General features: G+C 69.7%; 46 protein-coding genes and 1 tRNA gene (2 of these 47 only partly in view). 26 read left to right on the top strand and 21 right to left on the bottom strand.

Annotated elements, in window-relative coordinates:
• From ACFFIC_RS27510 to ACFFIC_RS27480, 7 genes are all read right to left on the bottom strand, one after another.
• Positions 1 to 188, bottom strand: the 5' portion of a protein-coding gene (locus ACFFIC_RS27510; RefSeq protein WP_377056465.1) for an FKBP-type peptidyl-prolyl cis-trans isomerase. 148 nt of this gene lie to the left of the window's left edge; only the first 188 of its 336 coding nucleotides appear in the window; the start codon lies at positions 186 to 188; the stop codon falls past the left edge of the window.
• 90 nt (positions 189 to 278) lie between these two features.
• A complete protein-coding gene (locus ACFFIC_RS27505; protein WP_377056463.1) occupies positions 279 to 1,280 on the bottom strand; it encodes an LLM class flavin-dependent oxidoreductase in 1,002 nt (333 codons plus the stop codon).
• A gap of 65 nt (positions 1,281 to 1,345) precedes the next feature.
• A complete protein-coding gene (locus ACFFIC_RS27500; RefSeq protein WP_377056461.1) occupies positions 1,346 to 2,677 on the bottom strand; it encodes an LLM class flavin-dependent oxidoreductase in 1,332 nt (443 codons plus the stop codon).
• 72 nt (positions 2,678 to 2,749) lie between these two features.
• A complete protein-coding gene (locus ACFFIC_RS27495) occupies positions 2,750 to 6,556 on the bottom strand; it encodes a cellulose biosynthesis protein BcsC (protein WP_377056459.1) in 3,807 nt (1,268 codons plus the stop codon).
• A gap of 1 nt (position 6,557) precedes the next feature.
• Positions 6,558 to 11,165: a UDP-forming cellulose synthase catalytic subunit gene (gene bcsA, locus ACFFIC_RS27490; RefSeq protein WP_377056457.1), complete on the bottom strand. Its 4,608-nt coding sequence runs from the start codon at positions 11,163 to 11,165 to the stop codon at positions 6,558 to 6,560.
• A gap of 5 nt (positions 11,166 to 11,170) precedes the next feature.
• A complete protein-coding gene (locus tag ACFFIC_RS27485) occupies positions 11,171 to 11,986 on the bottom strand; it encodes a cellulose synthase operon protein YhjQ/BcsQ (RefSeq protein WP_377056455.1) in 816 nt (271 codons plus the stop codon).
• Positions 11,986 to 12,600, bottom strand: a complete 615-nt coding sequence (locus tag ACFFIC_RS27480) for a hypothetical protein (RefSeq protein WP_377056453.1) — start codon at positions 12,598 to 12,600, stop codon at positions 11,986 to 11,988. The genes ACFFIC_RS27485 and ACFFIC_RS27480 overlap by 1 nt, the downstream gene beginning before the upstream one ends.
• Positions 12,601 to 12,801: 201 nt before the next feature.
• On the opposite strand from ACFFIC_RS27480, the gene ACFFIC_RS27475 reads away from it, so the two are divergent.
• Positions 12,802 to 13,050 carry a hypothetical protein gene (locus tag ACFFIC_RS27475; RefSeq protein WP_377056451.1) on the top strand — a complete coding sequence of 83 codons (249 nt, stop codon included), beginning with the start codon at positions 12,802 to 12,804 and terminating at the stop codon, positions 13,048 to 13,050.
• Between the two features lie 19 nt (positions 13,051 to 13,069).
• On the opposite strand, the gene ACFFIC_RS27470 is transcribed toward ACFFIC_RS27475, so the two are convergent.
• The 4 genes from ACFFIC_RS27470 to ACFFIC_RS27455 form a co-directional block, all read right to left on the bottom strand.
• Positions 13,070 to 15,538, bottom strand: a complete 2,469-nt coding sequence (locus tag ACFFIC_RS27470; RefSeq protein ID WP_377056449.1) for a glycogen/starch/alpha-glucan phosphorylase — start codon at positions 15,536 to 15,538, stop codon at positions 13,070 to 13,072.
• Between the two features lie 97 nt (positions 15,539 to 15,635).
• A complete protein-coding gene (gene glgA / locus ACFFIC_RS27465) occupies positions 15,636 to 17,096 on the bottom strand; it encodes a glycogen synthase GlgA (RefSeq protein ID WP_377056507.1) in 1,461 nt (486 codons plus the stop codon).
• Positions 17,097 to 17,142: 46 nt separating this feature from the next.
• Complete coding sequence (gene glgC, locus ACFFIC_RS27460) at positions 17,143 to 18,411, bottom strand: glucose-1-phosphate adenylyltransferase (RefSeq protein WP_377056447.1); 1,269 nt, start codon at positions 18,409 to 18,411, stop codon at positions 17,143 to 17,145.
• 165 nt (positions 18,412 to 18,576) lie between these two features.
• Positions 18,577 to 20,238, bottom strand: a complete 1,662-nt coding sequence (locus ACFFIC_RS27455; protein ID WP_377056445.1) for an ABC transporter substrate-binding protein — start codon at positions 20,236 to 20,238, stop codon at positions 18,577 to 18,579.
• Positions 20,239 to 20,436: 198 nt separating this feature from the next.
• Between ACFFIC_RS27455 and ACFFIC_RS27450 the strand changes: the two genes are divergently transcribed.
• The 6 genes from ACFFIC_RS27450 (at position 20,437) to ACFFIC_RS27425 (ending at position 27,643) form a co-directional block, all read left to right on the top strand.
• Positions 20,437 to 22,071, top strand: a complete 1,635-nt coding sequence (locus ACFFIC_RS27450) for an ABC transporter substrate-binding protein (RefSeq protein ID WP_377056443.1) — start codon at positions 20,437 to 20,439, stop codon at positions 22,069 to 22,071.
• A complete protein-coding gene (locus ACFFIC_RS27445) occupies positions 22,068 to 23,120 on the top strand; it encodes an ABC transporter ATP-binding protein (RefSeq protein ID WP_377056441.1) in 1,053 nt (350 codons plus the stop codon). The genes ACFFIC_RS27450 and ACFFIC_RS27445 overlap by 4 nt, the downstream gene beginning before the upstream one ends.
• Positions 23,117 to 24,091, top strand: a complete 975-nt coding sequence (locus tag ACFFIC_RS27440) for an ABC transporter ATP-binding protein (RefSeq protein ID WP_377056439.1) — start codon at positions 23,117 to 23,119, stop codon at positions 24,089 to 24,091. Before ACFFIC_RS27445 ends, ACFFIC_RS27440 begins: the two co-directional genes overlap by 4 nt.
• A gap of 13 nt (positions 24,092 to 24,104) precedes the next feature.
• Positions 24,105 to 25,058 (top strand): ABC transporter permease, encoded by a 954-nt coding sequence (locus ACFFIC_RS27435; protein WP_377056437.1) that lies wholly within the window; start codon positions 24,105 to 24,107, stop codon positions 25,056 to 25,058.
• On the top strand, positions 25,055 to 25,969 hold the full coding sequence (locus tag ACFFIC_RS27430; RefSeq protein WP_377056435.1) for an ABC transporter permease: 915 nt from the start codon (positions 25,055 to 25,057) through the stop codon (positions 25,967 to 25,969). The genes ACFFIC_RS27435 and ACFFIC_RS27430 overlap by 4 nt, the downstream gene beginning before the upstream one ends.
• A gap of 63 nt (positions 25,970 to 26,032) precedes the next feature.
• A complete protein-coding gene (locus ACFFIC_RS27425; protein WP_377056433.1) occupies positions 26,033 to 27,643 on the top strand; it encodes an ABC transporter substrate-binding protein in 1,611 nt (536 codons plus the stop codon).
• A gap of 45 nt (positions 27,644 to 27,688) precedes the next feature.
• Here ACFFIC_RS27425 and ACFFIC_RS27420 read toward each other — a convergent pair whose 3' ends face one another.
• Positions 27,689 to 29,287: a M20/M25/M40 family metallo-hydrolase gene (locus ACFFIC_RS27420; RefSeq protein WP_377056431.1), complete on the bottom strand. Its 1,599-nt coding sequence runs from the start codon at positions 29,285 to 29,287 to the stop codon at positions 27,689 to 27,691.
• Between the two features lie 272 nt (positions 29,288 to 29,559).
• A complete protein-coding gene (locus ACFFIC_RS27415) occupies positions 29,560 to 29,856 on the bottom strand; it encodes a hypothetical protein (protein ID WP_377056429.1) in 297 nt (98 codons plus the stop codon).
• A 198-nt stretch (positions 29,857 to 30,054) separates the two neighbouring features.
• On the opposite strand from ACFFIC_RS27415, the gene ACFFIC_RS27410 reads away from it, so the two are divergent.
• Entirely contained in the window at positions 30,055 to 31,824 is a 1,770-nt protein-coding gene (locus ACFFIC_RS27410) for a transglycosylase domain-containing protein (protein WP_377056427.1), read from the top strand.
• A 37-nt stretch (positions 31,825 to 31,861) separates the two neighbouring features.
• On the top strand, positions 31,862 to 32,443 hold the full coding sequence (locus ACFFIC_RS27405) for a hypothetical protein (RefSeq protein WP_377056425.1): 582 nt from the start codon (positions 31,862 to 31,864) through the stop codon (positions 32,441 to 32,443).
• A 4-nt stretch (positions 32,444 to 32,447) separates the two neighbouring features.
• On the opposite strand, the gene lhpI is transcribed toward ACFFIC_RS27405, so the two are convergent.
• Positions 32,448 to 33,380: a bifunctional Delta(1)-pyrroline-2-carboxylate/Delta(1)-piperideine-2-carboxylate reductase gene (lhpI, locus tag ACFFIC_RS27400; RefSeq protein ID WP_377056505.1), complete on the bottom strand. Its 933-nt coding sequence runs from the start codon at positions 33,378 to 33,380 to the stop codon at positions 32,448 to 32,450.
• A gap of 268 nt (positions 33,381 to 33,648) precedes the next feature.
• Here lhpI and ACFFIC_RS27395 point away from each other — a divergent pair, with 268 nt between their 5' ends.
• The 6 genes from ACFFIC_RS27395 to ACFFIC_RS27370 all read left to right on the top strand — a co-directional run bounded on the left by ACFFIC_RS27395 (position 33,649) and on the right by ACFFIC_RS27370 (position 40,356).
• Positions 33,649 to 34,707: an amino acid ABC transporter substrate-binding protein gene (locus tag ACFFIC_RS27395; protein ID WP_377056423.1), complete on the top strand. Its 1,059-nt coding sequence runs from the start codon at positions 33,649 to 33,651 to the stop codon at positions 34,705 to 34,707.
• A gap of 77 nt (positions 34,708 to 34,784) precedes the next feature.
• Positions 34,785 to 35,987, top strand: a complete 1,203-nt coding sequence (locus ACFFIC_RS27390; RefSeq protein WP_377056421.1) for an amino acid ABC transporter permease — start codon at positions 34,785 to 34,787, stop codon at positions 35,985 to 35,987.
• 12 nt (positions 35,988 to 35,999) lie between these two features.
• The gene (locus tag ACFFIC_RS27385) at positions 36,000 to 37,142 is read left to right on the top strand and encodes an amino acid ABC transporter permease (RefSeq protein ID WP_377056419.1); all 1,143 of its coding nucleotides are present in this window, start codon (positions 36,000 to 36,002) and stop codon (positions 37,140 to 37,142) included.
• Positions 37,143 to 37,177: 35 nt separating this feature from the next.
• Positions 37,178 to 37,969: an amino acid ABC transporter ATP-binding protein gene (locus ACFFIC_RS27380; RefSeq protein WP_377056417.1), complete on the top strand. Its 792-nt coding sequence runs from the start codon at positions 37,178 to 37,180 to the stop codon at positions 37,967 to 37,969.
• Positions 37,970 to 38,071: 102 nt separating this feature from the next.
• Positions 38,072 to 39,952: a potassium transporter Kup gene (locus ACFFIC_RS27375; RefSeq protein WP_377056415.1), complete on the top strand. Its 1,881-nt coding sequence runs from the start codon at positions 38,072 to 38,074 to the stop codon at positions 39,950 to 39,952.
• Positions 39,953 to 39,990: 38 nt separating this feature from the next.
• A complete protein-coding gene (locus ACFFIC_RS27370; RefSeq protein ID WP_377056413.1) occupies positions 39,991 to 40,356 on the top strand; it encodes a hypothetical protein in 366 nt (121 codons plus the stop codon).
• Positions 40,357 to 40,720: 364 nt separating this feature from the next.
• Here ACFFIC_RS27370 and ACFFIC_RS27365 read toward each other — a convergent pair.
• Positions 40,721 to 40,796: transfer RNA gene (locus ACFFIC_RS27365), tRNA-Ala, on the bottom strand.
• 135 nt (positions 40,797 to 40,931) lie between these two features.
• Here ACFFIC_RS27365 and ACFFIC_RS27360 point away from each other — a divergent pair.
• Positions 40,932 to 41,687 carry a CoA transferase subunit A gene (locus tag ACFFIC_RS27360; protein ID WP_377056411.1) on the top strand — a complete coding sequence of 252 codons (756 nt, stop codon included), beginning with the start codon at positions 40,932 to 40,934 and terminating at the stop codon, positions 41,685 to 41,687.
• Positions 41,688 to 41,700: 13 nt separating this feature from the next.
• Positions 41,701 to 42,348 (top strand): CoA transferase subunit B, encoded by a 648-nt coding sequence (locus ACFFIC_RS27355; RefSeq protein ID WP_377056409.1) that lies wholly within the window; start codon positions 41,701 to 41,703, stop codon positions 42,346 to 42,348.
• Positions 42,349 to 43,008: 660 nt separating this feature from the next.
• Here ACFFIC_RS27355 and ACFFIC_RS27350 read toward each other — a convergent pair.
• The 4 genes from ACFFIC_RS27350 to ACFFIC_RS27335 form a co-directional block, all read right to left on the bottom strand.
• Positions 43,009 to 43,815 carry an undecaprenyl-diphosphate phosphatase gene (locus tag ACFFIC_RS27350; RefSeq protein ID WP_377056407.1) on the bottom strand — a complete coding sequence of 269 codons (807 nt, stop codon included), beginning with the start codon at positions 43,813 to 43,815 and terminating at the stop codon, positions 43,009 to 43,011.
• A gap of 102 nt (positions 43,816 to 43,917) precedes the next feature.
• Entirely contained in the window at positions 43,918 to 45,021 is a 1,104-nt protein-coding gene (locus tag ACFFIC_RS27345; protein WP_377056405.1) for a TRAP transporter substrate-binding protein, read from the bottom strand.
• Positions 45,022 to 45,116: 95 nt separating this feature from the next.
• Positions 45,117 to 45,971 (bottom strand): prephenate dehydratase, encoded by an 855-nt coding sequence (locus ACFFIC_RS27340; RefSeq protein WP_377056503.1) that lies wholly within the window; start codon positions 45,969 to 45,971, stop codon positions 45,117 to 45,119.
• Between the two features lie 38 nt (positions 45,972 to 46,009).
• Entirely contained in the window at positions 46,010 to 46,774 is a 765-nt protein-coding gene (locus ACFFIC_RS27335; protein ID WP_377056403.1) for a 3-deoxy-manno-octulosonate cytidylyltransferase, read from the bottom strand.
• 177 nt (positions 46,775 to 46,951) lie between these two features.
• Here ACFFIC_RS27335 and ACFFIC_RS27330 point away from each other — a divergent pair, with 177 nt between their 5' ends.
• From ACFFIC_RS27330 to ACFFIC_RS27300, 7 genes are all read left to right on the top strand, one after another.
• Positions 46,952 to 47,482 (top strand): c-type cytochrome, encoded by a 531-nt coding sequence (locus ACFFIC_RS27330; protein ID WP_377056401.1) that lies wholly within the window; start codon positions 46,952 to 46,954, stop codon positions 47,480 to 47,482.
• Positions 47,482 to 48,255: an inositol monophosphatase family protein gene (locus ACFFIC_RS27325; protein ID WP_377056399.1), complete on the top strand. Its 774-nt coding sequence runs from the start codon at positions 47,482 to 47,484 to the stop codon at positions 48,253 to 48,255. The genes ACFFIC_RS27330 and ACFFIC_RS27325 overlap by 1 nt, the downstream gene beginning before the upstream one ends.
• Before the next feature lie 179 nt (positions 48,256 to 48,434).
• A complete protein-coding gene (locus ACFFIC_RS27320; RefSeq protein WP_377056397.1) occupies positions 48,435 to 50,147 on the top strand; it encodes an extracellular solute-binding protein in 1,713 nt (570 codons plus the stop codon).
• 5 nt (positions 50,148 to 50,152) lie between these two features.
• Positions 50,153 to 51,262, top strand: coding sequence for a microcin C ABC transporter permease YejB (locus ACFFIC_RS27315; RefSeq protein ID WP_377056395.1), 1,110 nt, complete (start codon positions 50,153 to 50,155; stop codon positions 51,260 to 51,262).
• Positions 51,259 to 52,296 (top strand): ABC transporter permease, encoded by a 1,038-nt coding sequence (locus ACFFIC_RS27310; RefSeq protein WP_377056393.1) that lies wholly within the window; start codon positions 51,259 to 51,261, stop codon positions 52,294 to 52,296. Before ACFFIC_RS27315 ends, ACFFIC_RS27310 begins: the two co-directional genes overlap by 4 nt.
• Positions 52,293 to 53,900 (top strand): ABC transporter ATP-binding protein, encoded by a 1,608-nt coding sequence (locus ACFFIC_RS27305; RefSeq protein WP_377056391.1) that lies wholly within the window; start codon positions 52,293 to 52,295, stop codon positions 53,898 to 53,900. Before ACFFIC_RS27310 ends, ACFFIC_RS27305 begins: the two co-directional genes overlap by 4 nt.
• Complete coding sequence (locus tag ACFFIC_RS27300; protein ID WP_377056389.1) at positions 53,897 to 54,313, top strand: hypothetical protein; 417 nt, start codon at positions 53,897 to 53,899, stop codon at positions 54,311 to 54,313. Before ACFFIC_RS27305 ends, ACFFIC_RS27300 begins: the two co-directional genes overlap by 4 nt.
• A 66-nt stretch (positions 54,314 to 54,379) precedes the next feature.
• Here ACFFIC_RS27300 and ACFFIC_RS27295 read toward each other — a convergent pair whose 3' ends face one another.
• Together ACFFIC_RS27295 and ACFFIC_RS27290 are read right to left on the bottom strand one after the other, a co-directional pair.
• A complete protein-coding gene (locus tag ACFFIC_RS27295; RefSeq protein ID WP_377056387.1) occupies positions 54,380 to 54,790 on the bottom strand; it encodes a MarR family transcriptional regulator in 411 nt (136 codons plus the stop codon).
• Between the two features lie 59 nt (positions 54,791 to 54,849).
• Positions 54,850 to 56,556, bottom strand: a complete 1,707-nt coding sequence (locus ACFFIC_RS27290; RefSeq protein WP_377056385.1) for a leucyl aminopeptidase family protein — start codon at positions 56,554 to 56,556, stop codon at positions 54,850 to 54,852.
• Here ACFFIC_RS27290 and ACFFIC_RS27285 point away from each other — a divergent pair.
• Both ACFFIC_RS27285 and ACFFIC_RS27280 read left to right on the top strand, forming a co-directional pair.
• Positions 56,500 to 57,507, top strand: coding sequence for a glycosyltransferase (locus ACFFIC_RS27285; RefSeq protein ID WP_377056383.1), 1,008 nt, complete (start codon positions 56,500 to 56,502; stop codon positions 57,505 to 57,507). The genes ACFFIC_RS27290 and ACFFIC_RS27285 overlap by 57 nt on opposite strands.
• A protein-coding gene (locus ACFFIC_RS27280) for a glycosyltransferase (protein ID WP_377056381.1) crosses the window boundary here: on the top strand, positions 57,504 to 57,671 show its 5' portion. The gene runs 1,011 nt beyond the window's last position; the window shows 168 of its 1,179 coding nt (coding positions 1-168); its start codon is at positions 57,504 to 57,506; the stop codon falls past the right edge of the window. Before ACFFIC_RS27285 ends, ACFFIC_RS27280 begins: the two co-directional genes overlap by 4 nt.

Here is a 57,671-nt window from a genome sequence, read left to right as displayed (position 1 = left end):
CAGCCGCGGATCACCTGGCCGGCGCCGAGCTTGAAGGAGAAGGGGTCGCCGCGATCGCGGGAGCTGTCGAACTTGCGGCCCTTCTTGTCAGAGGCCGAGGGCTCGAAGAGCCAGCCGGTGTAATGCACCGTGACCTGCTTCCCCGCGACGGCCTCGTCGCCCGTGCCCTGCTTGCGTTCCTCGATCATCGCTCTCTTTCCTTGCTTCGAAGGCGGGGTTCTATCCGCGCGGGGCGGGGGCACCAAATGACGAGGGCGCGGGTGTCCAGGAGAGTACCCTCAGGCCGCCACCGCCCGCTCCGACGCCACCTCGGCCAGGATGGAGAAGGAGCGCTTGCGCGCCGCATGGTCGTGGATCTGGCCTGTCACCATCAGCTCGTCCGCTCCGGTGCGGGCGACGAGGTCGCGCAGGCCCTGACGCACCGTCTCGGGCCCACCGACAATGGAAACGGCGAGGGAGTTGCGGATCATCGCCTGGGCATAAGGATCAAGGCTCTCGAAGAACCCCTCGCGCGGGGCGGGCAGCTTGCCCGGGCGGCCGCTGCGAAGGTTCACGAAGGACTGCTGGTGGGAGGAGAAGAGAAGGTTCGCCGCCGCGTCCGTTTCCGCCGCGTGCACGTTCACGCCCAGCATCACATGGGGGCGCTCGATATGCCCGGAGGGGCGGAAGCGCTCGCGGTAGATGGCGACCGCCTCCTCCATGGAGCCGGGGGCGAAGTGGGAGGCGAAGGCGTAGGGCAGGCCCAAGGCCGCCGCGAGCTGGGCGCCGTAGGTGGAGGAGCCGAGGATCCAGACCGGCACGTCCAGCCCGGCGCCGGGCACAGCCTGCACGCGCTGGCCGGGCTGGGCCGGGCGGAAATACGCCATCAGCTCCATCACGTCCTGCGGAAAGGAGTCGACGTCGGCCTGGAGGGTCCGGCGCAGGGCATGCGCGGTAACCTGGTCGGAGCCGGGGGCGCGGCCCAGGCCAAGGTCGATCCGCCCGGGGTACAGGGCAGCCAGCGTGCCGAACTGCTCGGCGATGGCCAGGGGGGCGTGGTTCGGCAGCATCACGCCGCCGGCGCCAATGCGGATGCGCGAGGTCCCGTGGGCCACGTGCGCGAGCGCGACGGCCGTGGCGGCGCTGGCGATGCCCGGCATGTTGTGGTGCTCGGCCATCCAGTAGCGGTTGTAGCCGAGGCTTTCCGTGTGGCGTGCCAGATCGGCCGAGTTTCGCAGCGCCTGGCCGGCGTCGCTGCCCTCTGGCACGGGGGAAAGGTCAAGAACGGAGAGCGGGATCATGCCTGCCATATGGGTGGGCAACCCGCCGGTTCGACAGGCCCGCTCCCCGGAAATTGGGGTGGTGCCTATCCCGGGAAGAACCGGTTCCCCGGCCGGGGCAGCCCCAGGTTGTCCCGCAGCGTCCGCCCTTCGTACTCGGTGCGGTGCAGGCCGCGGCGCTGTAGCTCCGGGATCACCTTGGAGGCGAAATCGTCCAGGCCGCCAGGCAGATAGGGGAACATGAGGTTGAAACCGTCGCAGGCGCCGGTCTCCAGCCATTCCTGCATCTCGTCCGCGATGCGCGCGGGCGTGCCGGCCATGGCCGCGCCGGCATAGCCGCCAAGCCGCTGGGCGAGCTGGCGGACGGTCAGGTTCTCGCGCCGGGCCAGGCCGATGGCCCGCTCGCGCCCGCTTTTGCTGGCATTGGTTTCGGGGATGTCCTCCGGCAGGGGGGCGTCCGGGTCGAAGACGGAGGCGTCGGTGCCGAGCGCGACGGAGAGGGAAGCGACGGCGCTGTCGTAATGCACCCCGCTGTCCAGGATGGCACGCTTCTCGCGGGCCTCCTCCTCGCTCTCGCCCACGATAACGAAGGCGCCGGGCAGGACCAGCAGATGCGCGGGGTCGCGCCCGGCCTTCTCCGTGCGGGCCTTCACGTCGGCGTAGAAGGCGCGCGCGATCTCGATCGTGCCGCCGGCGGCGAAGATGACCTCGGCGGTTTCGGCCGCCAGTTGCCGGCCGTCGTCGGAGGCTCCGGCCTGGACGATCACGGGGTGGCCCTGGATGGGGCGCGCGACGTTCAGGGGACCACGGACGGAGAAGTGCTCTCCCTTGTGGTCGAGGACGTGCATCTTGTCTGGATCGAAATAGGTGCCGCTCTCGACGTCGCGGATGAAGGCATCATCCGCCCAAGAGTCCCAGAGTCCCTTCACCACGTCGATGAACTCGTGGGCCCGCCGGTAGCGCGCGGCATGCTCCCAGTGCTCCTCGCGGCCGAAATTCATGGCCTCGTTGGGATTGCCCGACGTGACCACGTTCCACCCCGCGCGGCCCTGGCTGATGTGATCGAGCGAGGCGAACTTCCGGGCGACGTGCCAGGGCTCGTTGTAGGTGCTGGAGGCCGTGGCGATCAGGCCGAGCCGCTCCGTCACCATGGCGAGGGCGGGCAGCAGCGTCAGCGGATCGAAGCTGGTTGTGGTGGCGCTGCGCTTGAGCGCCTGGATCGGCATGTTCAGCACGGCCTGGTGGTCGGCCATGAAGAAGGCATCGAAGCGCGCGGCTTCCAGCGTGCGGGCGAAGCGGACGAGGTGGTCGAGGTTGAAGTTCGCGTCGGGAAAGGCGCCTGGATAGCGCCAGGCCGCGGTGTGGATGCTGACCGGGCGCATGAAGGCGCCCAAGCGAAGGCGGCGAGGAGAGGGCATCGGGGCTCAATTCACGGCAGTCTGTCGTGTATTGATATGATTGCCCCGATGCCGCGCCGCAAGGCGCCGGGCTCAGAAGCGGTTCTGGAGCCGCATCAGCACCCGGGTTTCGTCGAAGTTCGCCGCCTTGTCGTAGCGGACGGCGCCGCCGAGGGTGAGGGTGGGGCTGATCGCCCAGTCCACCTCCGCCCGCACCCCGCCGACGAAGCCGCTCTGCGACTGTCCGGCATAGAAGGCGCTGACCGGCGATGCCGTGCCGACCGTCGCGGCGGCGCGCGCCTCCGCTTCCGCCTGCAGGCCCGGGTTGTTCGGGAAGAGGGCCGCGCGATCCTCGCGATAGGAGGCGTAGCCCGCCGTGGCGCCGAGCCGGTAGCTCACATCGCCGACCCGGCCGCGGTAGTCCACGGGGATGTTCAGCGCGGTGTATTGCTGCGGGCTGAAGTAGCCGCCATGGCCAAGCGTGAAGTAGCGCAGGTTGCGGTCGTAGCCGAAGTAGACGAGGTCCACGCCCGCGGTCAGCTCGCCGCTGGCCGACTTGGTGATCGGCAGCGAGACGCCCGCCCCCGCCTCGACGCGGGTGTTCTCCGCGACGTTGTCGCCCTCGAAGCTGGCATAGCCGCCGCCGGCATAAGCGAAGCCGGTGCCGATCGGAACCTCCACCTGGCCGCGCCCGCTGGTGCGCATCACCGGCCCCATCGAGATTCCGGTGCGGTCGTCCACCGCGCCGGCCCAGGAAAGCAGGCTGTCCGTCACCGCGCGCCGCTCACCCGCGACACGGATGCGCAACTTGTCCGACAGGGCGGGCGACACTTCGATTCCACCGACGACGTTGTTGTTCCTGAAGCCCAGCGGGGTGGTGCCCACGTCGAGCTTCAGCCAGTCACCGCGCACGTAGTTCAGCGCCAGGGCGACGCCCGCGGCGCTGGTGTCGCGGCGCTGGGCGACGGCGGCCGCGTCGGCCGCCAGGTTGGTGTTCAGCGCATTGGTGCCGAAGCGCCGGAGCGCCTGCACATCCGCGTTCGGCGATCCCGATTCGATGGTGACGGGCTGCACCGATGCGGTCAGCCGCCCGCCGAGCGTGCCGGGCGAGATCCCGGCCTGGAAGGTGGCCCCGAGTTCGGTCAGCCGGTCCAGGCCGCGGTCACCGGAGCGGAGGCGGCCGGCGGCTCCCGCGGTGAGCAGCGTGCCGGTTTCGTTGCGAAGCGCGTCGCTCTCGGCCTGAATGCCACGTAGCACGGGGTCGGTGGGCGTGGCCGAGGTGAAGGTCGGCCCGCTTCCGGTGGAGGCAGCGCGCAGGAAGGGGTTGGAAAGCCCGGCCATCGGCACGGCGCCGGCCGCGGCCGCGACATTCGCGCGCGCGGAACCGCCGAGTTCGGCCTCCCGCAGGGAGGCGGCCATCTCGAGGGCGCGCCGCGCACGGCCCTCGTCGCCCGCGGCACGGGCCACGCGGGCTTCAAGCAGGGCTACGCGGGAGTCGCGGGCGCTGTTGGCCTGCGCCCCGGCCAGCAGGCCCTCGGCCCGCTGGCGGTCACCGAGCGCCAGCGACGCCTCGATCGCGCTGCGCCGGGCATCGATGTTGCGGGGATCGCGCACCAGCACGGCCTCGGCCACGCGCAGCGCCTCCTCGGGGCGGCGGGCGCCGAGGTAAAGGCGGGACAAGGCCAGGCGGGCATCCCCGTTGGCCGGATCCTCTGCCAGGACGGGGCGGAGGCGCTCGAAGGCGTCGGCCTGGTCGCCGGCTTCGTTCAGGCGGTCGGCGGCGCGGATGGCCACGCCGGCGCGGAGCTGGGCGAGGTCGCGCCGCTGCTCGGCCGTTGCGCCCGACGCCTCGGCCTCGGCGGCCAGCGCCGTTGCCTCGGATTCGAGGCCGGCGCCGAGAAGGGCGCCCGCGATGGCGATCCGCGCGGCGGCGCCCCCGGTCGCGCGGTTGGCGACCGCGACGCGCGCGGCCTCCGCCGCCCCGGCCCGGTCATTCGCCTGCCCGAAGGCGCGGATCACCGAGACGGCGGTGCTGCCCGTCGGGTCCGGCCGCGCCGCGAGGGTGAGAAGGCGCGCGCGCCCCTCCATGGGGCTGAGCGGCAGGAGGGCCGCGGCCGACTGCACCTCGCGCTGGCCGCGGATGCGGGCGGCCAGCCGCGACATGTCCGGGCTGCGCCGGTTGGGCGGCACGCGCGAGAGAAGGGCATCGGCGTCAGCGTTGCGGTTGTCCTCCTCCGCGAGCAGGGCGGCGGCATAGGCGGCGTCGGGGTTGGCGGTGCGTGCGGCCAGCTCCTCCACCGTCGCGCGCGCCTCGGCGCCGCGGCCCTGCCGGCGCAGCGCGCGGGCCAGGTCGAGCCGGGTCCAAGGGTCTTCGGGCGCCGCGGCGACGGCGTTGCGGAGGATGGCAGCGGCGGCGGCGGGGTCGGCCACGCGCGCGGCCTCGGCACGGTAGGAATTCGATTCGGCGCTCGTGTTCGGCGGAGCACCCGAGGCGGCGCGGCCCGCGGACTGGGCGGTCGCGAACTCGGCCGGGCGGCCCTGGGCGCGAAGCGCGGCGTTCAGGCCCTGCTGTGCGGCACCGAAGCCGGGGCGGCGGCTGAGGGCCGCGCGGAAGCGGGCCTCGGCGCCGGCGGCGTCGCTGCGGCGCAGCGCGAGCTCGCCCAGCACCACCTCGGCGTCGGAGCGGTCGTCCACCTCGCGCAGGGCGGCGCGGCGGGCGGCGGCGTCGGCCGCGTCCAGGTCGTTGCGGCGCAGGCGTGCCTGCGCCTCGGCGACGTCCGTGGAGTAGGAGGCGGCATCCAGCGCCTTCTGCCATTGCTGGGCACGGGCGGGATCGGCGGCCACCGCGCGCTCGAGCAGGCGGCGGGCCTCGGGCTGGTTGCCCTGGCGAAGGCGCACGACGCCGAGACCGCCGAGTGCGTCCGCATCACCGGGATTGCCGGCCAGGATCGTCTCGAAGGCGCGCGCGGCCTCTGCCGCCGCGCCGGAATTCAGGCTGGCAAAGGCGGCCTGCCGCGCCGGGGCGCTCGGGTCCGTCGGCACGGGGGGAGGGGCGGCGCGCAGGGCCTCGAGGCGCCGGCGCAGTTCCGCATCATCGGGAAAGCGCTGGAGATAGCTCTCGATGACGGGGGCGGCCGCCGGGTCGTTGCCGGCGAAACCCAGCGCCGCGCGCCAGGACTGCCGGGCCTCCTGGGCAACCTCCGGCCTGTCCGCCAGCTCGGCCAGGCGGCGGATTCCCTCGGCGCGGGTGGCGGCGGAATAGGTCAGGCCCTGGGCATGGGCCAGGCGCGTGCGGTCGGTGGCGTCGGGGCGCGCGGCCAGGGCGGCCAGGCCGCGCTGACCCTCGGCACGGCCAGCTTCGGTGCCGGACAGCGTCTGGTAGTATTCCTGGGCATAGACATCGGTCGGCCCTTCCGTGCCGAAGACCTGCCGGTAGCGCTGGGCGGCGGCATCGGCGCGGCCTTCCCGCGCGAGGCGCCGGGCTTCCTCGACGGCGTTGCGGTCGATGGCCGCGCCGCGCACGGCGCTTTCCGCCTGCCCCCGCTGCTCCGGCGTGGCGCCGGCGGCGCGCAGCCGGGCGAGGATGGCGTTTGCCGCCTCCCGGTTGCCGCGCGCGACCTCGAGCCGGGCGGCGACCGACAGCACGGCCGGGCTGTCCGGCGCCGCGGCGAGCGCTCGCTCGACGGCGGGGGCCGCGAGGTCCGTCCGCTGCTGGGCCAGCCAGCGCTCCGCCTGGCGGACCAGCACCTCCACCGCGCCAGGCGTCGCGCCCCCGGGCGCATTGGCGGGCGTGGCGCCCGTGGGCGCCGGTTGTGCCATCGCCAGGCCCGGCCACGCGGCCAGTGCCAGCGCGACGCGCAGGGTTCCCCGGCCTTTGGCCGAATGCTTCCCCTTTATCACCTCAGTGACCTTTCGGAGTTCTGGCGCGCAGCCGGACAGCGGCACGGCGGCGCAGGAGCCAGTAGAAGGGGAGGCCGAGCAGAAGCGCGCCTGCGACCATCATGGCCGCCACGCGCCAGGGGCTGCTGCCCAGCCAGATGTAAGGAAGCACCCAGAAGGGTGGGTTGCCGACGCTGTAGGTGGCGGCGGTGCGGTAGCCGGTGACGCGGCCCGCATTGACCACGACGAGGTCGCCCTGCACGCGGGCCGAGGTCTCGGGGTCGCGCAGCGCGCCGGTCAGGCCGGACAAGGCTGCGGGCGTTGCGCCCAGCAAGGCCACGACGGACTTGCCGGGCGTGAGGGGACTTTCTGTTGCGACGAGGACCGACACGCTCTCGCCCATCTCGGACAGCGCGGTGGAGGCGCGGGTCAGCTCCTCCGAGCCCGGCCGGTCCAGGAAAAGGGCTCGGATATCGGCCAGCGAATCGGGTGCGGCGACGGTCATGCGGTCGTTCTGAACCTGGACCGGGCTGTTCTTCAGCAGGGTTGCGGCCGCTGGCTGGCGCCCCAGCGTGCCCATGACCAGCAGGTCATGCGAGGCGGCCGTCTGGAGGCCGGCCGGGAACACCACCGTCAGCCCCGTGGCGGGCAAACCGACATTCGCCGCGAGCGCGCCGATCACATCCAGGAAGGCGCCGGCCTCCAGCGTGTTGGGCCGCTCCGGCAGCACCGCGGCCGTGCCGGACAGGTCCGCCATGCGGGTGAACGGAAAGCCCGAGGAGGCGAAGAAGTTCAGGCTCGGCAACCGCGCGTAGCGCCATGCACGGGACAGGTCGATCGTGCTCTCGGGGTCGATGCCGGCGCGGATGTCGCCCGGCACCGCCGTGCATTCACCGCGGTTCAACGGGCGCATGTCGAAGCGCATCTGCAGCTCCTCGCGCCCGAAGAGGAGGTAGGTGGGCACCATGGCCCGGCCGCTGCGGACCGCGGCATCGCCGGCGAGCCATCCGGTCAGGTGGTTGAGTGGCCAGATCCGCTCCCCGGAGCCGAGTGGGAAGGACTTCAGGAAGTTGTCGGACACCAGCACGTCGAGCCGCGAGGCCGCGACGTCCACCGCCTGACCGTTCGGGCCGCGGAAGCGGAGATCGGCGGGGATGCCGCGATCGGCCCAGGTGAGCAGGTCCGGCGCCGTGCGCAGCGGCACGCGGATGGTGCCAGGCGTGTAGCCATAGGCCTGCAGCTCGGAGCGATCGACCAGTGTGCCGACCTGCGCCGGACGATCCGGCGGCAGCCAGCGCGGGGCGTCATAGGGCGTGCGGGGCGGCAGGCTGGGCGGGGAAACCCGCGCCACCTCACCGCCCACGCCGCCGCGCCCCGCGGCGAGGGCGAGGGCCGCCTGCGCCACCTCGGCCTCCGACCGGCCGCCCAGCACCAGCAGCGTGCCGTAGGGGTCGGACGGATTGGCGATCATGGCCAGGGTCGGCCCCTCGAAACGGGGCAGGGTCAGGCCGGGCACGGCATCCGCGCCAGCGGCGATCACCAGCGCGTTGCCCTGGGCCGGCACGCTGCGGTCCACCGGGAAGGAGGCGCCGCGGTAGTCGGCCTGCACGGCGAACCAGGAGGCGGCGATCGCCGCTGCCCGCAGGCCTTGCGGGCCGGACTCGGCCGGGATGACCACCGGGAGGTTCAGCGCCCTGCGAAGCACGCGGCGGTCGAACAGGGGCTCGGGCAGGCGGGCCAGATCACGCTGCGGCGGCAGCCGCTCGATGGTGAGCGACAGGGTGGAGAGGTCGGAAATGTTGGCATAGAGCAGGCCGGAGAGCGGGTCGTTGCACTCCGTCGCGTAGCGGCCGGCGAAGCGGAAGTTCAGCCGGTTCACCTCCGAGAAGTTCAGCGGGTCGATGTCGAAGGAAAGCGGGCCGAAGGCCTGCCGCGCGGGATCGAGCGCGATGTTGCCGACGAACTGCTCGTTCAGGGTGACGGCGATCTGGCTGAGCGAGGGGATGAGGGCGGCGGAGGCGCCGCCCTGCACCGTCAGCCGCGCGCCGGTCACCACCTCGTCCCGCGACAGGCCGAAGAGAACACCCTGCAGGTCGGCGGTGCCGCGGAACTGCATGGGACCTGTCAGGCCCAGGTCGCGGAAGGTCAGCCGCGCCTCTCGCATGCTGCCGGCGGGCGCAGGCGCGGCGGCGGGCGCCACGAAGGCCGCCGGCGCCACGGCCGGCTCCTGGGTGAGGGACGCGGGCGGTGCGAGGGCCGGTAGCGCGGCCGGCACGGCCACCTGCGGCGCGGCCAGCGGCGGGGCGACCAGCTGAGCCGCGGGCTGCGCCGGACCGGACCGGGCCTGGCCGGCCCGCGGCATAGGCTGCGCCTGGGCCAGGCCCGGCAGCATCAAGGCCAGCAGCGCGATCGCCGCGGCGGTGGTTTCCTTGACGCGTTCCTGCGGCATGGCCGCCTGCGGCTTGGGCCGCACCACGTCGGATTTGCGGATCTGCTCCACGGGGACAGGCTTGCTCACGCGGCTCGGTGCTTTCGTCATCTTGAAGCGGTATTTCCGGAACACGGCGTCCTTGGTGGCCATCACCACGTCGCGCAGCGCGCGCAGCGGACGGTCCTGCGGCCACTGGTCCCAATGGACCCAGGCATCGGGCCGGCCGAAGAAGACGCGGACCATGGCGGCCTCATCCACCACGTTGTCGACATGGAAGCGCACGAAGGCTTCGCCTTCCTCCCAGTGGAGGAGGGTTGCGCGGACATCCACCGTTTCGCCGCCCAGGTCGAAGGCAACGGTGCAATGGTCGCCGTCAGCGATGCCCAGGGGGCGGTCCAGCAGGAAGCGGGCGCCCGACATGGAGATGTCGGAGGATCGCGCCGTCGCGCGGCGCCCGTCGGAGAAGACCAGCTCCGCCGGGAGGTTCACGTCCACCCGGGCGCGGTCGCGCATCTGCTCGCGCTCCAGCCCCACCGCCACGGCGGCGGAGACAGGGACGAGGCACAGCGTGGACCACAGGGTGTTGAGCAGATAGGCGTGGAACTCGGGCGAACCCGGCTCGGCCGCCAGCGTGCCGTAGATGCCGATGCTGACGCCGATCAGCAGCGCCCCCAGCAGGATCAGCGTAGGCAGCACGGCGCGCACGTCGAGATAGCCTTCTTCCAGCCGCCCTCCCTTGTCGGTGACGTTGAACTTGCCCTTGCGGGGATCCCACAGCGTCGCGAGCGTGACGAGGATCAGCGGCGCGGCCATGCAGGCCTCGTAGATCTCCGACCAGAAGGAGTGCCGGTTGCGGCCGTTCACGCGGGATGCGGTGCCGAAGGCGTGGAACATGTGGCTTCCGGCATAGGCGATGATCGCCAGCGGCGAGGCCGCGATGATGTTCTGACCGAAGAACAGGAAGGCCAGCGGCGAGGTGAGGAAGACGATGCGCGGCAGGGCGAAAAGGAAGGAGAAGCCGGCCGTGAAGTAGCAGAGCCGCTGCGCCCAGGTGAGGCCGGGGGCGAAGGGCGTGTTCTCCTGGCGCATGATCTGGATCATGCCGCGGGCCCAGCGCATGCGCTGGCCGATGTGGATGGCCAGCCGCTCGGTCGCGAGGCCGGCCGCGAGCGGCAGGCGGATATAGGCGGTGTGCCAGCCCTTCTGCTGCATGCGCAGCGAGCAGTGGCAGTCCTCCGTCACCGTCTCGTGCGGGACGCCGCCGACTTCCATCAGGGCCTCGCGCCGGATCAGGGCGCAGGAACCGCAGAAGAAGGCCGCGTTCCAGAGGTCGTTGCCGGGCTGGATGGCGCCGTAGAACAGCAGCCCCTCGTTCGGCACGGGCCGGCTGCGGGCCAGGTTCCGCTCGAAGGGGTCGGGCGAGTAGAAGTAGTGCGGCGTCTGCACCATGGAGAGGCGCTTGTCGCGCACCAGCCAGCCGGCGGTCATCTGCAGAAAAGCGCGCGTCGGGGCGTGGTCGCAGTCGAAGATCGCGACGTACTCGCCGTCGGTGTGCTTCAGCGCGTGGTTGATGTTGCCGGCCTTGGCGCCCTTGTTGTCCGGGCGGATGATGTAGCCGCAGCCCACCTCCTCGCAGAAGGTGCGGAATTCCGGGCGGCGCCCGTCATCCAGCACATAGACGTTCAGCTTGTCGCGCGGCCAGTCGATGTTCATGCAGGCCAGCACCGTCGGCCGCACGATGTCCAGGCTCTCGTTGTAGGAGGGGACATAGACATCCACGCTCGGCCACTCCGCGGGGTCGCGCGGCAGGGCGGTGGGCTTGCGGTTCAGCGGATAGGTGAGCTGCACGTAGGACAGGAACAGCAGCGCGCCCGCGTAGCATTCCGCGGCGAACAGGCCGAGGGACAGGAAGCCCTGAACGAAGCTCTCGAACTCCAGCGTTTCCGTGAGGCGCCACCAGAGGTAGCGCGATGTGATGGCGAAAGAGAGCAGCACCAGCAGCACCGTGGCTCGGCGTGACTTGGAGCGGTTGATGAGCAGGAAGGTCGCGATGCCCAGCAAGGTGAGCACCGCCTGCTGCTCGCCGCTCAGTGGCACCGTGATGACGAAAAGCGTGGCGAGCGCGCCGAGCAGGATGCTGCCGATCCGCAGGATGCGCCCCGACAGCGGCAGGCGTTCGGAGGTGGCGGTCAATCGCATGGCCGTCATCGGCGCAGCCCCCATTGATGCAGCACGGATTGGGTGGCCCCGTTGGGCCGCGGTAAGCTAAGGCGGCCGAGCACGGCCTCCGCCAGCATGGAGAGGTCTTCGGCGGCACGGTCGGCAGCGACCTCGACCGGCAGGCGGCGGTCGGCCAGCGCTTCGGCCACGGCCGGATCGCGCGCGACGACGCCAAGCAGCCGCGGCCCGAGCGCATCGTGGGCCATGTCGAGCACGGCCGCCGAGAGGGGCTGGTCCAGGTCGACCTGGTTCAGCACCATGGCCGCGCGCTCGGCCACGCGTGCGGCCATGGTGCCGCGCCCGAGAAAGCGGCCATCCGCCACCTGTGGGATCAGGGAGGCGCTGCCGCCATCGGCCAGCAGCACAACCACCGCGAGGTCGAGCAGCGGCAGGAGGGCGGAAAGCGCGGGCGAAGGCCCGGGCGGCGTGTCCACCACCACGATGCGGCGCGGGTCGGTCAGCATCTCCCTCACAGGGTCCGCCAGCACCTCCGGGTGGTCCATCAACAGGCGCGACAGATCCAGCGCCTGACGAGGCTCCATGCTGCCATGGGGAAGAATGCCGAGGCCGTAAGAGGTATGGCGTAGGGAGGCATGCCAAGCGCCACTGCGAGGGAGGCCGGAGGCGAAGCCGTCCTCGTCGCGGATCGACAGGCCGAGATGCATGCGGAGCGCGTTCTGCGGATCGAGGTCGAGCCCGATCACGTCGTGCCCGCGCGCGGCCAGAAGGGCGGCGACATTGGCGGCGATCGTGGTTTTCCCCACGCCACCCTTGGGTGAGACAAAGGCGACAAGCGGCATCAGCTTTCCCCCGCCGGCCGAGCCCGGCGGCGCAGGCGAAGGCGCGGCGGGGCGGGCGGTGGTTGGGATGGAGGGGGTTCCGGAGCCACGGGCGCGGCATGGGGCATGGTGACAGGCCGGGGAGGAACGATCTCCGCAGCAACCTCGTCCAGCAGGGCAAAGCGGCGTGCCGGGTGGGATGGGGCGGGCGGGGCGGCCCTGACGGCCGGGAAGCCGGAGTCTCCCGCCGCCGGCCCAGGGGAAGGCTGCCGGGAATCGACCCGACGAAGAATCGGCGGAGCAGCGACGCGCGGCACCGCCTGGGGCGCCGGCGATGGCGCTGGCTCGGGCGGCAGGGAAGCGGCGGGCAGGGGTGTTCGCAGCCGGACCGGGTTGAGGAAGGTGACCTGCGCCGGCGGCATGGGCGAGGGCTCCGCCAGCCCGACGGCCGGAGCGGGCAGGAAGGGCTCGGGCGCCTCCGCCTGAACGGCGGCGACCTCTGGCTCCGGTACCTTCTGCGCCTCGGCGAGGAGAGCAGATCGTGTCGGCTCTTCTATCCTGACGGGAGGATAGCGACGGTAAGCGAAGCTCCGCAGGCCACAGGCGTGCAGGAGGCGGTCGATGGTCTCATCCACGCGCGAGTGCACCTCTGCTTTTTCCACGTTGGGTTGAGTTTATCAGCCGAAATGGAAACTGAATAGAAAGATCACGCATCCGAGATCGAAACTATCGAGTGTGACCAAAGAGAATCAATATATCTATATCGTAATGTTACGAAATCGAAAACAATATGGTAGGGGTGTCTCCGCAGAGTGCGATGGGGACAGGATCAAGGCATGGACCAAGAGGCGATGCGGAGGGCCATGGCTGCCGCTGTCCGCACCGTCCTGGAGGAAGGTGTGCGCAAGGCGGAGGATCCCGTCGCCTTTCTTCGCACGGCGTCTCGGGAGGTCCGGGAACTCGTCGCGATGTTTGAGCGGACCGGCGGCCAGTCCTCCATTCCAGGTGGCGCGGCGATCCGGGCCATGCTGGCGGAAGAGGTCGAGGCCATCGCGGCCGAGATGATCCGCCGGCTGCACCATTAGGAGCGGCCGGCGGCGCGGATCAGTCGGCCCTTACGCCCCAGATGTCGGACGCGTACTCACGGATCGTCCTGTCGGAGGAGAACCAGCCGACATGGGCGGTGTTCAGCACCGCCGCGCGCCACCAGGAGTCCGGCTGTGCCCAGCGTGCGGCGACATCCCGTTGCCGCGCGTTGTAGGAATCGAAGTCGGCGGTCACGAGATAGCGGTCATTGTCCAGCAGACCTTCCACCAGCCCGCGGTAGCGGTCGGGCTCACCGGGGGAGAAGACGCCCGAGGAGATGGCGTCGAGTGCCCCGCGCAGCTCCGGGGAGGCCGCCGCCGCCGCGCGGGCGTCGTGCCCGTGGCGCTTGCGCGCCGCGACCTCGGCGGCGGTCAGCCCGAAGATGAAGATTTCGTCCCGGCCCACGCGCTCGTCGATCTCGACATTGGCGCCGTCCAGCGTGCCGATGGTCAGCGCGCCGTTCAGAGCCAGCTTCATGTTGCCGGTGCCCGACGCCTCGAGCCCGGCGGTCGAGATCTGCTCCGACAGGTCGGCGGCGGGAATGATCGCCTCGGCCAGGCTGACGTTGTAGTTCGGGATGAAGGCGACCTTGAGCATGTCGCCCACCGTGGGGTCGTCGTTGATGACGGCCGCAACGTCGTTGGCCAGGCGGATGATGAGCTTCGCCTGGTGATAGCTGGGCGCCGCCTTGCCCGCGAGGATCTTCACGCGCGGCACCCAGGTACCGGTCGGCCGGGCGCGCATGGCGTTGTAGAGCGCAACCGTCTCCACGATGTTCAGAAGCTGGCGCTTGTATTCGTGGATGCGCTTGATCTGGACATCGAACAGGGCATCGGGGTCCACCTTCAGCCCGATCCGGGAGGCGATCAGTCCGGTCAACCGCTCCTTCGCGACACGTCGCTGGGCGGCGAAGCGCTCGCGGAAGGCGGCGTCCGACGCCAGCGGAGCCAGCGCTTCCAGCCTGTTCGGGTCGTCCAGCACCGAAGGGCCCACCGCATCCACCAGCAGCCGCGTCAGCGCGGGATTGGCGCGGTGCAGCCAACGCCGGAAGGTGATGCCGTTGGTCTTGTTGGTGATGCGATCGCCGCAGACCTGGTTGAGGTCGGCGAAGACCGTGTCGCGCATCAGCTGCGTGTGCAGCGCCGAGACGCCGTTGATCCGGTGCGAGCCGACAAAGGCCAGATGGCCCATGCGGACCCGGCGGCCATGGCTTTCGTCGATCAGCGAAACCGAGGACAGCAGGCCGTCGCGCGCCCCTTCCTGCCGCGCCTGGTCGAGGTGCCGCGCGTTGATGAGGTAGATGAGCTGCATGTGCCGGGGGAGCACGCGCTCCATCATCGGCACGGCCCAGGTTTCCAGCGCCTCGGGCAGAAGGGTGTGGTTGGTGTAGGAGAAAACGGCCTGGGTGATCGCCCAGGCGGTATCCCAGGCGAGGCCGTGAACGTCGATCAGAAGCCGCATCAGCTCGGGCACGCCGATCGCGGGATGCGTGTCGTTGAGTTGGACGGCCACCTGGTCGGCCAGGTTCGACAGGTCCGGGAAGCGGGAGAGGTGGCGGCGGATGATGTCCTGGAGCGAGGCGGAGGCGAAGAAGTATTCCTGCCGCAGGCGCAGCTCCTGCCCCGCCTCGGTCTCGTCGCCCGGATACAGGACGCGGGAAATGGCCTCGGCCCGCATTCTGGCGGACTGGGCGCCCACATGGTCGCCGCGGTTGAAGTCGCTGAGGTGCAGCGGATCCGTCGCCCTCGCGGACCAGAGCCGGAGCGTGTTGATGCGCTTGCCGCGCCAGCCGACCACGGGCGTGTCGTAGGCGAGGGCGTTCACGATTTCCCCGGCATGCCAGACCATGCGGGTGGAGCCGTCGGCCGCAACCTCCGGCCGCACATGGCCACCGAAGTTCACCTCATAGACCAGGCCGGACCGCTCGAATTCCCAGGGGTTGCCCAGGGCCAGCCAGTCCTCAGGCACCTCGTGCTGGACGCCGCCCGCGATGATCTGGCGAAACAGCCCGTTCTCGTAGCGGATGCCATAGCCATAGGCCGGCACGTCCACGCTGGCCATGCTTTCCATGAAGCAGGCGGCCAGCCGGCCCAGGCCGCCATTGCCCAGCGCCGCGTCGGCCTCCTGGCCGGCCACGGCGTCAAGGTCCACGCCAAGGCCATCCAGCGCCCGCCGCGCCGTCTCGGTCAGGCCGAGATTGCCGAGCGCGTCGGACAAGAGGCGGCCGATCAGGAACTCCATGGACAGGTAGCAGACGCCCTTGCGGCCCTCGGCCCTGGTTTCGTCGTTGGAGCGGCGCCAGGAATCCACCACATGGTCTCGCGCGGCCAGGGCGGTTGCCACGAACCAGTCCCGTGGGCTGGCGCGTTCCGGCCGCCCGCCGACGTTGTAAACCAGCTTGTCGACGATGGCCCGGCGAAAGGCCTTGACCTCCGCCTCGTCCGGGGCGTCGGTCCGCAGGACCGCGGGCGGGAGACTGTCGTTCATGGGCCGTCCTGTGAGGGAGGGTTCCGTCCCGGAGGACTCGGGCGGAGTGTGGCGCCGTCGCGTTATGGAAGGGTTTCCCTTCACGGAGGGGTGAGCGTCAAGGCACTCCGTTCGTCCGGCTCATGGCGCTGACATCTTTATACAGAGCCACATACCGCTTAACAGAACGCGCCCAGCCCACCGGCGCATGCATGGCATTGGCCTGGCTTCGCTTCCAGGATGCCTGGTCTGCCCAGAGGGCGGCGAGCCGCGCCAGCGCCGTCTCCAGGGCCGGTGCGGTGGCCGGTGCGAATTGCAGCCCGGTCGCGACCCCCGCGGCCAGGGCCGCCTCGTTCGCGTCGATCACCGTATCCGCCAGCCCGCCCACACGCGCCACCACCGGCAGGGCGCCGTAGCGCAGGGCGCAGAGCTGGGTCAGCCCACAGGGCTCGAAGCGGGAGGGCACGAGGAGCGCGTCGCAACCGCCCTGGATCAGGTGGGCCAATGCCTCATCATAGCCGATCCGCACGGCCACGCGGCCCGGATGGGCTGCCGAGGCCGCCAGGAAGCCTTGCTCCAGCGCAGGCTCCCCCGCGCCCAGCAACGCGAGGTCCATCCCATGCGAGAGAAGCGCGGGCAGGGCCTGCAACAGGAGGTCCATGCCCTTTTGTCCGGTCAGGCGGGTCACGACGCCCACCACCAGCCCGTCCGGCCTTGCGGCCAGTCCGATGCGGTCGCGCAGAGCCGCGCGGTTCGCCTCGCGGCCTTCCGGCCGCGTGGCGTCGAACACCGCTGCGAGGTGCGGATCATGGGCCGGGTTCCAGTCCTCCTCGTCGATGCCGTTGAGGATGCCGCTCAGCACCCCGGCCCGGGAGCGGAGCAGGCCGTCCAGCCCCTGGCCTTCCGCCGGGGTGGCGATCTCGCGGGCATAGGTCGGGGAAACGGTGGTGAGGCGGTCCGAAAGCCGCAGCCCGGCCTTCAGGGCGCCGATGCCGCCGAAGAACTCCACGCCGTCGATGTCGAAGGCCCTGGGCGGCAGGCGAAGCCCGGACAGGAGAGAGGCGGGCGCCCAGCCCTGGAAGGCCAGGTTGTGGACCGTGAAGACCGTGCCGGGGCGGGGCTGCGCGCCATAATGCAGATAGGCCGGCGCCAAGCCCGCCTGCCAGTCATGGGCGTGCACGGCATCGGGCCGCCAGTCCGCCAGGGCGCCGCGGCCGATTTCCGCCGCGGTCCAGCAGAGGGCGGCGAAGCGCTGCGGGTTATCGGGCCAGTCCCGGCCCCACTGGTCGTTGTAGGGGCCACCCGGCCGGTCGAAGAGGTGTGGCGCCTCCAGCAACAGCAGGTCCAGCCCCGCCGCCTGCGCCGCCAGCACACGGGCGTGGCCGCCGAACAGGTCGTCGAACTCATGAACAGGGGTGGCGCCCGGCACCTTCGCCAGAACCCCGGGGTAGCCGGGGAGCAGCGTCCGCACCGCGACTCCCTCGGCGCGGAGCGCGGCGGGCAGCGCGCCCACGACGTCGGCCAGCCCGCCGGTCTTGACCAGGGGAAAGCATTCCGAGGCCACGGAAAGCACGCGCAGGGTGGGGGTTTCCGGTCCCATCAGCGATACCTTTCCCAGGCTGGCCTCAGCCCTTGAGCGCGTCGATCATGGATTGGGTGATCAGGCAGACCCCACCGGGCGAGCGCCGGAACCGCCTGGCATCCTCCTCCGGGTCCTCGCCGACGATCAGTCCTTCCGGCAAGGCGACGCCGCTGTCCACCACCACCTTCCGCAGCCGCGAATGGCGTCCGACCACCACCCCGGGCAGCAGCACGGCGCCCTCCACCTCCCCATAGGAGCGCACCCGCACGCCGGTGAAGAGCAGCGAGCGCCGGACCCGCGAGCCCGAGACGATGCAGCCGCCCGACACGAGGGAGTCCACCGCCATGCCGCGCCGGCCATCGTCGTCCAGCACGAACTTGGCCGGTGGCGTCACCTCGCCATTGGTCCAGATGGGCCAGTCATGGTCGTAGATGTCGAGGGAGGGAACCACGTCCGTCAGGTCGATGTTGGCCTGCCAGAAGGCGTCCACCGTGCCCACGTCCCGCCAATACGCCTCGGCCTCGGCGCCCGACCGGACGCAGGATTCCTCGAAGCGGTGGGCCACGGCGGCGCCGCGCGCGACCATGGCCGGGATGATGTCCTTGCCGAAGTCCCGGCTTGACCCCGGCGTGGCCGCATCGCGCCGCAGTTCCTCCGCCAGCAGCTTCATCTCGAAAACATAGATGCCCATCGAGGCCAGGGCGGTGTCGGGGCGTCCGGGAATGGAGGGCGGGTCCGCCGGCTTCTCCAGGAAGGAGATGATGCGGTCCGATTCGTCCACGTGCATCACGCCGAAGGCGCTCGCCTCCATCCGGGGCACCTCGATGCAGGCAACGGTGACATCCGCCCCCGAGGACACGTGGCGCTGGAGCATCACCTCGTAATCCATCTTGTAGACGTGGTCCCCGGCCAGGATGACCATGTAGCGGGGGCCGTAGCTCTCGATGATGTCCAGGTTCTGGAACACGGCGTCGGCCGTGCCCGAATACCACTCCGTCTCGGACACGCGCTGGCTGGCGGGCAGGATGTCGAAGCTCTCGTTCCGCTCCGGCCGCAGGAAGTTCCAGCCCCGCTGCATGTGGCGGATCAGGCTGTGCGCCTTGTACTGGGTGGCGACGCCGATCCGGCGGATGCCCGAGTTGATGGCGTTGGACAGGGCGAAGTCGATGATCCGGGACTTGGCGCCGAAGAACACGGCGGGCTTGGCCCGGCGGTCCGTCAGCTCCATCAGCCGAGAGCCGCGGCCGCCCGCCAGCACATAAGCCATGGCGGAACGCGCGAGGGGCGCGGCGTGCACCGGGCTTTTTGCCATGCGTCGAACGTCTCCCCCTGTTCTGGGAGCGATTATGGCAGCTTCCCGGGGGGCGGGAACGGGGGGCGGGCGGACACGGCCGCGCGATCCGGTGATTTTGCAACGAAGGCGGGCCGCCCCCCGAAAGGGAGCGGCCCGTCCAAGCCCGGCCGAAGGGGGGCCGGCTCAGTCCATCGACATGGTGGCGATGTCGATGAACCAGCTCCGGGGCTGCACCACGCCCTTGATCCGGGCGGAAAGGGCGCGCGGCCCGACGTCGTGCGCCACCCAGAGGAAGGGCGCCTCCTCCACGATCCGGGCGTGCAGCTTCGCCAGCGCGGCATCGCGGCCGGCCGCGTCGAAGGTGGTGCGGGCGGCCGTGATGATCTGGTCGAACTCGGGGTTGGAGAAGTAGCCCCAGTTGTTCGAGACCGGCGGCTGGGCCGCGGTGGAGACGAAGCGGACCATGGCGAAGAAAGGATCCATGGCGGCGAAGCTGACATTGGTGGCGTTGGTGCCGCGGGCATTCGGGCTGCGCGCGCCCTCGCGCCAGTTGTTGAACACCGCGTTCCACTCGCCGACCTCGAGCTGCACGTCGAAGTAGCAGGCGCGCAGCGCCTCCTGCAGGAACTCATTCATGGTGAGCGGCTGCATCTGGCCGGAACCGGAGGCGGAGGTGAGCACCTTCACCGACAGGCGGCGCTGCGGGCCGAAGCCGGCCTCGCGCATCAGGCGCTGCGCCTCGGCCAGATCGTAGCGGATGCGGAAGCTCGGGTTGCCCCACCAGGGATGGCCTGGGGCCACGGTGCCCTGCGGCACCTCCATCAGGCCCGAGAGAAGCGTCTTCAGCTCCGAGCGGTCCACGCAGAGGTTGGCGGCGTGGCGGACGCGGCGGTCCAGCCAGGGCGAACCCTCGGCGAAGGAGAACTGCCAGGGCCAGACATGCGGCTGGGCGTTCTGGTACACGCGGAACCCGCGCGAGGTGATCTGCTGCACCGAATCCGGTGCGGGCGCCTCGATCCAGTCCACCTGGTTGCCCAGCAGGGCAGCGGTGCGGGTGTTGGCCTCGGGAATGGGGAGCAGCACCACGCGGTCAATCCTGGGGCGGCGTGCCGGGTCCCAGTAACTGCGGTTGGCGACCATCTCGAAGCGCTCGCGCGGGACCAGGCGGGTGCCGCGGAAGGGGCCGGTGCCCGAGGGATCGCCCGCGAAGGCGGCCCAGGCCTGGTTCGCCCGCTGACGCGGATCGGTCACCCCGGCCGGCACGGCGGCGAGCTTGGCGGCCCAATGGGTGGGCGAGACGATGAAGAGGTTGGTCAGGTTGATCGGCAGGAAGCTGTCGGGCTCGCTCGTGACCAGCTCCACCTCGGTGTCCGAGATGGCGCGGGCGGAGCGGAGCGTCGGCATGCGGCTGGCCGTCACGCCCACCTGGGAGGCGTCGTAGTGGGGTGCGGACTGGTCCAGCACCTTCTGGACGTTCCACACCACGGCGGCCGCGTTGAAGGGGCTGCCGTCGTGGAAACGCACGCCCTCGCGCAGCTTGAAGCGCCACTTGGTCGGATCGGCCGGGTCGGCGGCCCATTCGGTGGCAAGGCCGGGGATGATCACCGAGGGTTTGTCGGCGCTGGACAGGTCCCAGTTCACCAGGGCGTCGAACATGGGGATGCCGGTGAAGCGGTTGCCCTCGAAGCCCTGGTCGGGCTGGCCGAGGGTGCGGGGGATGTCGGCCGCGGTCATGCCGATCCGCAGCACCTTTTCCTGCGCGCTGGCCGGGCCGGTGCCGAGGGGAGACAGTGCGGCGATCAAGGCGCCGGCCATCAGCCAGGCCCGTCGATTGGTTTTCCTCATGCGTGCTCCCCCTTGGTTGTCGACGCGACGGACTTTGGCAAATTCGGTGCCAAGGGCAAACATCCGTGAAGGAGGGAGGGCACGCGCCGCCGCGGCTTGGCTCCCGGCCGCGAGGACAGGAATGGCATGGGGATTGCTGTTCCGGCGGGAGAAGATTTCCCGCGGCTCGCGGGATGGGGCGCTTGGGGGAGATTTGCCATGGGGACGAGCCGACGGGCGCTGCTGGGTGCCGGCCTTGCGGTCGCCGCCCTGCCTGCTGCCCTGCCCTGGGACATGGCGATGGCCCAGGCCCCCGCGGGCAAGGGCGGCACGCTGCGGATCGGCATGACGGCCGCGGCCGTGCCGCTGCCCAATGGCCAGACCGACCAGGGCGGCGAGGGTCAGCGCTTCATGGCCTATACCGTCTTCGACAGCCTTGTCTTCTGGGACCTGTCCCGGTCGGACGCGCCGTCGCGCCTGATGCCGAACCTGGCGACGGAGTGGAAGGCCGATCCGGCGGACAGCCGGCGCTGGCTGTTCACCATCCGCGAGGGGGTGCGCTTCCACGACGGCAGCGTCTTCGACGCTCATGCGGCGCAGTGGAACTTCGAGAAGCTGCTCGATTCCTCCGCGCCCCATTTTGATCCGCGCCAGGCGGCCCAGGGGCGGTCCCGCATCCCGAGCGTGGCGAAGGCGACGGCGCTGGACGCGCGCACGCTGGAGATCCGCACCACCGAGGTGGACGCGCTGCTGCCCTACGGCATCGCGTGGATCGTCATGTCCTCCCCCGCGCAGTGGGAGAAGGTGGGGCGGTCCTGGGACGCCTTCCTGTCCTCGCCCTCGGGCACCGGCCCCTTCCGGATGGCGGAGTACAGCCAGCGCGAGCGGGGCGTCATGGTGGCCAATCCCGACTACTGGAACCCGGCGCGGCGGCCGAGGCTGGAGCGGCTGGTGCTGCTGCCCCTGCCGGAGTCCAACACGCGGGTGGCGGCGCTGCGGGCCGGCCAAGTGGACTGGATCGAGGCGCCGGCGCCGGACGTGACGGCGAGTCTGCGGGCCGCGCGGTTCAGCATCGTCACCAACGAGTACCCGCACAACTGGGTCTGGCACCTGGACCTCACCTCGCCGGGGTCGATCTGGCGGGATGTCAGGGTGCGGCGGGCGGCGAACCTGGCGGTGGACCGGGACGGCATCGCGGGGATGATGGACGGCCAGATGCTGCCGGGCGTGGGGCTTCTGACGCCGAGCTCCCCCTGGTTCGGCAATCCCTCCTTCAGGATCCGGCACGACCCAGCGGAGGCGCGGAAGCTGTTGGCGGAGGCCGGGATCGGGCCGCGCAGCCCCGTGCGAACGAAGGTGATGATTCCTGGCTCGGGCTCCGGCATGATGCAGCCGCTGCCGATGAACGAGGCGATCCAGGAGAACCTGCGCGAGGTCGGCATTGTTGTCGAGTTCGAGGTGATGGAGTGGAACGCATTGGTGAACGCCTGGCGCGCCGGCTCGCGCGATCCGCTCTCGCGCGGGGTGCACGCGCTGAACTACTCCTATTTCAGCCAGGACCCCTTCACCGCCCTTATCCGCCACGTCGATTCCGCGCTTGTCGCGCCGCGTGGCACCAATTGGGGCCACACGAAGGACGCCGAACTGGACGCGGTTTGCAAGGGTTTGCGCGAGACCTTCGAGCCCTCGGCCCAGGACGTGCTGATGACGCGCGGTCACCAGCGCATCGTGGACGAGGCGATGTTTCTTTTCGTGGCCCATGACCTGAACGCGCGGGCCATGTCGCCCAGGGTGCGCGGCTTCGTGCAGGCGCGGAACTGGTTCCAGGACTTCGGCACGGTGTCGGTGGCATGATGCAAACGGAAACCTCACTCGCTCCCCTGCCGGATGTGGGTGGGCCCGCCCAGCCGCTGCTGACGGTGCGCGGGCTGACCAAGCACTTCCCGCTGAAAACCGGCTTCCTGGGCCGCGGCGCCGGCGTGGTGCGCGCCGTGGACGACCTGAACTTCGAGGTCCTCAAGGGTGAGACCCTGGGGATCGTCGGCGAGTCCGGCTGCGGCAAGTCCACCACCTCCCGCCTCATCATGGCGCTGATGGCGCCGACATCCGGCGAGGTGGTTTTCGACGGCCGCACCGTGGGCAGCCGCGAGATGCCGCTGAAGGAATACCGCCGCCAGGTGCAGATGGTGTTCCAGGACAGCTACGCCTCGCTCAACCCGCGCCTGACCATTGAGGAGTCGATCGCCTTCGCGCCGCAGGTCCACGGCCTGTCGCGCGGCGATTCCCGCGCCCGCGCGCGGGACCTGCTGGCCGCCGTCGGCCTCAATCCCGACCAGTTCGCCCGCCGCTACCCGCACGAGCTTTCGGGCGGCCAGCGCCAGCGGATCAACATCGCACGCGCCCTGGCGCTCCGCCCGCGCCTCGTGCTGCTGGACGAGCCGGTCTCCGCCCTCGACAAGTCGGTGGAGGCGCAGGTGCTGAACCTGCTGCAGGACCTGAAGGGGCAGTTCGGCCTCACCTATGTCTTCATCTCCCACGACCTGAACGTGGTGCAGTACATGTCGGACCGTGTTCTGGTGATGTATCTGGGCCGCGTGGCGGAGGTCGGGCCGGTGGAGGCGATCTATGCCGGTGCTGCCCATCCCTATACCGCGGCGCTCCTGGCCAGCCGCCCCTCCATGGACCCGGACCTGCGCCGCACGGAGCCGCCCCTGGTGGGCGATCCGCCCAACCCGATCAACCCGCCCGCGGGCTGCCGTTTCCACACCCGCTGCAACTTCGCCGAGCCCGTCTGCTCCACCGTGGTGCCGCCGCTGCACGCGGCCCCCGGGGGTCAGCGGGCCGCCTGCCTGATGGTGGTGCCCGGCAACGGCCACAGTCGCGCCCCGAGGATCGCCGCATGACGGAACCCCTTGTCCGAGTCCGCGACCTGGAGGTCCGCTTCGTCACGCGCGATGCCACCGTCCACGCCGTGAACGGCGTGTCCTTCGACCTCGCGGAACGTGAATCCCTCTGCATCCTCGGCGAGAGCGGGTCCGGCAAGTCGGTCACGCTGCGCGCCCTGATGGGCCTGAACCCGCCGCGGCGCACGAAGCTTTCGGGCGCCGTGCGGGTGGGGGGGCACGATATCATCGCGGCCTCCGAGCGGCGGATGGCCGATATCCGCGGCAGCACCGTTTCCATGATCTTCCAGGAACCGATGACGGCCCTGGACCCGGTTTTCACCATCGGCCGCCAGATCGCCGAAACGGTGATGCGGCACGAAGGCCTGAGCCGGGCCGCCGCGGATGCCCGGGCGCTGGAGCTGCTGGAGCTGGTGCAGATCCCCTCCGCCAAGCGCCGCCTCGCGGCCTATCCGCACGAGCTGTCCGGCGGGCTGCGCCAGCGCGCCATGATCGCCATCGCGCTGTCCTGCCGCCCGAAGCTGCTCCTGGCGGATGAGCCCACGACGGCGCTGGACGCCACCGTGCAGATCCAGATCCTGCTGCTGCTGCGACGGTTGCAGCAGGAGATGGGCATGGGCGTGATCTTCGTGACCCACGACCTCGGCGTCGCCGGGGAGATCGCGGACCGCGTCGCCGTGATGTACGCCGGCAAGTTCATCGAGGAGGGGCCGGTGCGCGGCCTCATGCGCGGTCCCCTGCACCCTTATGCGCAGGGCCTACTGGGCGCCACCGTACATTCGGGGATGCGCGGGGAGCGGCTGACCACCATCCCCGGCGCGCCGCCCAACCTGGAGCGCGTTCCCAAGGGCTGCGCCTTCGCCCCGCGCTGCGCCTTCGTGGAGGAAGCCTGCCTGCCCGAGGTGCCCGCCTTCCGCGGCCCCGTTCCCGGCCATGCCGCGCGCTGCGTGCGCGTGCCGCAAGCCGCCTGAGCCGGAGGAACCCATGCTTCTCTATCTCGTCCGCCGCGTGCTCTACGCCATTCCCATCGCGCTGGCCGTGGGGCTGGTCTGCTTCATGCTGGTGCAGATTGCGCCGGGAGACCCCATCAACGCCATCGTCCCCGCCGACGCCCCGCAGGAGGTGGTGGAGCAGGTGCGCCGCGACTACGGGCTGGACAAGCCGCTGCCGGTGCAGTTCGGCCTCTGGCTGATGAAGGTGGTGCAGGGCGATCTCGGCCGCTCCCTGGCCACGGGCCGCCCGGTCACGGCGGACCTCGTTTCCGCCGTGGGCAACACCCTCACCCTCGCGCTCGTCGCGGCCGGGATCGGCTTTGTCATGGGAAGCCTGCTCGGCACCGTCGCGGCGGTGTTCCGCGGCAGCCTGCTGGACAAGGCGGCGATCGGGCTCGCCGCGGCCGGCGTCTCGGTGCCGCACTACTGGCTGGGCATGGTGCTGGTGGTGCTGTTCAGCGTCACCTTGAACTGGCTGCCCGCCATGGGGGCCGGCCCCGGCGGCTCCGGCGCCTGGGCCTGGGACTGGGAACACGCAAAGTTCCTCGTGCTGCCGGCCGTCACCCTGTCGGTCATTCCCATGGGCATCGTCACGCGCACCGTGCGCGGTGTGGTGGCGGAACTGCTGAACCAGGACTTCGTGACCACCCTGCGCGGCAAGGGGCTGCGCCGCGGCGGGATCGCGCTGCACGTGCTGAAGAACGCCGCCCCTTCGGTGCTGGCCGTGATGGGGCTGCAGCTCGGCTACCTCATGGGCGGCTCCATCCTGGTGGAAACGGTGTTCTCCTGGCCCGGCACCGGCTTTCTCCTGAACAGCGCCATCTTCCAGCGCGACCTGCCGGTGCTGCAGGGCACGATCCTGGTGCTGGCGATCTTCTTCGTGGCGCTCAACCTTGTGGTGGACCTGGTCCAGACCGCCCTCGACCCCCGGATCCGTCGCGCATGAGCACCACCACCGTTGCCAACCCCGCCCCCGCCGGCATTGCCGTGCCGCAGCCCGCCCCCCCGGTCAGCCGCGGCTACTGGCAGGGCGTGGCGCGGCGCCTCTCGCGCGATCCCGTCACGCTGTTCTTCGGGTTCATCCTGCTGCTGATGGCGCTGGCCATCCTCTTCGCGCCCTGGCTCTCTCCGCACGATCCCTACCAGACCAGCATGATCCGCCGCCTGCGCCCGATCGGCTTCCAGGACTGGCGCTATCCTCTCGGCACGGACGAGTTGGGCCGCGACATGCTGACGCGCCTTCTCCATGGCGGGCGCTTGTCCTGGTTCCTGGGCATCACGCCCGTGCTGATCGCCTTCGCAATCGGCGGCACGCTCGGCGTGCTCGCGGGGTTCGCGGGCGGATGGGTCAATATGCTGATCATGCGCGTGACGGACGTTTTCTACGCCTTTCCCTCCGTGCTGCTGGCCGTCGCCATTTCCGGGGCCCTGGGGCCGGGCATCTCCAATGCCATGCTGTCGCTGACCCTGGTGTTCATCCCCCAGATCATCCGCGTGGCGGAAAGCACCACCACCTCCGTCCGCAACCTCGACTACGTGGAATCGGCGCGGGCCAGCGGCGCGGGTGCCTTCACCATCGTGCGCGCCCATGTGCTGCCCAACGTGCTCGGCCCGATTTTCGTCTACGCCACGAGCCTGATCAGCGTCTCGATGATCCTGGCCTCGGGCCTCTCCTTCCTGGGCCTCGGCACCAAGCCACCGGAGCCGGAATGGGGGCTGATGCTGAACACGCTGCGCACGGCGATCTACAGCCAGCCGCTGATCGCCATGCTGCCCGGCGTATGCATCTTCCTGACCAGCATGTGCTTCAACATGGTCAGCGACGGGCTGCGCTCCGCCATGGATGTGCGGGGGTAAAGCGGGAAGGGCACGGCACGCAGGTTGCTACGCGCATCCGGAACAAACACCGGAGCCCCAAGCATGACCCTGTCGCGCCGCGCCCTGCTGGGCGCAACCGGCCTCGCCACCCTGCCTTGCGGCCTGATCATTCCCGAGGCGCAGGCCCAGGCCGAACGGGTGCTGCGCTACGGCATCTCGATGTCCGACATTCCGTTGACGGCGGGGCAGCCGGACCGCGGCGCCGGCGCCTATCAGTTCACCGGCCACACCATCTATGACCCTCTCGTCGCCTGGGAAATGGACGTGGCGGACCGTCCGGGGAAGCTGGTGCCCGGCCTCGCCATCTCCTGGGAGGCCGATCCGGCGGACCGCAGGCGCTGGACGCTGAAGCTGCGCCAGGGTGTCACCTTCCATGACGGCTCCGCCTTTGACGCCGATGCCGTGATCTGGAACTTCGAAAAGGTCATGAACGCCCAGGCGCCGCATTTCGACCAGCGCCAGGCGGCGCAGGTCCGCCCGCGCCTGCCCTCGCTCGCCGCCTGGCGGAAGCTGGACGCGATGACGGTGGAGCTGACCACCAAGGCCGTGGACAGTCTTTTCCCCTACCAGCTCCTCTGGTTCCTTGTGTCCTCCCCGGCGCAGTTCGAGAAGCTGGGCCGCTCCTGGGATCGCTTCGCCGCCGAGCCCTCGGGCACCGGCCCTTTCAGGTTGGCCCGCCTCGTTCCGCGTGAGCGTGCCGAGCTGGTGAAGAACACCGCTTACTGGAACCCGGCGCGGATGCCGAAGGTGGATCGCGTCGTGCTGGTCTGCGCCCCCGATGCCGTCACGCGCAGCAACGCGCTGCTGTCAGGCCAGGTGGACCTGATCGAGACCCCGGCGCTCGACATGGTGCCGCAGCTCAAGGTCGCCGGGAACCGGGTGGTGGAGAACGTCACCCCCCATGTCTGGAACTATCACCTCTCGATGCTGGAGGGTTCGCCCTGGCGCGACCTGCGGCTGCGGCAGGCGGCGAACCTCGCGATCAACCGGGACGACATCGTTTCCCTGCTCGGCGGCTTGGCCAAGCCCGCCACCGGCGTGGTGGACCCGGCATCGCCCTGGTACGGCAACCCCTCCTTCAAGGTGCGCCACGACCCCGCGGAGGCGCGGCGGCTGGTGCAGGCCGCCGGCTTTTCCCCGCGCAACCCGCTGAAGACGAAGTTCCTGATCGCCACGGGCGGTTCCGGGCAGATGCTGTCCATGCCGATGAACGAGTTCATCCAGCAGTCCTGGAAGGAGGTCGGCATCGAGGTCGAGTTCCAGCCGGTGGAGCTGGAGGTGCTCTACACGGCATGGCGCAACGGTGCGGCCCATGACTCCATGCGCGGCATCACCGCCAACAACGTCGCCTATGTCACCTCCGACCCGCTCTACGCCCTTGTTCGCTTCTTCCACTCGAAGCAGGTGGCGCCGGTCGGGGTGAACTGGTCGCACTACGGCGACCCCGAAACGGACAAGCTGATCGATCAGGCCATGCAGTCCTTCGACCCGGCAGAGCAGGACCGGCTGATGGCCCGCGTGCACGAGCGCGTGGTGGATCAGGCGCTGCTGGTCTTCGTGGTGCACGACACCAACCCGCACGTCCTCGGCCGGGGCGTGCGCCACTACACCCAGGCGCAGCACTGGTTCCAGGACCTGACCACGCTCGCCTGAACGGGGTTCGGACGGGCGCGGGGCCGTTGCCCCGCGCCCGTCCGCTCAGATCGGCTCGCCCGCGCCCGTGCCGTGGTGCGGCGTCGGGAAGGTCCATTCCGCGCCGCGCGGTGTGGAAATGTATTCCGGCCAGCGCAGGTCCACCGGTGGGTCGAAGGCGGCGGGCAGCAGCGGTCCCACCCAATCCGTGCCACCCACGCCGCCGCCCGTGCGCTCCCGGAACTCCGCCTGCGCGGTCTCCAGCGCACCGGGTTTGGTCGCGAGATCCACCATCGTCAGTGCCATGGTCCGGGCCGCCACGAACATGCCGGGGTCGACGGCCGCCGGCAGCCCGCCGAGCGCGAGATAGGCCCAGTTCGGATAGGCATAGCCGGGGGAGGGTGCCCGGAGCCGCGGCCGCGCCGCCAGCAGCCGCACCGTCGGGCAGTGCCAGGAATACTCCACGTAGTCGTCGGCGCTCAGATGCGTCTGCCATCCCGCCAGCGTGCGGCGCAGCCCGGCATCGTTGTCCGCCGGCGTCGTCAGGGTCGTCACACCGGGGATGAAGGGGTTCTCCATCGGCTCCAGCCCGAGGTTCCGCTGGATGTCGCGTGCGAAGCCCAGCGCTTCCTCGTTGTAGCGCGGCGCGCCGACGGCCTGGAGGTTGGCCCAGGTCAGATCCGTCAGCGCCGTGTTGGGCAGGCCCACGCGCGTCTTCGTCACCCAGCGCACGAAGGCGCGGCACCCCGTGGCCATGGCCGCCGATTTCGCGTTGTTGGCCAGCACGCGCCAGATCTGCTCTTGGATCGCGAGCGACGAGGAGCGCCAGGAATACTGGATCTGGCTGAAGCGGGGCGCGAGGTTGTCCGATGTTGCCCCGGCATCGCCGAGCACGTATTCGTTCAGCGTCCAGGAGCCGCTGTGCGGGAACATCGCCTCCTTCGTGTACTTGGTCGTGGTGTACATCAGGCACATGGCGTCGAGCGCGCCCGGGCTGCGCGCGACGGCATGCGCCGCCTGGGTCGGCATCAGGGACGGATCCACCCAGGTTTCCGGGCTCTCCGCTTCGAAGGTGATCACCGCGCTCCAGTAGGCGCCGAAGTGGATGTCGCCGGTCACGGTGTTGCTTGGCCAGGGATGCCAGACCACCGCGGCGTCCAGACCATCGAAATAGCCTTTGGCCGCGTGGATGGGCTTGGAGCCGCAGACCTTTTCCGCGGGCTCGCCGAACAGCTTCAGCGTGGCGCGGACGCCGTGCTGCTCGAAGGCGGCCTTGGTGCCGAGCATGGCAGCCAGAGCCGCGGTGCCAAGCACCGAATGCGGGTCCGTGTGCCCGGCGGCATAGGGATGCAGCCCCTCGCGCGGGGCAGGGTAGGGCACCACCTGCTGCGAGTTGCCGGGAACGGCGTCGTATTCGGAGAAGCCGGCCAGCACCGGCCCGCCATTGCCCCAGCGTGCGGCGAAGGCGGTGGGCATGCCGCCCGACCCTTCCTCCACCGTGAAGCCCTCCTCGCGAAGGATCTCGGCATAGGCCTGGGCCGAGCGATACTCGCGCCATGCCGGTTCGGCGTGCTCCCAGATGCGCGCGCAGAAAGCCGAAAGTCGCGCCTCGTTTTGCGCGATCCAGTCCAGCGCGGATTGTCGGATGATGTTGGGATCGGTCATCGTGGCGGCACGGCTCCTTTCGGCAGGCCCCGGGCGGGGCGGCGCGAGGGTAGGGCGGAGCGGGCGCGCAGTGAATGAGGCCAGGTGAATGAGGCCCCGCGAGCGAGACATGATGGGACACGGGCCGCTCACCCGGCGCAGCGCGCCTCCGCGATCCGGCATCCTCCGCTACGCCCGGGGCGGGCGCATGATGTTGCGGGCTGGTGATGCGCATCCTCGCGCGTCCCCACCAGCCCAGGGCTGCGTGACCGCGTGGGTGCCAGATGGATGGCTCAGAAGGAACCCGGTGCGACCGCACGCCGCTGCCCAGCGAATCGCCACGCCTCCACCTGTGGCGCTCTGCCGGCACCCGGCCCGGCCCCGCCCGGCCGCGTGCGCGGCGGGGGCATGCCTGTCACGGCGGTCACGTTGGCGATGCCCATGCCCACCGCGCGGCCGGCGCAGCGTGTCAGGCGGAGTTGCGGGTTGATGCGGTTCTGCGCGTGCTTGGCGGACTGGGCGCCGCTCTCGGCCGCGGCAAGGGCGTGTGGCAGGAACACCCCCGGTTTGGCGCACAGGAAGGGTGCCACAGGGTGTTCCAGGGGTGACCCGCGCAGTTCGGGTTCCTTCCTGCGGCTCCTGCCCGTCCCCGTGCGGGAAAGGGAGGCGTGTGCTACGGTGCCTTAGCCATGCCACGGGCTCCGACCGCAACCATCCCGCGCACCGGTCCATCGAGACGCGCGCGCCCCGCGGCGGCCGCTCCCGAGCCGCGCTCCCCGCCTCCCGCCATGCCCTCCGCGGTCAGGGCGAGACGGAGAATTGCCCGCCGGATCGCGGCCTGGACCCTGATTGCAGGGGTTTGGGGCAGCCTGGCCCTCGGCCTTGTGCTCCTGGTCTTCGCCTGGGACCTGCCGCGCCCGGAGACCGCGCTGGAGGCGACCCGTCGCCCTTCGGTGACCCTTGAATCCGCCGACGGCCGGCTGCTCTCCACCAGCGGCGACCTGTACGGAGAAACGGTGCGCCTGCGCGACTTGCCGCTCCATGTCCCGACCGCCCTGCTCTCCATCGAGGACCGGCGCTTTCGTGCCCATTTCGGCCTGGACCCACTCGGCCTGCTGCGGGCCGCCTGGGTGAACATCACCACCGGCCGGGTGGCGCAGGGCGGGTCTACGCTGACGCAGCAGTTGGCCAAGAACCTCTTCCTGACGCCCGAGCGCTCCCTCCGGCGCAAGGTGCAGGAAGCCATGCTCGCCCTGTGGCTGGAGAGCCGCTTCACCAAGGACCAACTGCTCGAGATCTATCTCAACCGCGTTTACCTCGGCGCCGGCGCCTACGGGGTGGATGCCGCGGCGCGGCTTTATTTCGGTGTGCCGGCACGGCGGCTGTCGGTGTGGCAGGCGGCGGTGCTGGCCGGCCTGCCACGCGCGCCCTCCCGCCTCAACCCCCGTGCCAACCCCGAGGCAGCGGCGCGGCGCGGCGCGGAGGTGCTGCGCGCCATGGCCGCGAACGGCGCGCTGACCGAGGCCCAGGCCGCGTCGGAGGCCGAGCGCATCGCCTTCCCCCCGCGTCCCTCGCGCGACTCCGGTTGGTTCGCCGACTGGGTGAACGACGATCTCGCCTCCCGCTTCCCCGGCTCCGCCGACCTCACGCTTCGCACCACGCTCGACCTGCGCACCCAGGCGCTGGTTGAGCAGAGGCTGGAGGCGTTGCTGGCCGGGCCGGGGGCCGCCGCCGATGCGGGGCAGGGCGCCGTGGTGGTGATGGATGCGGCCACGGGTGCCGTGCGCGCCATGGCCGGCGGGCGGGACTACCGCCGCGGACCCTTCAACCGGGCGGTTTCGGCCCGCCGCCAGCCGGGATCAGTGTTCAAGCCCTTTGTCTACCTGGCCGCGCTGGAGCACGGCCTGTCCCCGGATTCCACCGTCTCCGATGCGCCGCTCACCCTTGGCCGCTGGTCTCCGGGTAACGGCGCCTGGCGTCCGCGCGGTGACCTGCCGCTGGAGGATGCGCTGGCCCACAGCGTCAACACCGCGGCCGTGCGCGTGCTGGCCCGCGCGGGTGGGGCGCGGGAAGCGGCGGCCGTTGCCCGCCGCCTCGGCCTCGCCGGCCCCTTCCCGAACGATGCCACCATTGCCCTGGGCACCGGGGAGGCCAGCCTGCTGGAACTGACCGCCGCCTATGCGGCCTTCGCCAATGGCGGGATGCGGGTGGCGCCGCACGGCATCGCCGCTGCCCGCGCGGAAGGTCGCCCCATTTCGCCGAACCTCCCGGCGCCGGCGCGCGCCGTGCAGCCCACCGATGCCGCCGCGATCCGCCACATGCTGGAAGCCGTGGTCTCCCGCGGCTCCGGCCGCGCGGCGGGCGTCCCGGGCCGAGCGGCCGCGGGCAAGACAGGCACCACCCAGGATTTCCGGGATGCCTGGTTCGTCGGCTTCTCCGGGAACACGGTGATCGGCATATGGCTTGGCAACGACGACGCGACCCCTATGGATGATGTCCGCGGCGGCACCCTCCCGGCGCGCCTGTTCCACGACATCCTTGAAGGACTGCCCCGATGACGACGCGCCATCCCCTCATCGCCCGGCACGCCTCCTGATGGCTGGAAGCGCGAGCCCGCCCCTTGGCAAGTCCGCCGGTGCCTCGGTGAGCGAGCAGGCCATGGCCCTGCTGATGCGCCCGGTTCGGCATGCCGTTAACAACCTGTCCATGGTGATGAACGCGAACCTTGATGCCGCCGCGCCCCACCTCCCGGAGGGGGAGCGGGTGACGCGGCAGGTGTTGCGCGCGCGGGAAGCCGCCGTTTCCTACGACACTCTTGTGCGCGGCTTCCTTGCCCTCGGGCGGGAGGAAGGGGTGAAGGGGGCCATCTCCACACGCTTCATGCAGGAGGTGATGCCCTTGCTGGCCATGGCCGCGGGTGGGCCTCTGGAATTGCAGACCCAGGGGCCGCCGGTCCTGGTGGAGCGACGCTCCCCCAGCCTGGAAGCGGCCCTTGTCCTGGCCGCCTCAGGGGCCACGGCCCTGCCCGCCGGCCCGCTCCCGCCCCTGCGCCTTGAGGGCAGGCGGATCGGCATGGGCTGGCGCTTGCCGCCGGAGGCCGGGGCCGCGCTGGAGGCGCTGGGCGCCAGGGTCGAGGCGGAGGGGGAGGGCGCCGTCATCGAACTGCCCGCGGGCTGAGTTCTTATTGCCTCGCCTCCCCTTCCGTCGCGCCCTCATAGGCGAGGATAGCGGCGGCGAGGTCCTCTCCAGCCCAGCCAACCGACTTGAACACCGTTACCTCCGCCACGCCGCGCCGGCCCGGATGATTGCCGCGCACGAGGTCTGTCAGGGTCGCCGCGATATGCTCCGGCCCGAAGGCGCCTTCCGCTACGGCCTGAACCACGTCGCCGGCCTCGGCCAGCGCGCCCGGCCGGGTGTCCACCACAAGGGTCGCGCGGGCGAGCAACGCGGCATCCGCCTCGCGCATGTCCGGTCGGAAGGCGCCGACGAGGTCCACATGCGTGCCCGGCCGGATGGCCTCGCCCCGCACCAGCGGCATGCGGGAGAGGGTGGCGGCCGAGACGATGTCGGCGTCCGAGGGATCGGGATCCTCCGTCACCCGCGCGGCCATCCCTGCGGCGCGCAACCGGGCCACCAGGGCGCCGGCCCGCGCAGGGTCGCGCGACCAGACCGCGATATCCTCGATGGGGAAAGCCGCCACATAAGCGGAGGCGAGCGCGTGCGCCACCTTCCCGCTTCCCAGAAGCAGCAGGCGCCGGCTGTCCGGCCGCGCCAGGTGCCGCGCCGCCAGCACGCTGGCTGCAGCGGTGCGCCGGTCCGTCAGCGCGCCCCCGTCCAGCAGCGCCAGGGGCGCACCCGTGGGAGCGTCCGACAGGAGATAGGTGGCATGGACGGCCGGGGCGTGGCCGGGGGCCACGTGCACGATCTTCACGCCGGTGTAGCGCCCGGCCTGCCAAGCTGGCATCAGTAGAAGGCTGTTGCGCTCAGCCCCTTCGGCCCAGGCATGGGCATGGCGCAGCGGCGCCTCGCAGCCGGTTCGGAACATGGTGCCGAGGGCATCCATGAGCGATCGCCAGGGAAGCAGGCTTTCCACCTGGGCGTGATCGAGATGCAGCAGGCATGGCCTCCCTTGCCGATGGTGTGCGGCGGTCCAGCCTCCGGCACGGGGATTGCAGCATGCTCCCGGTGGCCAACGCGACACCCGCTTTCCTCACCGTGCCGCCTGACGTTCCGATCGGAAAGCCTGGGTGCCCGGAATTGCCGCGCGCGCGCCGGGGCGCTAAGGGCCTGCCCTGCGGTCCGCGCAATCCCGCGTTGATCGGGGCACATCCCTGGCGCAGCATGGCCAGGGGAGTGCCCTTCCGAGTTTCGGGGAGATAGGAATGACTTTGCAGCCCTTGCGGCGCGCGACGCTCGGCGTTCTCGGGGCCGTCGCCATGGCGGCCTTCGGCGCCTTCCCGGCCATGGCCCAGGCACCCGCCCCGGCCGGCGGAGCGTCGATCCTGGACGCCATCAAGGCACGCGGCACCCTTGTCTGCGGCACCAACACCGGCCTGGCAGGCTTTGCCCAGCCCGACAGCCAGGGCGTTTGGCGCGGCTTCGACGTGGAATATTGCCGGGCGCTGGCCGCGGCGATCTTCAACGATCCCAACAAGGTTCGCTTCGTCCCCACCACCGCGCAGAGCCGCTTCACCGCCCTCCAGTCCGGTGAAGTGGACATCCTGGCCCGCAATACGACGTGGACCCTCTCGCGCGACACGAGCCTTGGCCTCGATTTCACGGGCGTGAACTTCTATGACGGCCAGGGCTTCATGGTGAGGACCTCGGCTGGCGTGAAGACCGCCAAGGAGCTGAGCGGCGCCACCATTTGCGTCCAGCCCGGCACCACAACCGAGCAGAACCTCACGGACTGGGCCCGCGCCAACAACGTCCGGTTCACCCCCGTGGTGATCGAGCGGCTGGAGGAGGTCGTCGGGGCCTACGCTTCCGGCCGCTGCGATGCCTTCACCACGGACGTGTCCGGCCTCGCTGCCACGCGCGCCAGCCAGCCCAATCCTTCCGAGCACACGATCCTCCCCGACGTGATCTCGAAGGAGCCGCTGGGGCCGCTGGTTCGCCACGGCGACCAACGCTTCGCGGACCTCGTGCGCTGGGTGCACTACGCGCTCGTCGCCTCCGAGGAGCTGGGAATCACCCAGGCCAATGTCGCGCAGATGGCGGCCAACGATGCCCGGCCGGAGGTGCAGCGCATGCTCGGCAAGAACGGCGGGCTCGGGCAGATGCTCGGCGTGCCGAACGACTGGGTGGTGAACATGATCAAGGCCACCGGCAACTACGGCGAGATCTTCGCCCGGCACCTGCAGCCCATCGGCATCCAGCGGGGACCGAATGCCCTCTGGACCACGCCGGGCGGCCAGCAATACGCCATGCCCTTCCGCTGAACCCGATGCCGGGAGGGCTCTTCGCCGGGCCCTCCCGGACCTGACTGCCCAGCAGACGACAGCAACGAGGCCCCTGGATGTCGCAGAGCGCCACCGACCCGCGGCAGTTCCGCGCCCCGCCGAAGAAACCGCTCCGCCTGTCCTGGGCGGATGAGCGGGTGCGCGCCATTTTTTGGCAGGTGCTGATCGTCGGCATCGTGATTGCCGTTGTCTGGTGGCTCGTGCGGAACACGCAGCACAACCTGGAGGTGCGGCGGATCGCCACGGGCTTTGGCTTCCTGAACCGTGAGGCCGGGCTCCCCATCGGCGAGGCCCTGATCGAGTATACGCCTGCCAGCACCTACCTTCGCGCCCTGATGGTGGGCGTGCTGAACACGCTGAAGGTCGCGGTGATCGGGATCATCCTGGCCACCATCCTCGGCACCCTCGTCGGCATCGCGCGGCTCTCGAAGAACTGGCTGCTGGCCAAGGTGGCGGCCGTTTACGTCGAGGTGATCCGCGACATCCCGCTGCTGCTGCAGCTTTTGTTCTGGTACACCCTGCTGCAGGGCTTGCCCGGGCCGCGCCAGGCGCTGAACCCGGTGACGGGTGTGTTCCTCTCCAACCGCGGCCTGAAGCTTCCCTTCCTCGATTGGGAGGCTGGGCATAGCTGGGGACTTCTGGCTTTCGCGGTCGGATGCTGCGGGCTTTATCTCTTCGCCAAGGCCATGCGCCGCCGGCAGATGCAGGACGGCCAGCCGCGCGCGATCTGGCCTGCCGCCCTTGGCTTCCTCATCGGCCTGCCGCTGGTCGCCTGGTGGCTCGGCGGCGCTCCGGTTGGGATCGAATGGCCGGCGCTGCGCGGCTTCAACTTCCAGGGCGGCATGAGCGTCAGCCCCGAATACTTCGCGCTGCTGGTGGGCCTGACCACCTACACCGCCGGCTTCATCGCGGAAATCGTGCGCGCCGGCATCCTGGCCGTGGCCCAGGGCCAGTGGGAGGCCGCACAGGCGCTGGGCCTCAGGCCCGGCGTGGTGCTGCGCCAGATCGTGCTGCCCCAGGCGCTGCGCGTGATCGTGCCGCCCATGACCAGCCAGTTCCTGAACCTGACCAAGAATTCGTCTCTCGCCGTCGCCATCGGCTATCAGGACATCGTCAGCATCGCCAACACCACGCTGAACCAGACGGGGCAGGCGATCGAGGGCATTGCCATCATCATGCTGGTCTACCTGACCATCTCCTTGTCCATCAGTCTTTTCATGAACTGGTACAATTCCCGCATCGCGCTGGTCGAGCGCTGAGGAGGGCACGGGATGAGCGATATTTCCCTGGGAAGCTCGGTCGCTGGTGTGCCGGAGGCAGCCCCGCGCCAGCCGCCGGCGCTGACCACCGGACCGGCCGCCTGGATGCGGGCGAACCTGTTCTCCTCCTGGCTCAACACCGCGGTGACGCTGGTGATGGCCTATTTCATCCTGCGCTGGGCGCTCAGCTTCATCGACTGGGCCTTCATCAACGCCATCTGGTCGGTGCCCAACAACCAGACCCAGGCCTGCCGCGCCCTGAAGGGTTCAGACCATCCCGGCGCCTGCTGGGCCGTGATCACGGAGAAACACCGCTTCATCCTTTTCGGCACCTACCCCTATGAGCAGCACTGGCGCCCGGCGCTGGTCTGCGTGCTCTTCACCGCGCTGTTCGTCGTCTCGGCCATGCGCCGCTTCTGGCGCTGGGAACTGGCCATCGTCTGGGCCGTGACCCTGACGGTGATCGGCGTCCTGATGTGGGGCGGCGTGCTCGGGCTGGAGTTCGTTCCGCAGGAGCGCTGGGGCGGCCTGCCCATCACGCTGATCCTGGCCACCTTCGGCCTTGCCTTCGCCTTTCCGCTCGCCATCATGGTGGCGCTGGGCCGGCGCTCCTCGATGCCCGCCATCCGCGTGCTCTGCATTGCCTATGTCGAGATCATCCGCGGTGTGCCGCTGATCAGCCTGCTCTTCATGGCCAGCGTCATGTTTCCCCTTTTCCTTCCCGAGGGGATCAACATCGACAAGCTGCTGCGCGCCCAGGTGGCCGTTATCCTCTTTGCCGCCGCCTACCTGGCCGAGGTGGTGCGCGGCGGTCTGCAGGCGCTGCCCAAGGGGCAGTACGAGGCAGCCGATGCGCTCGGCCTGTCCTACTGGCACAAGACCGGCTTCATCATCCTTCCCCAGGCCCTGCGGCTGGTGATTCCGCCGCTGGTGAACACCTTCATCGGCTTCTTCAAGGACACGTCGCTGGTGCTGATCATTGGTATCTTCGACCTGTTGACGGCCGGCAAGACTGCGATCGTGGAGCCCGCCTGGCAGGGCTTCGGCGTCGAGGTCTATATCGCCATCTCGCTGATCTACTTCATCTATTGCTTTGCCATGTCCCGTTACAGCCAGAACCTGGAGGCGGAGTTGAACCGCCACCGCGTCCGCTGAACCCGCCCCTCCAGCCAGGACCCAAGGACAACGCCATGAGCGCCGCCCTCGCCGAAGGCCACATCGCATCCGCCGTCCAGGCCGACGGCCCGCCAGCCATCCAGTTGGACAAGGTCAACAAGTGGTACGGCACGATGCACGTGCTGCGCGACATCTCGCTCCAGGTTGCAACCGGGGAGCGGGTGGTGGTCTGCGGTCCTTCGGGCTCGGGCAAGTCCACCATGATCCGCTGCATCAACCGCCTGGAGCAGCACCAGGAAGGTCGTATTCTGGTGGACGGTACGGAGCTGACCGACGACGTCCGGTCGCTGGACGCGATCCGGCGCGAGGTCGGCATGGTGTTCCAGTCCTTCAACCTCTTCCCGCATCTCACGATCCTCGAGAACTGCACCCTGGCCCCGATCTGGGTCCGCCGCATGCCCAAGAAGGACGCGGAAGAACTGGCCATGGAGTACCTGCGCCGGGTGAAGATCCCGGAACAGGCGAACAAGTATCCGGGGCAGCTCTCCGGTGGGCAGCAGCAGCGTGTCGCCATCGCCCGCGCGCTCTGCATGAAGCCCAAGATCATGCTCTTCGACGAGCCGACCTCGGCGCTGGACCCCGAGATGATCAAGGAGGTGCTCGACACCATGGTCGGGCTCGCCGAGGACGGCATGACCATGGTGGTGGTCACCCACGAAATGGGCTTCGCCCAGCAGGTCGCCGACCGCGTCATCTTCATGGACCGCGGCGAGGTGGTGGAGCAGGGCCCGCCCGAGCAGATATTCAACCGGCCTTCGACCGACCGTCTGAAGCTCTTCCTGTCTCAGATCCTGCGCGGCCACTGACCCGGCCTGGCACCCCTTGCAACCTGAGGCCAGGTCCAGGGGTTGCAGGGTGCTAGGCGGCAGCCCTATGCCGCCGCTGACAAACCATTGCAGGCGATCGACGTGACATCAGAGGCCATTCACGGCCAGCGGCAGCCGCTCACCGCGGCTGCCCTGCTCGGCGTCCTCGGCATCGTCTACGGCGACATCGGGACCAGCCCGCTCTACGCCATGCGGGCCGCGTTGCTGCACTTCTCGTCGGATGGGCTCGAACGCTGGGAGATCCTGGGCGTCCTCAGCCTGATCATCTGGTCGCTGATCATCGTCGTGTCGGTGAAGTATGTCTGGCTGGTCACCCGGGCCGACAACAAGGGGGAAGGGGGCATTCTCGCCCTCATGGCCCTTGCCCAGAGGGCGGCCCAGACCGAGCGCGGCCGATGGACCATCGCGGTTGTCGGCATTGCCGGCGCCGCCCTGTTCTTCGGCGATGGCGCCATCACCCCTGCTATTTCCGTGCTCTCCGCCATGGAAGGCCTCAAGGTCATCTCCCCTGCCTTCGAGGGCGCGGTGATCCCACTCTCGCTTGCGGTCCTGCTGGCGCTGTTCCTGTTCCAGTACCGGGGCACCGGGAGCATGGGCGCGGTCTTCGGCCCGATCACCGTGGTCTGGTTCGGCCTGATCGGGCTCCTGGGCTTGATCGAGGTGGTGCGGGAACCCGAGGTGCTGCTCGCCCTTTCGCCCCATTACGCCGTGCAGTTCTGCATCGCCTACCATCTCGCCGCCTTCATCGCCCTCGGCTCCGTCGTGCTGGCCGTCACGGGGGCCGAGGCGCTCTACGCCGACATGGGCCATTTCGGCCGGCGTCCGATCCAGGTCGCCTGGGTGGGCTTCGTCCTGCCCGCCCTGGCGCTGAACTATCTCGGCCAGGGAGCATTGCTCCTGTCCGACCGGGCCGCGTTGGAAAACCCCTTCTACCTGTTGGCTCCGGAATGGCTGCGTCTCCCGCTTGTCATCCTGGCCACCGCGGCCACCATCATTGCCAGCCAGGCCATGATCTCGGGCGCCTACTCCATTGCCCGGCAGTGCGTGCAACTCGGCTTTTTGCCACGGCTCGTCGTTCGTCACACCAGCGAGACGGAGGAAGGGCAGATCTACATGCCCCAGGTGAACTTCGCCCTGTTGCTCGGCGTGCTGATCCTGGTGGTGTCTTTCCGCAATTCCGACAGCCTCGCCGCCGCCTACGGTCTGGCGGTCACCGGCACCTTCCTGGCCACCTCCACCCTGGCGGGCCTGGTGTTCCGGCGCACCTTCGGCTGGTCGCTGCCGCTGGTTGTCGGGGTGTTCACTCCCCTCTTTCTTCTCGACCTGGCTTTCTTCATCTCCAATGTCCTGAAGATCCCGGATGGCGGCTGGGTTCCCCTGGTGCTGGGGGGCGCGATCTTCACCATGATGCTCACCTGGCGGCGCGGCCGGGACCTGTTGTTCAGCCGTTTCCGGCAGGACAGCCTGCCGCTGAAGTCCTTCCTGGCTCGCCTTCCCCAGTCCCGCACCACCCGCGTGCCAGGGATCGCTGTGTTCATGACCAGCCAGGCCGACTACGTGCCCAGCGCCCTCTTGCATAATCTGAAGCACAACAAGGTTTTGCATGAGCGCGTTTTGTTTGTGACCGTATCGGGCGAAGATGTTCCCCAGGTCCGCAACCGCCGCCGGGTGGAGGAGCTCGCCCCGGGAATCCATCGGATCTCCCTCTGCTACGGCTTCCAGGAAAGCCCCAATATTCCGAAGGAACTGGAAAGCCTGAAAGAGGTCGGGGTGAACTACGACCCCATGCAGGCTTCCTATTTTCTTGGCCGCGAAACGGTTGTCGCGTCCGCCATGCCCAAGATGGCTCGCTGGCAGCAGTGGCTCTTCGGAATCATGTCGCGCAACTCGGTTCCGGCGACGGAGTTTTTCCGTATCCCGAGTGACCGCGTCGTTGAGCTCGGTGTCAGGGTGGCCATCTAGCCGGCCACGCATCCACCACGTTGCCAAGGAGGTTTCCCATGCCGCTCGTCGTCCTTTCGCCGAGCGGCGGCACTGGGCTCCCCGAAGGCAGTCCCCAGCACCGCTACGAGGTCCGCCTCTCGCTGGACGCTCAGGGCTTCCCAGACCCCCAGGCTTGGTACGCCGATCCTGCCCCCTGGCCCGCTCGCCGCTTCTGGCCTGAACAGGGGCTGATGGATGGCGACGTGATCTATGACGCCGATACCGGCTGGGCGCTTCGCTTCTTCCGGCGCGACGATAATCCGGTCGATGCCCCGATCCAGGCGGTGATGCGCGGCCACGTTCCCTGCCGGCCTGGTGAGAACGTAACAATCACCGAGCCCGACGGGCGGGACTATGCCTGGCGGATCGTTGGGGTCGGCTGAATTTTCCGGTGCGAGGTCCGTTCCTTGGCTGCTGGACCGAGTGGTGCCAGGTAGGAGGGCGGTCCGGTGAAGGTGCGCCCGCACACTGTTCGTGTGCGTCGTGCCAGATTGGGGCAAAATCCTGATGGGGTGAGGCCGGACCCATGGCCCGGGACAGGGTTGCCGACCCACACTGGGTATTGGAGCCGGGCGATAACTGTTCAATCTATGTGCCGAGAAGACGGTGCAAGGCAGGTGTCTCGGGAATCTCAAGGCGGAGCGGCTGACCCCGCCCGCGCACCCTGCATTCCCGGTCCATTCCGGTATAGCCCGAACGAGGAGCGGGGCGCCCCTTTCCGAGCGCCCCGCATCACCCCGTACGAACTGGTGGAGCCAATCGGAATCGAACCGACGACCTCTTGAATGCCATTCAAGCGCTCTCCCAACTGAGCTATGGCCCCCCACCCTGGGGTGCCGCGATATAGCCGCCTCCCCGCAGGCAGGCAATCCCCCCTTGCACCTTTCTCGCCCCCCTTTCTCGGAGCGTGTGGGGCGGCTAGCTTCCCGGCGCGATCAGCGCTGGAGGACGACGCCCGATGAGCAGAAAACTCTTCCCGGATGCACGGGCGGCGTTGGAAGGCGTGCTGCGCGACGGGATGCTCATCCACTCCGGCGGGTTCGGCCTTTGCGGCATTCCGGGTCTGCTGATCGAGGCGATCCGCGACAGCGGCGTGAAGAATCTCACCTTTGTCTCGAACAATGCGGGCGTGGACGATGCCGGCCTCGGGCTGCTGCTGCAGACCCGCCAGATCCGCAAAATGATCGCCTCCTACGTGGGCGAGAACGCGGAATTCGCTCGCCAGTACCTGGCCGGGGAGCTCGAGATCGAGTTCAACCCGCAGGGCACGCTGGCCGAGCGCATCCGCGCCGGCGGCGCCGGCATCCCGGCTTTCTTCACCCGCACCGGCGTCGGCACCGCCGTGGCCGAGGGCAAGCCAACCCAGGAGTTCGACGGCATCACCTATGTGATGGAGCGCGGCATCATGGCCGATCTCGCCATCGTCCACGCCTGGAAGGCCGATCCGGAGGGTAACCTCGTCTTCCGCAAGACCGCCCGGAACTTCAACCCGGTGATGGCCACCGCCGCCCGGATGACTGTGGTGCAGGTCGAGGAGATGGTGGGCCAGGGCGAGCTGGACCCGGACAACATCCACACCCCCGGCATCTACGTGAAGCGCATGATCGTGGTGCCGCCCGGCACGCCCAAGCGGATCGAGCAGCGCACCACGCGCAAGCGCGCCGACCCTGCCACGCCTGCTGCCGCCGGCACCGACCCCCTTCCGACCCGCTGAGGAGCGCCGAGCCATGGCCTGGACCCGCGACGAGATGGCCGCCCGCGCCGCCCGCGAGCTGGAGGACGGCTTCTATGTGAACCTGGGAATCGGAATCCCGACCCTGGTCGCCAACCACATCCCCGACGGCGTCTCCGTCCAATTGCAGAGCGAGAACGGGATGCTCGGCATCGGCCCCTTTCCCTACGACGGGGAGGAGGATCCGGACCTCATCAATGCCGGCAAGCAGACCGTCTCCGAATTGCCGACCACGAGCTTCTTCTCCTCGGCGGACAGCTTCGCGATGATCCGGGGTGGGCACATCGACCTGTCCATCCTTGGTGCCTTGCAGGTGGCCCAGAACGGCGACCTCGCGAACTGGATGATCCCGGGCAAGATGGTCAAGGGAATGGGTGGCGCCATGGACCTGGTCGCAGGCGTGAAGCGGGTGGTCGTCCTGATGGAGCACACCGCCGGGGGCAAGCCGAAGCTCCTGAAGGCCTGCAATCTGCCGCTGACGGGGCAGGGCGTGGTGGATCTCGTGGTGACGGACCTCTGCGTTATGCAGATCGACAAGCAGGCCGGCCGTATGCGCCTGATCGAGCTGGCGCCCGGCGTCACCGAGGAGGAGATGCGGGCCAAGACCGAGGCCGATTACGAGGTGGCCCTCCAGCCTGCCTGAGGGAAAGCCGACCAGGCCGGAACAGAACGGGTGGGCTTTTGCGCCGGGATTTTCCTCCGGCTTAACCGTGTCCGTCCCGCACCTGGCGCCGTAGGGGGCGGAGCTCCCGGTCGCGGATCGCCAGTTCGCGCCTGAGTTTCCACTCGTGGCCGGCAGATCTGCCCGGGGCGGCAGGTGTCACGCGGCGCCCGGCCGCCCCACTTGCCCGATAGATCCGCCCGCTTGAAGCCGGTAACGGGGCCGCCTGGCTGATCGCGGGCGAACCAACACCAACAGAACCGGCAGGCGTAGGATTTGTGGCGGGCAGGCCGGGAACCACGCGTTCCGCGTGCTCCCTCACTTCCACAGGAGGCATGCCCAGCCGCTGGTACTGCCGCATTGTCAGGCCCAGGATGTCGCTGCCCGGCCCGGCATCGCCCGGCCAGCTCTGCGCCTGCGCTGACGCCCCTGTTCCCAGCAGCAGAAATCCGCCCAGGACACTTCCAAGAAGCACCGACCGGAATCGGTGCGCAGCCAGGCGCTTTCGTGAATCCGACATGCCCCACCCCCTTCGTGCAAGACCCTGCCGTTACGCTATCAAGATGAGCGTCGGAAGTCCTGACGACGCGCTCGAGGAGCGCTGCGCGCGGGTTTGCTCAGCCGCATGCTGCGGCAACAAGTTCAGCGCAGGCTCAGCCAAAGAAGGATGAATGCCCCGAGCACGATCCGGTACCAGCCGAAAGGGGTGAAGCCGATGCGCGAGATCGAGGCCAGCACCGTGCGCACCACCACCAGCGCCACGACGAAGGCGACGGCAAAGCCCACGCCGATTTGCCCGAGACTGGAAAGATCCAGGTCGTGCCGGGCCTTCCACAGGCTGTAGACGGTCGCTGCCAACATGGTCGGAATAGCCAGAAGGAAGGAGAACTCGGCCGCCGCCCGGCGCTCCACCCCCAGCAGCAGCGCCGCGATGATGGTGGCGCCGGACCGGCTGGTGCCCGGGACCATCGCCAGCACCTGCCCAAATCCGATCAGCAGTGCCGCCATGGGCCCGATCTCGGGGATGGACCCGATCGAGGGCACAGGCCGCCGCCGCTCGATCACGATGATGGCCATGCCGCCCAGGATCAGGGCCACCGCGACCACCCAGGGATTGAACAGAAGCCGCGTGATCGGTCCGTGCAGCAACCCGCCGATCACCAGCGCCGGCAGGAAGGCAAGCAGGATGTTCGTGGCCGCGAACCGCTCCACCGTCCCCGGACGCCACATGCCGCCGGCGATGCGCCACAGGTCGCCCCAGTAGACCAGCACCACCGCGCAGACGGCACCAAGCTGGATGGCGATCTCGAAAACATTGCCCGGCGGCCCCTCAAAGCCGATCAGCTCGCGCAACAGAACAAGATGGCCCGTGGAGGAGATGGGCAGGAACTCGGTGAGCCCCTCCACCGCGCCCATCAGAAGGGCGGACAAAAAGCCGGCAAGGTCCATGAGGGTCCGTCACAGCAGATGCGGGGGCTTGGAAGGGGAAAGAGAAACGGAAAAGGGGCGGAGCCCCCCGGCCCCGCCCCTTTCCTTAACCTCTGCCTCGCCTCAGCGCACCGTCTGCGAGGCCGTGAAGGCGAAGTTGTCGAAGGAATTCTCGCTCACCCGGTGCCACGTATAAACATCGTCACGGAAGCGGCGGTGGCTCTCCAGGATTTTCTTGAAGCGCTCGTTCTTGCCCGCGAGCTCGTCCATGACCTCGTTGGTGGCGCGCCAGGCGGCTTCCAGGATCGGGCGGGACCAGAAGCGAAGCTGCGCGCCGCTCGCCACCAAGCGCCGCAGCGCCAGCGGGTTGGCCACGTCGTACTTCGCCACCATCTCGGCATCCGCCTCGGCCGTCGCCACCGCAATCGCGGCCTTGTACTGGGCAGGCAAGGCGTCATAGGCGCGCTGGTTGGCAATGAGGTGCAGGCGCGCCCCCGGTTCCCAGAAGCCCGGTGCGTAATAGTTCGGCGCCACGCGGGCGAAGCCGAGCTTCTCGTCGTCATGCGGGCCGACGAACTCGGCCGCATCGATCGTGCCGCGCTCCAGCGAGGAGTAGATGTCGGAGGCCGGAACGACGGAGGCCGTGGCACCCATCCGCTGGAACACCTGGCCCGCGAGCCCGGTGATGCGGAACTTCAGGCCCTTGATGTCGTCCACGGTGCGGATCTCGCGCCGGAACCAGCCGCCCATCTGCGCGCCCGTGTCGCCGCAGGGGAAGGCGACCGCGTTGTACTCGCGCATCATCTCGTTCATCAGCTCCTGCCCGCCGCCGTAGCGGAGCCAGGCGGTGTTCTGGCGGGCGTTCAGCCCGAAGGGCACGGCCGTGAAGAAGGCGAGCGAGGGGTCCTTGCCGATATAGTAATAGGACGCGGTGTGGGCGCACTCGATGCTGCCCGACTGCACGGCGTCCAGCGCGGCGAGCGCCGGCGCGATCTCGCCACCCGGGAAGGCCTGGATGCGGAAGCGCCCTTCGGTCAGCTCCCCCACCCGCTTGGCCACGGCTTCGGCGGTGCCCCAGAGGATGTCGGTGTTGCGCGGAAAGGAGGAGGTGAGGCGCCAGCGCACCTCCGGGTTGGTCTGGGCAATGGCCGGGGCGGCCAGGGCCACGGGCAGGGCGGCGGCCGGGGCTGCGGAAAGCAGCGCGCGGCGGTTCACACGGGATGACATGCGGGGGACGTTCCTTTCCCTGAACGGATTGATTGAGCCCTGCTTACGGCAAGGGCGGCCGTCGCGAAAGCCGGGATCGCGCGGCTGCCGGCGGCCTATTCCGCAGCCTCGGCCTGCTCGTGCCGGTAGGGATGGGCGGGATAGCAGCCCAGCACATGCACCTCGCGCGAGAAGAAGCGCAGCTCCTCCAGGGCGCGGCGGAGCGGCGGCTGGTCCGGGTGCCCGTCCACGTCGCAAAGGAACTGCACGGCGGTGAAGCGCCCGTCCAGCATGTAGGATTCGAGCTTGGTCATGTTCACGCCGTTCGTCGCGAAGCCGCCCAGCGCCTTGTAGAGGGCCGCCGGCACGGAGCGGACCCGGAAAACGAAGGTGGTGACGCTGTCCGGCGCCGATACCGGGGGCAGGATGGGCTCGCGCGACATGACATAGAAGCGTGTGGTGTTGTGCGCCTCGTCCTCCACGTTCCGCCTGAGGATCTGCAGCCCGTAGATCTCCCCCGCGAGCGAGGAAGCGATGGCCGCGTCCTCCACGCCGCCGCGCTCGGCGATCAGGTGGGCGGCGCCGGCGGTGTCGGCCTCGATCACGGCCTCCCAGCGCCTGTCGCGAAGCAGATTCAGCACCTGGCCGAGCGCCACAGGGTGGGAATGCGCACGGCGGATGGTTTCCAGCGTGGCGCCCGCCGGGGCCAGGACGCAGTGCTCCACCCGTTCGTAGTGCTCGCCCACCACGTGAAGCCCCGATTCTGGCAGCAGGCGGTGGATGTCGGGTACCCGCCCGGCCAGGGAGTTCTCGCAGGGAAGCATCGCCAGCTCCGCCCGGTGCTCCCGCACGGCCGCCATTGCTGCCTCGAAGGAGGGGCAGGGCAGGGTGGTCCAGCCGGGATAGGCGGCGCGGCAGGCGAGGTCGGAATAGGCGCCGGGAAGCCCCTGGAAGGCGATGATCTTGGACAAAGTCTGGGTCACGGGCTGGTTCCGCCTCAAGGTATGGGTCAGGAGGTCTGGTCGGGGCGGTGCGCAGGCAGGCCGGGATGCAGGACGGCCCGGGCACGGGCGAGATCCGCGGGCGTGTCCACGCCGAAGGGCGCATGGTCCACCCGCGCCACCCCGATCCGCATCCCCGCCTCCAGCGCGCGGAGCTGCTCCAGCTTCTCCCGGGTTTCCAGCGGGCTGGCCGGCAGGGCCACGAACCGGGCCAGCGCCGCGCGCCGGAAGGCATAGAGCCCGATGTGGTGCCAGAGCGGCCCTTCCCCCGAAGGAATGCACTGGCGGGAGAAGTAGAGGGCGGGCGCCAGCGTCGCGCCCGGCGGGAAGGCGCAGGCGCATTTCACCACGCTCGGCGCCGCCGCCTCCTCCGCGCTCACCACGGGGGCGACAAGGGTTCCGATGTCCACCGCCGGGTCCGAAAGCGGCGAGAGCACGCTTCGCAGGAGGGCGGGCAGGATGGCCGGAAGGTCGCCCTGCAGGTTCACCACCACGTCATGCGCGCCGCCGGGGTCCAGGATGGCCAGGGCACGCTCGATCCGGTCCGTGCCCGAGGGAAGGTCCTCGGCCACCATCACGGCGGTGCCCCCGGCCGCGCTGATCGCCGCCTCGATCTCCGGGGAGTCGCAGGCCACCGCCACCGGGCCGATCCCCGCGGCACGTGCGGCCTCCAGCACATGGACGATCATCGGGCGGCCGTGGATGTCCGCCATCGGCTTGCCCGGAAGGCGGGTGGAGGCCATGCGGGCCGGAATCAGGATGATCGGGTTCAAGGCTAGCCCTTTGCGGCGGTGACCCTATCTTCCACGCATCCCAATGGGCGGCCACGGGTTGTGGTGGGGACCTGGGAACATTATGGTCCGCCGGCTTCTAGCCGCGACGGCAGGGCTGCGCAAACGCGCGGGCCGCCGCGCGCCGGGGGCGGCACAGCACGGGACTTGGCAGCGCGTATGAGCCTGGAAACGAACAAGGCATTTGCGGCGGTCCTCACCGCCGGCATCAGTTTCATGGTCGCGGGCCTCGTCGGCGGCCTGGCCGTGAGTCCGCACCGCCTGGAGAAGCCCGCCATCGCGACGGGTGAGGTCGTGGCTGCTGCGGCTCCAGCCGCCGCACCCGCGCTGGAGCCGATCGCGCCGCTGCTGGCCAACGCCAATGTGGAGACCGGCCGCGGCATCGCCACGCGCGTCTGCGCCGCCTGCCACAGCTTCAACGAGGGCGGTCGCAACGCGGTCGGCCCGAACCTTTACGGCGTCGTCGGCGGTCCTCACGCCCACCGCGAGGACTTCAACTATTCCGCGGGCATGAAGGGTCTGCACGACAAGACCTGGGACTACGAGGCGCTGAACGCCTTCCTGAACAAGCCCGCTGCCGCGGTGCCTGGCACCCGTATGGCCTTCGCCGGCCTGAACCAGGCGCAGCAGCGCGCGGACGTGATCAGCTATCTCCGTTCCCTCTCGGCCAACCCGGTTCCCCTGCCCTGATGGAAGGAATGGTCGCTGCGGCCGAGGTCGCGGCGGACCTGGCGGGGGCGGTGATCCGCCCCCTTTTCCGTTCCGCCCTGCTGGTCGAAGCCAAGGGTGACGCCAGTCCCGTCACCGAGGCGGACCGTGCCGCTGAGCGCGCCATCCGCGACCATCTCGCCCGTACCCTTCCGGATCACGGCGTGATCGGCGAGGAATACGGCCCCGACCGGCCAGATGCCGAATGGGTCTGGGTGCTTGATCCGATCGATGGCACCCGCGCCTTCATCACCGGCCGCCCGCTTTTCGGTACGCTGATCGGCCTGTTCCACCGCGGGCGCCCCGTTCTCGGCCTCATCGACCAGCCTGCCACCGGGGAGCGCTGGATCGGCGTCGAGGGCCGGCCCACGGCCTTCCGCGGCCCTCTCGGCGGCATGGTGGGCTGCCGCCCTTGCCCGGATGTCGCCCAGGCCGAGCTTTCCTGCACCAGCCCCGACATGTTCCCGCCCGGCCAGGATGAGGGCTTCCAAGCCCTTCGGACCGCCGCCCGGCGCACCACCTGGGGCGGGGACTGCTACGCCTACGGTCTGATGGCGCTGGGCCTCGTGGATATCGTGGTGGAAGCCGCGATGAAGCCCTGGGACTGGGGCGCCCTCGTTCCCGTGCTCGAAGGCGCCGGTGGCCGCGTGACCGACCATGCGGGGCGGCCGCTGACCCTGGAATCGCCGGGCGACGTGCTGGCCGTCGGGGACCCCGCCCTGCTGCCCGCCTGCATCGCGCTGCTCTCCGCCTGACGGGCCCTGTTGAGGGAAAAGGGTTTAGCCCCCACTCTCCATCCATGCTCCGCCGCACCCTCCTCGCCACCGGGTTTTCCACTGGTCTGGCCGCAGCCTCGCCCATCCTCGCCCAAGGAGTGCCTCCGGGCAGTGGGCCTCGCCGGGTCCATGCCCTGTCGCTGTTGGGCGAGCCGGCATTGCCGGCCGGGTTCACCCATTTTCCCTGGGTGAACCCGGATGCCCCGAAGGGCGGCGAGATCACCCTCTACGCCCTCGGCAGCTTCGACAGCTTTAATCCCTATATCCTGCGCGGCACCGCGGCGGTCGGCAGCGGCGTGCTTTACGACACCTTGCTCAAGGAAAGCTCCGACGAACCCAGTGCTGAGTACGGCCACCTGGCCGGCATCGTGGAACTTCCCGCCGACAAGCGCGGCGTTACCTTCGAGCTGCGCGAGGGCGCCCGCTGGCATGATGGCCGCCCCATCACGGCCGATGACGTTGTCTGGAGCTTCAACACCCTCCGCCAGCACGGCCGCCCCTTCTACCGCGCCTACTGGGCGGACGTGACCGAGGTGGTGGCCGAGACTCCCCGCCGGGTCACCTTTCGCTTCTCCACCGACCAGAACCGGGAATTGTCGCTCATCCTCGGCCAACTCGCGGTCCTGCCAAAGCATTGGTGGGAAGGGCGCGACTTCGCCCGCCCCCTGCTGGAGCCGCCCCTCGGTTCCGGTCCCTACAGAATCGAGCGCTTCGAGGCCGGCCGGTCCATCGCCTATCGCCGCGTGCCCGACTACTGGGGCCGCGACCTGCCGACCATGAAGGGCACCAACAACTTCGACTTCATGCGCTACGAGTACTATCGCGACGCCACCGTCTCGCTGGAGGCCTTCAAGGCCGGGCAGATCGAGTTCCGCACGGAAAACGTGGCCCGCGACTGGGCCACCGGATACGACTTTCCGGCGGTGCGCCGCGGCTGGGTGAAGCGGGACGAAATCCGCCACGAGCTGCCCACGGGCCTGCAGGGCTTCATCATGAACGAGCGCCGGCCGCTCTTCGGGGACCGCCGCGTGCGCGAGGCGTTGGGACTGGTCTTCGACTTCGAGTGGATGAACGCCAACCTTTTCTACAACTCCTACACCCGGACCAGCTCCTACTTCTCCAACTCCGACTTCGCCGCGCGCGGCCTGCCCGAAGGCCGGGAGCGCGAGATCCTGGAGCGCTTCAAGGACCGCCTGCCTCCCGGGGTCCTCGCCCGCGAGTTCAAGCTTCCCGCCACCGATGGCTCCGGCAACAACCGGGATGGCGCCCGCCGCGCGCTCGATCTGCTGCGCGAGGCGGGCTGGACCGTGCGGGACCGCCGCCTGACCAACGCGCAGGGCCAGCGCTTTGAGTTCGAGATCCTGCTCAACGGCCCGACCTTCGAGCGCGTGGCCCTGCCCTATATCCAGTCCCTCCAGCGCCTGGGTATCGAGGCCCGCGTCCGCACCGTGGACCCGCCGCAATACCAGGTACGGATGGACGCCTTCGACTACGACATGACGGTGGAGGTCTTCGGCCAGTCCTCCTCCCCCGGCAACGAGCAGCGCGACTTCTGGACATCCGCCAAGGCCGACGAGAATGGCAGCCGCAACACCGTTGGCATCAAGGACCCGGTGGTAGACGAGATCGTGGAGATGATCGTCAACGCGCCCTCCCTGCCCGAACTCACCGCGGCCTGCCGGGCACTGGACCGTGTGCTGCTCTGGGGCTTCCACTCCATTCCACAGTGGCACAGCCGCACCTTCCGCCTGGCCTGGTGGGACAAGTTCGGCCGCCCCGAGCGCAATCCGAAGCGCGCGCTGGGCCTCGACAGCTGGTGGGTGGACGCTGCCAAGGAACGTGCCCTGGCCGCCGCCCGGGCCGCGGGCTAGGCGCGTTGGGCGCTTACATCCTCCGGCGCGTGCTGCTGCTGGTGCCGACGCTGTTCGGCATCATCCTCATCAACTTCGCCGTCACCCAGTTCGCCCCTGGCGGGCCGGTGGATCAGATGCTCGCCGAACTGCGCGGGGAGGGGAACACCGCCCTTGGCCGCCTGACCGGCGAGGGCGGCGGCGAAACCCGCGCGCCCCGGCCGCAGGACCAGACCAGCGGCGAGGGCCCGCGCTCCACCTATCGCGGCGCCCGCGGCCTGGATCCGGCCGTGGTGGCCGAGATCGAGCGCAGCTTCGGCTTCGACAAGCCCGCCTCCGAGCGCTTCGTGGAGATGATCGGCAACTACCTCCGCTTCGACTTCGGCCGGTCCCTGTTCCGCGACCGTCCGGTGATCGACCTGATCAAGGAAAGACTGCCGATCTCCATCTCGCTCGGCCTCTGGTCCACCCTGATCATCTATTTCGTTTCCATCCCGCTGGGCATTCGCAAGGCCGTGCGGGACGGCACGCGCTTCGATGCCTGGACCTCCGGCGTGGTGCTGCTGGGCTATGCCATCCCAGGCTTTCTCTTCGCCATCCTGCTGGTGGTGATCTTCGCCGGTGGGTCCTTCGTGCAGTGGTTCCCGCTCCGTGGGCTGACCACCAGCGGCAGCGCGTCCTGGCCCTTCTGGGAGCGCGTGGCCGACTACGCCTGGCACATGGTGCTTCCCACGGTCGCCCTGGTGGTGGGCGGCTTCGCAGGCCTGACCATGCTGACCAAGAACGCCTTCCTGGACGAGATCAACAAGCAGTATGTGCTGACCGCCCGTGCCAAGGGGGCGGGGGATGGGCGGGTGCTCTACGGGCACATCTTCCGGAATGCCATGCTGATCATCATCGCCGGCTTTCCCGCCGCCTTCATCGGCATCCTGTTCACCGGCGCGCTGCTGGTGGAGATCGTGTTCAGCCTGGATGGGCTAGGGCTGCTGGGCTTTGAATCGGCCATCCGGCGCGACTACCCCGTGATGTTCGCTACCCTCTACATCTTCACCCTGCTCGGCCTTGTCATGCAGATCGTAGGCGACATCAGCTACACGCTGGTGGATCCTCGAATCGACTTCAGCGCCCGCCGTTGACCCTCTCGCCGCTCACGCGACGCCGCTTCGCCAACTTCCGCGCCAACCGGCGCGGATGGTGGTCGCTCTGGGTTTTCGCCGTCCTGTTCCTGCTCACCCTCTTCGCCGAGCTGATCGCCAACGATCGCCCGATCGTCGCCAAGGTGGAGGGGCACTGGTTCTTTCCCGTGGTCGTCGAATATGCCGAGAGCGACCTGCTGAGCGACGGCTTTCCCACCGCCGCCGACTGGCACGACCCCGTGCTGGCGGAAGAGGTGGAGAAGCGTGGCTGGGCTCTTTGGCCGCCGATCCGCTACAGCCACCGCACCGTGGTGCGCGATCTCGGCCGCCCTGCTCCCTCTCCGCCCTCCGCCCGCAACCTGCTGGGCACCGACGACCAGGCGCGGGACGTGCTGGCCCGCGTCATCCACGGGTTCCGCATTTCCGTGCTGTTCGGCTTCACGCTCACCATCCTGTCCTCCGTCATCGGCGTCGCAGCGGGGGCGGTGCAGGGCTATTACGGCGGCTGGGTGGACCTGATCTTCCAACGGGTGATCGAGATCTGGTCGGGCATGCCCCAGCTCCTGCTGCTGATCATCCTGGCCAGTGTGATCGAGCCGAGCTTTCTCTCCCTGCTCGGCTTCCTTCTCCTTTTCTCCTGGATGGCGCTGACGGGCGTGGTCCGGGCGGAGTTCCTGCGCGGCCGCAACCTCGACTATGTCCGCGCCGCCCGCGCGCTTGGCGTGTCCGATGCCCGGCTGATGGCCCGCCACATCCTGCCCAACGCCATGGTGGCCACCCTGACCATGCTGCCCTTCATCCTGGCCGGCTCCGTGACGGTGCTCGCCAGCCTTGACTTCCTGGGCTTCGGCCTGCCGCCCGGCTCGCCCTCCCTGGGCGAGCTCGTTTCCCAGGCCAAGAACAACCTGCAGGCCCCCTGGCTCGGCATCACCGCCTTCGTGGTGCTGGGCGGCATGCTCACCCTGCTGGCCTTTGTTGGAGAGGCGGTGCGGGACGCCTTTGATCCCCGCAAGCAGCCGGGAGGCGGCCGGTGAACGCTCCCTTGCTCGACGTGCGGGACCTTTCCGTCGCCTTCCGGGGACAGACGGTGGTGCAGGGCGTCTCCTTCTCTGTGAGCCCCGGCGAGACCGTGGCCCTGGTGGGGGAGAGCGGCAGCGGCAAGAGCGTCACCGCCTTGTCCTGCCTTCGCCTCCTCGGCCCCGGCGGCGGCAATCCCGCTGGGCAGGTCGTGCTCGACGGAGTGGATGTCCTGAACGCCACCCCCGCCGAGTTGCAGCGTTTGCGCGGCGGCGTGGCGGGCATGGTGTTCCAGGAGCCCATGACCTCCCTCAACCCGCTGCACAGCGTGGGGCGGCAGGTGTCGGAGGCCATCACCCTGCACCGCCCGCTGCGCGGCGCGGCTCTCCGCACGCGGGCCATCGAGCTTCTGCAGCGGGCCGGCCTCGGCGCGGCGGCGGAGCGGCTGGATGCCTTTCCGCACCAGCTCTCGGGCGGCCAGCGCCAGCGGGTGATGATCGCGGTTGCCTTGGCCAACGACCCCCGCCTGCTGATCGCGGACGAGCCCACCACGGCGCTCGACGTCACCATCCAGGCTCAGGTGCTGGAACTGCTGGCGAAGCTGAAGCGTGAGCTTGGCATGGCCATGCTGCTGATCACCCACGACCTGGCCATTGTCCGCCGCCACGCGGACCGCGTCGTTGTCATGAAGGACGGCGCCGCCGTGGAGCAGGGCAGCGTCGAGGCAGTGTTCTCGCGGCCCGCGCATCCCTACACGCGCATGCTGATCGAAACCCAGCCCCGCGGTCGTGCCCCCGCCCTGCCGCCCGACGCGCCCGAGATCCTGCGCGCGCGTGGCGTTTCCGTGCACTTCCCCATTCGTCGCGGCCTGCTGCGCCGGGTGGTGTCCCAGGTGAAGGCCGTGGACGGCGTGGACCTCTCGCTCCACCGTGGCGAGACGCTGGGGATCGTGGGTGAAAGCGGCAGCGGCAAGACAACCCTCGGCCTCGCCCTTCTTCAGCTCGAACGCTCCGGCGGCGAGGTCCTGCTGAACGGGGCGCCCATCCAGGGCCTGTCCCGCTCTGCCCTGCGCCCGCTGCGCCGGCGCATGCAGGTGGTCTTCCAAGACCCCTATGGCAGCCTCTCCCCCCGCATGAGCGTGGGCGAGATCGTGGGGGAGGGCTTGGCGGTGCACGAACCCGCCTTGTCCCGCGCCGCCAGGGACGAGCGGGTGGCCGGCGCCCTCAAGGAGGTCGGGCTCGATCCCGCCACCGCGATCCGCTACCCGCACGAGTTCTCCGGCGGGCAGCGCCAGCGCATCGCCATCGCCCGTGCCCTGGTTCTCGGACCGGAGCTGGTGGTGCTGGACGAGCCGACCAGCGCGCTCGACGTGTCGGTCCAGGCCCAGGTCGTGGACCTCCTGCGGGATCTGCAGGTCCGGCGCGGCCTCGCCTACATCTTCATCTCGCACGACCTCCGCGTGGTGCGAGCGCTGGCCCATCGCATCGTCGTCATGAAGGACGGGCGCTTCGTGGAGGAAGGGAACACGGAGCAGGTGGTCTCCGCGCCCCGGGCGCCCTACACCCGCGCCCTGATGGAGGCCGCCTTCGAACTGCGCGCCGGGACAGGGGTTGGGACATGACGGAACTGGAGCGCCTGCGCGGGTTGCTGAACGAGCAGAAGGTGAAGCTGGGCATCAACATCCGGCAGATGAACGCTCCCGGATCCCCGGTGTATCGTAGCCTGGAGAACGTCACGATCCCCGCCATCCTGCTGGCGGTTTCGTTTCTGGCCACCCTTTACATCCACACCTGGGTGGGCTTCGCCATCCTGGCGGCGGGCACGACCTGGTGGATCCTGAAGGTGCTGCCCAAGGTCCGGGACGGCGTGTTCGACCGCAGCGCCGCCTTTGCCCTTTCCAGCGAGGCCGCTTTTGATGCCCTTTGGGCCCGCGGCGTTCTCAGCCTTTATGCCAGGATGCCCGATGGCACGGAGCGCGCGGCGGCCAAGCAGGAAGACTGGCGCGCCTTTGTGCGCGAACTGCCGGGCGGCTGATCCGCGGCGCGGGCGAACGGCCGCTCAGGCCGGCGAGGGCAGGGGGGCCGTTTCCAGCCCCCGCGCTCAGGCCCGCTTGGCCTGCACCACGTTGCTGATCGGCTGCGCCCCCAGGGCGGCCTCCTTGACCTCCTCGGAGGCAGCGGCGGCCTCGCCCATGATGGTGCGCATCTCGCGCAGCAGGGCCGCGCCCTTTACGGTGCGCTGAACGAGCACGGAGCGGCGGTCCTGCGGGTCGGTCTTGCGGCGAGCGAAGTCCAACTCGCCCAGTCGGTCCAGCGCCCGGGTGATCGCGGGCTTGGAAACGTTGAGCGAGGCGGCCAGCCCGCGCACGGTGTGCGGGCCCTCGCCGAGATAAACCGTCAGAAACACGCCGAGCTGTCGCGCCGAAAGGTCAGGTCCATCGCGGCGAACGAGCGCGACGATGGTGTCCCTCAGGATTCCGACGAACTGGTCCGGTGTGCCTTGCACGGGCATCGGGGTATTCCTTCTCAAGTGCGTTCCGGACGGGAACGCGCTGTATCAGATCAATCACCTTACCCATGGCCCGGCGGGTACCGTTCCGGCTCCGCCAGGGTGGGTAGGAGGGCTATCAGGCCGGCGTGCAGGGCCCGCAGACCCATCGCCTCACCACCTTCAGGCCGTCCAGACCTCGCAGAATCGTTCCAGGCGTAAACGTCCAGATGAGCCCAACGTATGCCTCGCGGAACAAAGCGGCGAAGAAAAAGTGCGGCGACGATGGCGCCAGCCATCGGCCGGGTTCCAACATTGCCGAGATCGGCAGCCGAACTCTCCAGCCACGTGCTGTAACCTTCGTGTAGCGGCAATCGCCAGAGCGGGTCGTTGCATGCATCGCCTGCCGCCGAAAGGGCGGTTGCGACTGCTTCGCTATTCGTGAACAAGGCTGGTAGATCGGGTCCGAGCGCCACGCGGGCGGCGCCGGTCAGCGTTGCCGCGTCCAGCATCAGTGCCGGACGCGCCTCGGCTGCGAAGGCGAGCAGGTCGGCCAGCACAAGCCGCCCCTCGGCATCGGTGTTGCCAACTTCCACCGAGAGGCCGGCACGGGTCCGCAGCACGTCGAGTGGCCGCATGGCCGTGGCCGAAACCGCGTTCTCGACCGCGCCGATCGCGACCAGCAGGCGGATGGGTGCGCCGAGACGCATCAGCGCCTCGGCCAGGCCCAGGATGATGGCCGCGCCACCCATGTCCTTCTTCATGCGCTTCATGCCTTCGGCGGACTTCAGGTCCAACCCGCCGGTGTCGAAGCACACGCCTTTGCCGAGAAGGGCGATGAGCGGCCCGTCCGCCGCGCCTTCCCAGCGCAGCACCGCGACGCGCGGCGCCCGGTGGCTTCCCCCACCAACCGCGGCCACGGCCGGGAACCCTTCCGCAAGCGCCTCCCCGGCGATGTCCTCAAATTCTGCGCCGCAACGCTCCGCCACGTGCCGCGCGGCGTCCGATAACTCGGCCGGGCCAAGATCGGCGGCGGGAAGGTTGATCAGCTGCCGTGCGCGCAGCATCGCCTCGGCCAGGATCTGCGCTTCCTCCGTGCCCTCCGGCAGCACCAGCCGGGCAGGGCGCCGCGGCGGTGCCTTGTGGCGCGTGAAGCGATAGGCACCAAGCATCCATCCCAGCACAGCCGCGGATGCGTCGCATTCCAATCCCAGCTCCCAGACCGTGCCTTCCGGCAGGCCGAATGGCAGCGCGCCGTAGGACCAGGGCGAAGTTCCATCGCGGCCCAAACCGAGCACGGCCGACGCCATGCCGGTGCCGCCAGGCAGCAAGGCAATCCGCCCGGCCTCCGCCGCGAAGCCGATCTCACGCAGGAAAGCCGCGGCACCCGGGTCCAGCGTATCCAGGAACAGCGGCAGTCCATCCGCCGTCACCGCGTGGACCGGACGTGCCTCCGCACCGGCCTGAGCAAGGCCCCAGGACGTGTCGGGATCGAAAGGAAACGCAACTTGCGATTGTATATCGTCACCTTCGCTCGCTGGGGTGTGGCCAAGTGCTTGATATTCTATGCACCAAGGGTCAGCCCCCGCCAAGCCTCCTCGTGACAGCTTTCGTTGCATCGCTGCCGATGTTAGGCCCCGGCAATGCGCATCCTGCTCTGGTACTGGGGACGTCGTGGCGGGGGCGCCCAGTTCACCCTGTGTTTCGCGCGGGGCTTGACGGAATGCCCGGGCGTGGAACTCGCCCTTTCCCTGGGCGAGCGAAACACCCTGCTGCCCGAAGCGCGGCAACTCGGCGTGCCTCTGGACGCCGTGCCCACCTTTGGCGGCCTGCTGGGCGCATCGCTCGGCGTGCTGCGCCTGCCCGCCCTTCGGCAAAGGCTTGTCCGGCAGGCGAGGTCAGTGCGGGCCGATGTCGTGGTATCGGCCATGAGCCATGTGTGGACCCCGCTGGTCGCGGGCGCCCTTCCTGCTGCCGGCCTCCCCTTCATCAGCATCGTGCACGATGCCCTGCCGCATCCCGGCGATCCCGCCATCGCCTGGGACTGGCGTTTGCGGCAGGAGCTCAGCGCCGCGGCCGGCGCCGTGGCCTTCTCGGATGCGGTTGCCCAAGCCGTCGCGGCCCGACGCCCCGGGCTGCCGATCCTGCAACTGCCCCTCGGCGCGCATCTTCCCTCGACGGGTGCCGATGGCACGGAACCGGTGGCCGACTTCCTCTTCTTCGGCCGCCTGCGCGCCTACAAAGGCCTGGATCTCCTTCGCGACGCCTTCGCCGCCCTGCGCGCACGTCACCCCGGCGTTACGCTGCGCGTGGTGGGAGAGGGAGACCCGGAAGCCTGCGCGCCCGGCCTCGCGGCCTTGCCAGGCGTGACGGTGGAGCCCCGCTGGGTATCTGACGAGGAAATGCCGGCGCTTGTCGCCTCCGCCCGGGTGGTGGTGCTGCCCTATCGCGAAGCCAGCCAGTCCGGCGTCCTGCCCATTGCGCTCGCGCTCGGCGTGCCGGTGGTCGCCACCCCGGTTGGCGGCCTCCCGGCGCAACTTCAGCACGGGGTCAGCGGCCTCCTGGCCCGCGATGTCTCCGCGCCCTCCCTGACGGAAGCCATGGCCTTGATCCTCGATCCGCGGCGCCGCGCCGCCCTATCCGCCGGCGCACGCGCCGCCGGTGCGCGGCTGACGGACTGGGGTGCCCAGGCCGCGATCTTGGTCGAATGGCTGGGCCGGCTTCAGGGCGCACGCCCGTGAGCCTCCTGCACCGCCTCTGGTCGAGCCTGCCGCGGCGGGCGCGACGCGAAGCGCTCTTCTCCCTGACCGCCGCCCTTGCGCCCCGCATCGCCCGCCCGGCGCCGCCTCCGGCCTTGCCGCTGACGGTCGCCGGCTACTTTACGGCCACCACCGGTCTTGGCGCC

Source organism: Muricoccus vinaceus, from assembly GCF_042433125.1.
Taxonomy (GTDB): Bacteria; Pseudomonadota; Alphaproteobacteria; order Acetobacterales; family Acetobacteraceae; genus Roseomonas; species Roseomonas vinacea.
The sequence above is the reverse complement of the archived record's forward strand: the minus strand, read 5'-3'. Positions and strand labels throughout refer to the sequence as shown.

Bases quoted from the DNA above. Each gene is read 5' to 3' on its own strand.
- ACFFIC_RS27505 (WP_377056463.1), bottom strand. From the start codon at position 1,280: ATGATCCCGCTCTCCGTTCTTGACCTTTCCCCCGTGCCAGAGGGCAGC.
- ACFFIC_RS27500 (WP_377056461.1), bottom strand. From the start codon at position 2,677: ATGCCCTCTCCTCGCCGCCTTCGCTTGGGCGCCTTCATGCGCCCGGTC.
- bcsA (WP_377056457.1), bottom strand. From the start codon at position 11,165: ATGCGATTGACCGCCACCTCCGAACGCCTGCCGCTGTCGGGGCGCATC.
- ACFFIC_RS27485 (WP_377056455.1), bottom strand. From the start codon at position 11,986: ATGCCGCTTGTCGCCTTTGTCTCACCCAAGGGTGGCGTGGGGAAAACC.
- ACFFIC_RS27475 (WP_377056451.1), top strand. From the start codon at position 12,802: ATGGACCAAGAGGCGATGCGGAGGGCCATGGCTGCCGCTGTCCGCACC.
- ACFFIC_RS27470 (WP_377056449.1), bottom strand. From the start codon at position 15,538: ATGAACGACAGTCTCCCGCCCGCGGTCCTGCGGACCGACGCCCCGGAC.
- glgC (WP_377056447.1), bottom strand. From the start codon at position 18,411: ATGGCAAAAAGCCCGGTGCACGCCGCGCCCCTCGCGCGTTCCGCCATG.
- ACFFIC_RS27455 (WP_377056445.1), bottom strand. From the start codon at position 20,238: ATGAGGAAAACCAATCGACGGGCCTGGCTGATGGCCGGCGCCTTGATC.
- ACFFIC_RS27450 (WP_377056443.1), top strand. From the start codon at position 20,437: ATGGGGACGAGCCGACGGGCGCTGCTGGGTGCCGGCCTTGCGGTCGCC.
- ACFFIC_RS27445 (WP_377056441.1), top strand. From the start codon at position 22,068: ATGATGCAAACGGAAACCTCACTCGCTCCCCTGCCGGATGTGGGTGGG.
- ACFFIC_RS27440 (WP_377056439.1), top strand. From the start codon at position 23,117: ATGACGGAACCCCTTGTCCGAGTCCGCGACCTGGAGGTCCGCTTCGTC.
- ACFFIC_RS27435 (WP_377056437.1), top strand. From the start codon at position 24,105: ATGCTTCTCTATCTCGTCCGCCGCGTGCTCTACGCCATTCCCATCGCG.
- ACFFIC_RS27430 (WP_377056435.1), top strand. From the start codon at position 25,055: ATGAGCACCACCACCGTTGCCAACCCCGCCCCCGCCGGCATTGCCGTG.
- ACFFIC_RS27425 (WP_377056433.1), top strand. From the start codon at position 26,033: ATGACCCTGTCGCGCCGCGCCCTGCTGGGCGCAACCGGCCTCGCCACC.
- ACFFIC_RS27420 (WP_377056431.1), bottom strand. From the start codon at position 29,287: ATGACCGATCCCAACATCATCCGACAATCCGCGCTGGACTGGATCGCG.
- ACFFIC_RS27410 (WP_377056427.1), top strand. From the start codon at position 30,055: ATGCCCTCCGCGGTCAGGGCGAGACGGAGAATTGCCCGCCGGATCGCG.
- ACFFIC_RS27405 (WP_377056425.1), top strand. From the start codon at position 31,862: ATGGCTGGAAGCGCGAGCCCGCCCCTTGGCAAGTCCGCCGGTGCCTCG.
- ACFFIC_RS27395 (WP_377056423.1), top strand. From the start codon at position 33,649: ATGACTTTGCAGCCCTTGCGGCGCGCGACGCTCGGCGTTCTCGGGGCC.
- ACFFIC_RS27390 (WP_377056421.1), top strand. From the start codon at position 34,785: ATGTCGCAGAGCGCCACCGACCCGCGGCAGTTCCGCGCCCCGCCGAAG.
- ACFFIC_RS27385 (WP_377056419.1), top strand. From the start codon at position 36,000: ATGAGCGATATTTCCCTGGGAAGCTCGGTCGCTGGTGTGCCGGAGGCA.
- ACFFIC_RS27380 (WP_377056417.1), top strand. From the start codon at position 37,178: ATGAGCGCCGCCCTCGCCGAAGGCCACATCGCATCCGCCGTCCAGGCC.
- ACFFIC_RS27370 (WP_377056413.1), top strand. From the start codon at position 39,991: ATGCCGCTCGTCGTCCTTTCGCCGAGCGGCGGCACTGGGCTCCCCGAA.
- ACFFIC_RS27360 (WP_377056411.1), top strand. From the start codon at position 40,932: ATGAGCAGAAAACTCTTCCCGGATGCACGGGCGGCGTTGGAAGGCGTG.
- ACFFIC_RS27355 (WP_377056409.1), top strand. From the start codon at position 41,701: ATGGCCTGGACCCGCGACGAGATGGCCGCCCGCGCCGCCCGCGAGCTG.
- ACFFIC_RS27350 (WP_377056407.1), bottom strand. From the start codon at position 43,815: ATGGACCTTGCCGGCTTTTTGTCCGCCCTTCTGATGGGCGCGGTGGAG.
- ACFFIC_RS27345 (WP_377056405.1), bottom strand. From the start codon at position 45,021: ATGTCATCCCGTGTGAACCGCCGCGCGCTGCTTTCCGCAGCCCCGGCC.
- ACFFIC_RS27330 (WP_377056401.1), top strand. From the start codon at position 46,952: ATGAGCCTGGAAACGAACAAGGCATTTGCGGCGGTCCTCACCGCCGGC.
- ACFFIC_RS27325 (WP_377056399.1), top strand. From the start codon at position 47,482: ATGGAAGGAATGGTCGCTGCGGCCGAGGTCGCGGCGGACCTGGCGGGG.
- ACFFIC_RS27300 (WP_377056389.1), top strand. From the start codon at position 53,897: ATGACGGAACTGGAGCGCCTGCGCGGGTTGCTGAACGAGCAGAAGGTG.
- ACFFIC_RS27295 (WP_377056387.1), bottom strand. From the start codon at position 54,790: ATGCCCGTGCAAGGCACACCGGACCAGTTCGTCGGAATCCTGAGGGAC.